General features: G+C 60.7%; 50 protein-coding genes and 1 rRNA gene (1 of these 51 cut by a window edge). 21 read left to right on the top strand and 30 right to left on the bottom strand.

The genetic code is table 11. The features are described 5' to 3' along the window. Positions 1-113 (top strand): 5S ribosomal RNA (gene rrf / locus ACJ8IN_RS15135); the annotation flags it as partial. A gap of 258 nt (positions 114-371) precedes the next feature. Beyond that, positions 372-1682, top strand: coding sequence for an MFS family transporter (locus tag ACJ8IN_RS15130; RefSeq protein WP_033654343.1), 1311 nt, complete (start codon positions 372-374; stop codon positions 1680-1682). A gap of 36 nt (positions 1683-1718) precedes the next feature. Here ACJ8IN_RS15130 and pssA read toward each other — a convergent pair whose 3' ends face one another. The 4 genes from pssA to trxC all read right to left on the bottom strand — a co-directional run bounded on the left by pssA (position 1719) and on the right by trxC (position 7147). Beyond that, positions 1719-3074, bottom strand: a complete 1356-nt coding sequence (pssA, locus tag ACJ8IN_RS15125) for a CDP-diacylglycerol--serine O-phosphatidyltransferase (RefSeq protein WP_033649759.1) — start codon at positions 3072-3074, stop codon at positions 1719-1721. Positions 3075-3226: 152 nt separating this feature from the next. Continuing rightward, positions 3227-5875: a bifunctional acetate--CoA ligase family protein/GNAT family N-acetyltransferase gene (locus ACJ8IN_RS15120; RefSeq protein ID WP_033654341.1), complete on the bottom strand. Its 2649-nt coding sequence runs from the start codon at positions 5873-5875 to the stop codon at positions 3227-3229. A 48-nt stretch (positions 5876-5923) separates the two neighbouring features. Next, positions 5924-6613 carry a tRNA-uridine aminocarboxypropyltransferase gene (locus ACJ8IN_RS15115; RefSeq protein ID WP_033635710.1) on the bottom strand — a complete coding sequence of 230 codons (690 nt, stop codon included), beginning with the start codon at positions 6611-6613 and terminating at the stop codon, positions 5924-5926. Between the two features lie 114 nt (positions 6614-6727). After that, the gene (gene trxC / locus ACJ8IN_RS15110; protein ID WP_004928868.1) at positions 6728-7147 is read right to left on the bottom strand and encodes a thioredoxin TrxC; all 420 of its coding nucleotides are present in this window, start codon (positions 7145-7147) and stop codon (positions 6728-6730) included. Between the two features lie 207 nt (positions 7148-7354). Between trxC and ACJ8IN_RS15105 the strand changes: the two genes are divergently transcribed. Continuing rightward, on the top strand, positions 7355-8443 hold the full coding sequence (locus tag ACJ8IN_RS15105; protein ID WP_004928870.1) for a tRNA/rRNA methyltransferase: 1089 nt from the start codon (positions 7355-7357) through the stop codon (positions 8441-8443). Between the two features lie 58 nt (positions 8444-8501). On the opposite strand, the gene emrB is transcribed toward ACJ8IN_RS15105, so the two are convergent. From emrB to ACJ8IN_RS15070, 7 genes are all read right to left on the bottom strand, one after another. Beyond that, positions 8502-10040: a multidrug efflux MFS transporter permease subunit EmrB gene (gene emrB / locus ACJ8IN_RS15100; RefSeq protein WP_033635708.1), complete on the bottom strand. Its 1539-nt coding sequence runs from the start codon at positions 10038-10040 to the stop codon at positions 8502-8504. 17 nt (positions 10041-10057) lie between these two features. Beyond that, a complete protein-coding gene (gene emrA, locus ACJ8IN_RS15095) occupies positions 10058-11230 on the bottom strand; it encodes a multidrug efflux MFS transporter periplasmic adaptor subunit EmrA (RefSeq protein WP_033649764.1) in 1173 nt (390 codons plus the stop codon). A gap of 23 nt (positions 11231-11253) precedes the next feature. Next, positions 11254-12705, bottom strand: coding sequence for an efflux transporter outer membrane subunit (locus tag ACJ8IN_RS15090; RefSeq protein WP_033635706.1), 1452 nt, complete (start codon positions 12703-12705; stop codon positions 11254-11256). A gap of 27 nt (positions 12706-12732) precedes the next feature. Then, complete coding sequence (gene mprA, locus ACJ8IN_RS15085) at positions 12733-13251, bottom strand: transcriptional repressor MprA (RefSeq protein ID WP_004928879.1); 519 nt, start codon at positions 13249-13251, stop codon at positions 12733-12735. A 161-nt stretch (positions 13252-13412) separates the two neighbouring features. Next, on the bottom strand, positions 13413-13760 hold the full coding sequence (ygaH, locus tag ACJ8IN_RS15080) for an L-valine transporter subunit YgaH (protein ID WP_033649768.1): 348 nt from the start codon (positions 13758-13760) through the stop codon (positions 13413-13415). Next, on the bottom strand, positions 13750-14496 hold the full coding sequence (locus tag ACJ8IN_RS15075) for an AzlC family ABC transporter permease (RefSeq protein WP_043147848.1): 747 nt from the start codon (positions 14494-14496) through the stop codon (positions 13750-13752). Before ACJ8IN_RS15075 ends, ygaH begins: the two co-directional genes overlap by 11 nt. A gap of 121 nt (positions 14497-14617) precedes the next feature. Further along, the gene (locus tag ACJ8IN_RS15070; protein WP_060428522.1) at positions 14618-15817 is read right to left on the bottom strand and encodes an MFS transporter; all 1200 of its coding nucleotides are present in this window, start codon (positions 15815-15817) and stop codon (positions 14618-14620) included. A 105-nt stretch (positions 15818-15922) separates the two neighbouring features. On the opposite strand from ACJ8IN_RS15070, the gene ACJ8IN_RS15065 reads away from it, so the two are divergent. Continuing rightward, positions 15923-16801, top strand: coding sequence for a LysR family transcriptional regulator (locus ACJ8IN_RS15065; RefSeq protein WP_033649770.1), 879 nt, complete (start codon positions 15923-15925; stop codon positions 16799-16801). 29 nt (positions 16802-16830) lie between these two features. Here ACJ8IN_RS15065 and proX read toward each other — a convergent pair whose 3' ends face one another. The 3 genes from proX to proV all read right to left on the bottom strand — a co-directional run bounded on the left by proX (position 16831) and on the right by proV (position 20204). Continuing rightward, the gene (proX, locus tag ACJ8IN_RS15060) at positions 16831-17832 is read right to left on the bottom strand and encodes a glycine betaine/L-proline ABC transporter substrate-binding protein ProX (RefSeq protein WP_033635697.1); all 1002 of its coding nucleotides are present in this window, start codon (positions 17830-17832) and stop codon (positions 16831-16833) included. Positions 17833-17902: 70 nt separating this feature from the next. Continuing rightward, positions 17903-19009 carry a glycine betaine/L-proline ABC transporter permease ProW gene (gene proW, locus ACJ8IN_RS15055; protein ID WP_033649771.1) on the bottom strand — a complete coding sequence of 369 codons (1107 nt, stop codon included), beginning with the start codon at positions 19007-19009 and terminating at the stop codon, positions 17903-17905. Then, positions 19002-20204 (bottom strand): glycine betaine/L-proline ABC transporter ATP-binding protein ProV, encoded by a 1203-nt coding sequence (gene proV, locus ACJ8IN_RS15050; protein ID WP_442519504.1) that lies wholly within the window; start codon positions 20202-20204, stop codon positions 19002-19004. Before proV ends, proW begins: the two co-directional genes overlap by 8 nt. A gap of 232 nt (positions 20205-20436) precedes the next feature. On the opposite strand from proV, the gene ACJ8IN_RS15045 reads away from it, so the two are divergent. Then, on the top strand, positions 20437-20595 hold the full coding sequence (locus ACJ8IN_RS15045; protein WP_154610457.1) for a hypothetical protein: 159 nt from the start codon (positions 20437-20439) through the stop codon (positions 20593-20595). Positions 20596-20611: 16 nt separating this feature from the next. Here ACJ8IN_RS15045 and ACJ8IN_RS15040 read toward each other — a convergent pair whose 3' ends face one another. Next, positions 20612-21298, bottom strand: coding sequence for a response regulator (locus ACJ8IN_RS15040; RefSeq protein WP_033635694.1), 687 nt, complete (start codon positions 21296-21298; stop codon positions 20612-20614). Positions 21299-21330: 32 nt separating this feature from the next. Next, a complete protein-coding gene (locus ACJ8IN_RS15035) occupies positions 21331-22923 on the bottom strand; it encodes a sensor histidine kinase (RefSeq protein WP_308325989.1) in 1593 nt (530 codons plus the stop codon). 326 nt (positions 22924-23249) lie between these two features. On the opposite strand from ACJ8IN_RS15035, the gene ACJ8IN_RS15030 reads away from it, so the two are divergent. After that, positions 23250-24605: a 2-hydroxycarboxylate transporter family protein gene (locus ACJ8IN_RS15030; protein ID WP_033635692.1), complete on the top strand. Its 1356-nt coding sequence runs from the start codon at positions 23250-23252 to the stop codon at positions 24603-24605. Positions 24606-24702: 97 nt separating this feature from the next. On the opposite strand, the gene ACJ8IN_RS15025 is transcribed toward ACJ8IN_RS15030, so the two are convergent. Continuing rightward, complete coding sequence (locus ACJ8IN_RS15025) at positions 24703-25674, bottom strand: patatin-like phospholipase family protein (protein ID WP_033649775.1); 972 nt, start codon at positions 25672-25674, stop codon at positions 24703-24705. A gap of 206 nt (positions 25675-25880) precedes the next feature. On the opposite strand from ACJ8IN_RS15025, the gene ACJ8IN_RS15020 reads away from it, so the two are divergent. The 5 genes from ACJ8IN_RS15020 (at position 25881) to ACJ8IN_RS15000 (ending at position 28628) form a co-directional block, all read left to right on the top strand. Beyond that, positions 25881-26825, top strand: coding sequence for an MBL fold metallo-hydrolase (locus ACJ8IN_RS15020; protein WP_308325988.1), 945 nt, complete (start codon positions 25881-25883; stop codon positions 26823-26825). Positions 26826-26976: 151 nt separating this feature from the next. Continuing rightward, on the top strand, positions 26977-27717 hold the full coding sequence (locus ACJ8IN_RS15015) for an SDR family oxidoreductase (RefSeq protein WP_308325987.1): 741 nt from the start codon (positions 26977-26979) through the stop codon (positions 27715-27717). A 64-nt stretch (positions 27718-27781) separates the two neighbouring features. Then, entirely contained in the window at positions 27782-27976 is a 195-nt protein-coding gene (locus tag ACJ8IN_RS15010; RefSeq protein ID WP_308325986.1) for a DUF1289 domain-containing protein, read from the top strand. A gap of 77 nt (positions 27977-28053) precedes the next feature. After that, the gene (locus ACJ8IN_RS15005) at positions 28054-28341 is read left to right on the top strand and encodes a ribbon-helix-helix protein, CopG family (RefSeq protein ID WP_033635685.1); all 288 of its coding nucleotides are present in this window, start codon (positions 28054-28056) and stop codon (positions 28339-28341) included. Further along, on the top strand, positions 28341-28628 hold the full coding sequence (locus tag ACJ8IN_RS15000) for a type II toxin-antitoxin system RelE/ParE family toxin (RefSeq protein WP_033635684.1): 288 nt from the start codon (positions 28341-28343) through the stop codon (positions 28626-28628). Before ACJ8IN_RS15005 ends, ACJ8IN_RS15000 begins: the two co-directional genes overlap by 1 nt. Positions 28629-28671: 43 nt before the next feature. On the opposite strand, the gene nrdF is transcribed toward ACJ8IN_RS15000, so the two are convergent. The 5 genes from nrdF to ACJ8IN_RS14975 all read right to left on the bottom strand — a co-directional run bounded on the left by nrdF (position 28672) and on the right by ACJ8IN_RS14975 (position 33127). Beyond that, positions 28672-29643 (bottom strand): class 1b ribonucleoside-diphosphate reductase subunit beta, encoded by a 972-nt coding sequence (nrdF, locus tag ACJ8IN_RS14995; protein WP_033635683.1) that lies wholly within the window; start codon positions 29641-29643, stop codon positions 28672-28674. Positions 29644-29651: 8 nt separating this feature from the next. Continuing rightward, positions 29652-31796, bottom strand: a complete 2145-nt coding sequence (gene nrdE / locus ACJ8IN_RS14990; RefSeq protein ID WP_308325985.1) for a class 1b ribonucleoside-diphosphate reductase subunit alpha — start codon at positions 31794-31796, stop codon at positions 29652-29654. Further along, positions 31778-32182, bottom strand: a complete 405-nt coding sequence (gene nrdI, locus ACJ8IN_RS14985) for a class Ib ribonucleoside-diphosphate reductase assembly flavoprotein NrdI (RefSeq protein ID WP_033649781.1) — start codon at positions 32180-32182, stop codon at positions 31778-31780. The genes nrdE and nrdI overlap by 19 nt, the downstream gene beginning before the upstream one ends. A 9-nt stretch (positions 32183-32191) precedes the next feature. After that, positions 32192-32422, bottom strand: a complete 231-nt coding sequence (gene nrdH / locus ACJ8IN_RS14980) for a glutaredoxin-like protein NrdH (protein WP_033635681.1) — start codon at positions 32420-32422, stop codon at positions 32192-32194. Positions 32423-32695: 273 nt separating this feature from the next. After that, positions 32696-33127: a carboxymuconolactone decarboxylase family protein gene (locus ACJ8IN_RS14975; RefSeq protein WP_060423811.1), complete on the bottom strand. Its 432-nt coding sequence runs from the start codon at positions 33125-33127 to the stop codon at positions 32696-32698. 95 nt (positions 33128-33222) lie between these two features. Between ACJ8IN_RS14975 and pdxR the strand changes: the two genes are divergently transcribed. Further along, positions 33223-34656, top strand: a complete 1434-nt coding sequence (gene pdxR / locus ACJ8IN_RS14970; RefSeq protein WP_308326156.1) for a MocR-like pyridoxine biosynthesis transcription factor PdxR — start codon at positions 33223-33225, stop codon at positions 34654-34656. Between the two features lie 61 nt (positions 34657-34717). Here pdxR and ACJ8IN_RS14965 read toward each other — a convergent pair whose 3' ends face one another. Then, on the bottom strand, positions 34718-35026 hold the full coding sequence (locus ACJ8IN_RS14965) for a DUF883 family protein (protein ID WP_004928950.1): 309 nt from the start codon (positions 35024-35026) through the stop codon (positions 34718-34720). Positions 35027-35256: 230 nt separating this feature from the next. Between ACJ8IN_RS14965 and asr the strand changes: the two genes are divergently transcribed. Then, the gene (gene asr / locus ACJ8IN_RS14960) at positions 35257-35610 is read left to right on the top strand and encodes an acid resistance repetitive basic protein Asr (protein WP_308325984.1); all 354 of its coding nucleotides are present in this window, start codon (positions 35257-35259) and stop codon (positions 35608-35610) included. A 191-nt stretch (positions 35611-35801) separates the two neighbouring features. Here asr and ACJ8IN_RS14955 read toward each other — a convergent pair whose 3' ends face one another. Together ACJ8IN_RS14955 and ACJ8IN_RS14950 are read right to left on the bottom strand one after the other, a co-directional pair. Next, the gene (locus ACJ8IN_RS14955) at positions 35802-36182 is read right to left on the bottom strand and encodes a DUF4440 domain-containing protein (RefSeq protein WP_039568646.1); all 381 of its coding nucleotides are present in this window, start codon (positions 36180-36182) and stop codon (positions 35802-35804) included. After that, a complete protein-coding gene (locus ACJ8IN_RS14950) occupies positions 36179-37561 on the bottom strand; it encodes an MFS transporter (protein ID WP_308325983.1) in 1383 nt (460 codons plus the stop codon). The genes ACJ8IN_RS14955 and ACJ8IN_RS14950 overlap by 4 nt, the downstream gene beginning before the upstream one ends. Before the next feature lie 105 nt (positions 37562-37666). Here ACJ8IN_RS14950 and ACJ8IN_RS14945 point away from each other — a divergent pair, with 105 nt between their 5' ends. The 3 genes from ACJ8IN_RS14945 to ACJ8IN_RS14935 all read left to right on the top strand — a co-directional run bounded on the left by ACJ8IN_RS14945 (position 37667) and on the right by ACJ8IN_RS14935 (position 40273). Further along, complete coding sequence (locus ACJ8IN_RS14945; protein WP_308325982.1) at positions 37667-38563, top strand: LysR family transcriptional regulator; 897 nt, start codon at positions 37667-37669, stop codon at positions 38561-38563. A gap of 98 nt (positions 38564-38661) precedes the next feature. Continuing rightward, a complete protein-coding gene (locus ACJ8IN_RS14940) occupies positions 38662-39843 on the top strand; it encodes an MFS transporter (RefSeq protein ID WP_308325981.1) in 1182 nt (393 codons plus the stop codon). A 91-nt stretch (positions 39844-39934) separates the two neighbouring features. After that, positions 39935-40273 carry a DUF2002 family protein gene (locus ACJ8IN_RS14935; RefSeq protein ID WP_016929830.1) on the top strand — a complete coding sequence of 113 codons (339 nt, stop codon included), beginning with the start codon at positions 39935-39937 and terminating at the stop codon, positions 40271-40273. 25 nt (positions 40274-40298) lie between these two features. Here the strand turns inward: ACJ8IN_RS14935 and ACJ8IN_RS14930 are convergent, their stop codons facing one another. Beyond that, on the bottom strand, positions 40299-40745 hold the full coding sequence (locus tag ACJ8IN_RS14930) for a DUF1198 family protein (protein WP_025303978.1): 447 nt from the start codon (positions 40743-40745) through the stop codon (positions 40299-40301). Positions 40746-40812: 67 nt separating this feature from the next. Continuing rightward, positions 40813-41148 (bottom strand): MbeD/MobD family mobilization/exclusion protein, encoded by a 336-nt coding sequence (locus ACJ8IN_RS14925; RefSeq protein ID WP_033635672.1) that lies wholly within the window; start codon positions 41146-41148, stop codon positions 40813-40815. Positions 41149-41332: 184 nt separating this feature from the next. Here ACJ8IN_RS14925 and smrA point away from each other — a divergent pair, with 184 nt between their 5' ends. Continuing rightward, a complete protein-coding gene (smrA, locus tag ACJ8IN_RS14920; protein WP_308325980.1) occupies positions 41333-41905 on the top strand; it encodes a DNA endonuclease SmrA in 573 nt (190 codons plus the stop codon). A 50-nt stretch (positions 41906-41955) separates the two neighbouring features. Here the strand turns inward: smrA and ACJ8IN_RS14915 are convergent, their stop codons facing one another. Further along, positions 41956-42369 carry a DoxX family protein gene (locus ACJ8IN_RS14915; protein WP_033635670.1) on the bottom strand — a complete coding sequence of 138 codons (414 nt, stop codon included), beginning with the start codon at positions 42367-42369 and terminating at the stop codon, positions 41956-41958. A gap of 192 nt (positions 42370-42561) precedes the next feature. On the opposite strand from ACJ8IN_RS14915, the gene ACJ8IN_RS14910 reads away from it, so the two are divergent. Together ACJ8IN_RS14910 and ACJ8IN_RS14905 are read left to right on the top strand one after the other, a co-directional pair. Further along, a complete protein-coding gene (locus ACJ8IN_RS14910; RefSeq protein ID WP_060428538.1) occupies positions 42562-42792 on the top strand; it encodes a (4Fe-4S)-binding protein in 231 nt (76 codons plus the stop codon). Between the two features lies 1 nt (position 42793). Beyond that, positions 42794-43072, top strand: a complete 279-nt coding sequence (locus ACJ8IN_RS14905; RefSeq protein WP_025303974.1) for a GNAT family N-acetyltransferase — start codon at positions 42794-42796, stop codon at positions 43070-43072. A gap of 32 nt (positions 43073-43104) precedes the next feature. Here ACJ8IN_RS14905 and ACJ8IN_RS14900 read toward each other — a convergent pair whose 3' ends face one another. Then, positions 43105-43287, bottom strand: coding sequence for a YodC family protein (locus ACJ8IN_RS14900; RefSeq protein WP_047570793.1), 183 nt, complete (start codon positions 43285-43287; stop codon positions 43105-43107). Positions 43288-43407: 120 nt separating this feature from the next. On the opposite strand from ACJ8IN_RS14900, the gene ACJ8IN_RS14895 reads away from it, so the two are divergent. Beyond that, on the top strand, positions 43408-43923 hold the full coding sequence (locus ACJ8IN_RS14895; protein ID WP_047570795.1) for a DUF1543 domain-containing protein: 516 nt from the start codon (positions 43408-43410) through the stop codon (positions 43921-43923). On the opposite strand, the gene ACJ8IN_RS14890 is transcribed toward ACJ8IN_RS14895, so the two are convergent. Next, positions 43918-44844 carry a LysR substrate-binding domain-containing protein gene (locus ACJ8IN_RS14890; RefSeq protein ID WP_047570798.1) on the bottom strand — a complete coding sequence of 309 codons (927 nt, stop codon included), beginning with the start codon at positions 44842-44844 and terminating at the stop codon, positions 43918-43920. The genes ACJ8IN_RS14895 and ACJ8IN_RS14890 overlap by 6 nt on opposite strands. 85 nt (positions 44845-44929) lie before the next feature. On the opposite strand from ACJ8IN_RS14890, the gene ACJ8IN_RS14885 reads away from it, so the two are divergent. Next, positions 44930-45092: the beginning of a GNAT family N-acetyltransferase gene (locus ACJ8IN_RS14885; RefSeq protein ID WP_060428540.1), read on the top strand. Its footprint extends 335 nt past the window's final position; 163 of the gene's 498 nt are visible here — the first part of the coding sequence; the start codon lies at positions 44930-44932; its stop codon lies beyond the right edge, outside the window.

Below are 45092 nucleotides of genomic sequence, written 5' to 3'. Positions count from 1 at the left end.
GGCGGCAATAGCGCGGTGGTCCCACCTGACCCCATGCCGAACTCAGAAGTGAAACGCCGTAGCGCCGATGGTAGTGTGGGGTCTCCCCATGCGAGAGTAGGACACTGCCAGGCATCAAACCAAGCCGAAAGCCCTGAACTGACGTTCAGGGCTTTTTGCTATGCGTAAAACGGAAAATCCCCGTTGCAATCCGCTTCAGCTTTCAGCGTGCGGTTTAATATTCATCACAAATTCCGCGCATTGTCCCTCCAAACGCCAGATATTCTTCGTCCGCTATTAAGTTTGTTTGTTAACTTATAAATAACAATAAAGTAACAACCAGAGCGGCAGGACGCCGAATTTCATCATTGCTATGGCTCGGAGAAAATACCATGACAGAAACAACCTCGGTTCTTGAGGATGAACGCGGCGTCGAACAGGGGGCGCTGGATAACAAAAAACGCATTTTTGCCATCGTCGGGGCTTCATCAGGCAATCTGGTGGAGTGGTTTGATTTTTATGTTTACTCCTTCTGCTCAATCTACTTTGCCGCCTCATTTTTTCCGGCGGGCAACAGCACGACACAACTGCTGCAAACTGCCGGTGTGTTCGCCGCCGGCTTCTTTATGCGGCCGATCGGCGGCTGGCTGTTCGGCTACATTGCCGATAAACACGGCCGAAAAAACTCAATGTTGCTTTCGGTCTGCATGATGTGCGCCGGATCGCTGGTGATCGCCTGTCTGCCGACGTATGAGTCGATCGGCAGCTGGGCGCCGGCGCTGCTGCTGATCGCGCGATTGTTCCAGGGGCTGTCTGTGGGCGGCGAGTACGGCACCAGCGCCACCTACATGAGCGAGGTGGCAATCAAGGGGCGGCGCGGCTTCTACGCATCGTTCCAGTATGTCACGCTGATCGGCGGGCAACTGCTGGCGCTGCTGGTATTGGTGATCCTGCAGCAGATATTGTCCGGCGAAGAGCTGAAAGCCTGGGGATGGCGCATTCCGTTTGCCTTGGGGGCGGTGTTGGCGGTGGTGGCGCTGTACCTGCGCCGTTCGCTGAATGAAACCTCCGATGCGAAAACACGTAACCACCAAGATGCCGGTTCGCTGACGGGGCTATGGAAAAACCGCAAGGCGTTTGTGATGGTGTTGGGCTTTACCGCCGCCGGTTCGCTGACCTTTTACACTTTTACCACCTATATGCAGAAATATCTGGTGAACACCGCCGGTATGGACGCCAAGCTGGCCAGCGCCATCATGACCGCCGCGCTGTTCGTCTTCATGCTGTTGCAGCCGGCGGCAGGCGCGTTCTCGGACAAAATCGGCCGTCGCAGCTCGATGCTGATCTTCTCGGCATTGGCCACCCTGTTGACGGTGCCGATCCTGTTCGCCCTGAAAGGGGTGAGCAACCCCTTTATGGCGTTCGGCCTGATCGTACTGGCGCTGTTCGTTGTCAGCTTTTACACCTCGATCAGCGGGCTGCTTAAAGCCGAGATGTTCCCGCCGGAGGTGCGTGCGTTAGGGGTAGGCTTGTCTTATGCGGTAGCGAATGCCCTGTTCGGCGGTTCGGCGGAATATGTCGCGCTGTCGCTTAAATCGTTCGGCGTGGAAAATGCCTTCTTCTGGTATGTTTCCGGCATGTGCCTGCTGGCGTTGCTGGTCTCGCTCCGGCTGCATCGCAAAGGCAAGGAAATACAGCTGTAATAAAAACCCCGGCCTTGGCCGGGGTCAGAGTAGATCTTACAGGATACGGCTAATCAACCGATCGATGCGGATACGCCGTAGACGGCGAATCAGCTTGCGCACCTTGATCGGGTACTGCTGAATGCTTTGCAGCTCCTGATAATGGCCGACCACGGTGGTGTGAGTGCGGATGCACTCCAGTTCTGTTTGCCGTTGCTCGCGCATTTCCTGCTTGGGATCGTGGATCAGAATGGCGTTTTCCAGATCCAACCGCCAGGCGCGCGGGTTGAGGTTATTGCCGGTAATCAGCTGCCACTCTTCGTCAACCCACATGCCTTTCAGATGATAGCTGTTATCGCCATCCTTCCACAGACGCACGATCAGCTGCCCGGTGTCGATATAGCGCTGCAAGCGGCTCAGAAAACGGCGCAGGTTGATCTCGTACAGGTAGGGCAGCGCGCCGATGATTTTGAACGGCTGGTCTTCCGGAATATAGAAGTCGTTGGCGGTCTTGTCGCCGACGATGATCTCCACCTGTTTGCCCTGGCGCAGCAGATAAATGATATTGCGCACCAGCAGCGCCGGCAGGTTGAAATAAGGGGTGCACAGCGTCAGTTTCTGGTCGGCGCACGACATCAGGTGATGAATGGTTTTATTCAGCACGCTTTGCTTGCCAAGCCCAACCAGCGGCGTCACCGCCAACTCATCGTTGCCGGCCTTACCGCGGAAGTGATAGCCGGCACGGCGCAGGGCGAAACGGAACAGGCGGGTCTCGTTTTTGATCTCCGGGCTTTTCGGCCGATCGCTGCGATCGAGGCGCTGTACGGCGCCGGCGGTGAGCAGATGCTGCTTGATGTAATCGATCAGGGTATCGGCCAACACCTCGTTGGTGATCAGCTGGTAGCGATCGTAACGGTATTTCTCATGCTGATGCAGATAAACGTCGTTGATGCTGGCGCCGCTGTAGATCACGGTATCGTCGACCACAAAGCCCTTCAGGTGCAGTACGCCCAACGCTTCGCGGGTATTGACCGGCACGCCGTAGATAGGCACCGACTGCTCGGGATGTTGGCCGGCCATGGCGCAGTACCAGTCGGCGTTGGTATTGGCGGCGGCGGCACCGATGCGGCCGCGCTGTGCGCGGTGCCAGTCGACCAGCACGCAGATTTCCAGCTCGGGCCGCCGCTGCTTGGCTTGATACAGCGCGTTGAGGATCTCGCGCCCGGCGTCGTCATGCTCCAGATACAGGGCCACCAGATAGATGCGTTGGGTAGCGTTGGCGATGGCGTCCAGCAGCGTGGTGCGAAAATCGGACGGCGCGTACAACGTACGAACATCAGCAACCGTCTGGGGGAGTTTGGGCAGTTGTGCAAGGTGTTGTTGATGTTTGCTACGTTTAAATTTTGACAACATCACAGTGCGTTTCTTCTCTCATGATTGATGGCCGGAACGCCACAGGCATAAAAACATTAAACCGAATAATCGGGCGATAATACCATTAGTTGCCTCGATTGTGCGTATGTTTTGGCGTTAAGTGGTGGATTCGTAGCGCATTGCGACGCAGGTCACTGCGCGTCGGCGGCCTGCAGCGGCAGCGTCAGATTGACGATGCCGTCCTCAAGCTGCACCTCGATGCCAAAGCCCAGCCGCTGCGCCAACGCGATCATGCCGCGGTTATTCGGCATGGTGATGCCGCTCAGACGGGTCAGGCCATGGGCGCGCGCATAGGCGATCATTTTCTCCAGCAGCTGGCGGCCCAGGCCCAGGCCTTTCAGGTCTGAACGCACCAGCACGGCGAATTCGGCGTCGGTGTTGTCCGGATCGGACAGCGCGCGGGTCACGCCGATGATCTCGTCTGCGCGCACCGCCACAAAGGCCATTTCTCGATCGTAGTCGATCTGCGTCATGTTGGCCAAATCGTCATGGGTAAACTCGTTGATCTCGCTGAAGTAGCGATAATAGAGGTCTTCCTTGGTCACCCGATCGATAAAATGCTTCAGCGCCGGCTCGTCTTCCGGCAGGATCGGGCGGAACAGGCATTGGCTGCCGTCTTTCAACGCGATGGTTTCTTCCAGCTCATGCGGATAAGGGCGAATCGCCAGCCGCGCCTGCGGATCGCCGCTGAACGGCGCGAGCTGCATCGAAACGTCCAGCAGGGTGAATTCGCTGCCGGAGGCCAGCACCGGGTGAATATCCAGCCGGGCGATCTCCGGGCAGTCGAGGATCAGGTTGGAGACCTGCACCAGCAGGCGGCTCAGCCCGGGGATATCCAAAGGCCGCAGCGCGCTGCGGCCGCGGATCTTGCCGCCTTTCACCGCCTGCAGCACCAGATAACGCGCCAGCGCCATGTTCAGCGGCGGCAGCGCGACCGCCACCTGATTTTCCTGGCGCCACTCCACGCCGCCTTCGCCCAGCATGATCAGCGGGCCGAAAATCGCATCCTGCTCCACCGCGATGCGCAGCTCTTGGGCGCCGGCACGGTTGGCCATGCTCTGCACCAGCAGGCCGTGAATGCGTGCCTGGGGGTAGGTGCGCTTCACGCGGTCGAGGATCGCCTCCGCCGCGCGCTGCACTTCGGTCGCGGTGCGCAGGTAGAGCATGACGCCCTGAACTTCCGATTTGTGCGGGATATCCGGCGAACGCAGCTTCAGCGCCACCGGGTAGCCGATCTGTTCGGCGATGTGTACCGCTTCGGCGCTGTCTTCGGCGATCCAGGTCGGCAGGGTGCTCAGGTCATAGGCCTGCAGAATGGATTGCACCTCGTGGGTATCCAGCTGGGTGGCGCCTTCGGCCAGCGCCTGATGGATCAACCGGTGGGCGTCGGCGGTGTTGGCGGTCAGGCCGATCGGCAGCGCCGGCGTCTCTTTCAGCTGCTTCTGATTGCGGCGGTATTCCACCATATGCATAAAGGCGGTCACCGCGCCTTCCGGGGTGCGGTAGGTGGGAATGGCGGCCTCGGTAAACAGCCGGCGCGCCTCTTGCGAAGAGTATTCGCCGCACCAGTTGGTCAGCAACGTGATGCGCTTGCCGCGCGCATGGCGATGCAGCGCGTCGATCAGCCGTTCCGCCGTGGCGGTGCCCGGCGCCGCCGCGCTCGGCGCGTGGATCAACAGCAGCGCGTCATAGTCGTGGCTGTCGAGCAGCGCTTCGATTGCCGCCAGGAAGCGCTGCGGCGTGGCGTCATCGCGCAGGTCGAGCGGATTGCCGGCGCGGATGAAATCCGGCAGCGCGTCGCTCAATTTTGCCAGGCTCTCATCGCTCAGCGTGGCCAGTTTGCCGTTGCGTCCGAGCAGTTCGTCCAGCGCCATCGCCGCCGGCGCCGCCCCGTTGCTGACGATCATCAGCCGCTCGCCGCGCAGCGGATGCATATGGCTGAGGGTTTCCACCGCCGAGAACAGCTCGTGGGTATCCTGCACGCGCAGCAGGCCGGCGCGCTGGATGGCGGCATCATAGGCGGCGTCAAGCCCCAGCTGGCTGTTGAGCAGCAGCTGCGCCTGTTGGCTGCGGCCGCTTTTGATCACCAGAATGGGCTTGTTGCGTGAGGCGCTGCGCGAGGCGGAGAGAAAGCGCCGCGCGTCGCTGATGTTTTCCAGATACAGCAGGATGGCGCTGGTCTTGCTGTCGCGCGCCAAAAAGTCGAGCAGGTCGTCGACGTCGATGTCCAGGCTGTCGCCCAGCGCGATGAAGTAGGAGAAACCGACTTCGCGCTGCTGCGCCCAGTCGAGAATGGTGTTGGCCACGGCGGCGGACTGCGAGATAAACGCCAGTTTGCCCTTTTGGATCGGCACCGGCGAGAAGCTGGCGTTGATGCCCTGCCACGGCGCCAGCAGCCCCAGGCTGTTGGGCCCTAACAGCCGCATGGCGTAGCGCTGTGCGCAGGCCTTCAGCTCGGCGAACTGTTCCGGCGGCGAAGAGAGCACGATGGCGGTTTTGCAGCCGCGTTGGCCCAGCGCTTCAATCAGCGCCAGATTGCGTTTGGCGTGGGTGCAGATGATCGCCAGATCTGGCGTCAGCGGCAGGCTGGCGACGTCGGGGTAGGCCATCACGCCGCATACCGCCTTGTAGCGCGGCGTGACCGGCAAGATGGGCCCGCCGAAACCGCCGGCCAGCAGGTTGCTCATCATCAGGTTGCCGGCGCGGCCGGGCTGCTGCGACGCGCCCAGCACGGCGATCGATTTGGGACGTAGTAGCGCTTCTAACCCTCGCTGGCTCATGCACGGCTCCTTTTGGCAACGTTACGCCTGATTTTAGGCGCTTTCTGGCTACATTGCTGTGACCGGTGCCTCCGGCCGGGTCGGTTTACCCGCCAGATACTGTTGACGGAAATAGCGGAAATGCTGATTCAATCCGTCGGCGGCCGGCAGATCGCCCGCCTGTTGCAGCAGGGCGGCGGCCACTTCCGCCGTGCAGTGTTGCTCGGCGCGGCTGGCTTCGCGCAGCTGATAGTCCGATGCCGCGTCGACGTTGAGGGAAAACACCGGGAATTGATTGAGGTACGGGCTTTTACGGAACATTTTGCGCGCTTCCGCCCAGGTGCCGTCCAGCATGATGAACAGCGGCGGTTTGCCGCCGGCGGGCAGCTCGCTGAACACCGGCCGTTCGGCGTCGGCGTAGGAAGCGGGGAACACCACATAAGGCTGCCGCGCCGGATCGTTGATGGCCGCCAGCAGGGCCGGATCGATCTCGGTGCGTGACCAGAGAAACGCCTGGGTGTCCGGCAGGATATCGGCGATCAGGCGGCCGGTGTTGCTGGGCTTGAGCGGCTCGGCGCCGAACATGATCAGGCAGAAACGGCTGCCGGCCTGCTGCGGGCGAATGGTGTCGCACAGGCAGTTTTTATGCGGTAGCAGGCAACCCTGACAACGCGCCACCCGGCAACCGCGCGCCAGAAAAGGGCGGGTGGCGCGGTCTAAACGGAATTGGCGCAGGCGAAGTACGGCGTTGTCGGTCATAACGATCCTGGGGAAAAACCGCCATTGTAACGCAGAAAAAAGCCCGCCGGGAGGGGCGGGCTCGATCGCGGCACGTTCGCGCGCGATGGCGGGATACGGCCTATACTTGCCGAATCACACCAACTCGTTGAGCCAGTTGTCAAACGGCGCTTTCGGCATCGCGCCGTTGAGCATATCGACCATTTTGCCCTGACGGAACACCATGATGGTCGGGATGCTGCGGATGCGGAAACGGGCGCTCAGCTCCGGCTCGGCTTCGGTGTTCACTTTCACGAAGCGCACTTTGCCGGCGCGCTCTTCGGCCACGTCTTCAAAGATCGGCGCAAAGCTGCGGCACGGGCCGCACCACGGCGCCCAAAAATCGACCACGACCGGCAGATCGTCCTGCAGCAACTGGTCCAGCGTGGCGGCGGTGGCGTTGATCACTTCACCGTCGAAGAGCTCATGGCCGCAGCGGCCGCATTTCGCGTTGTCCGCCAGACGTTCTTCCGGCACGCGGTTGGTGGCATTGCAAGCTGCACAAACTGTATTCATGTTGACCTCGGGTACAGAGAAAGCATGGTCCCCGCAACGCGGTTGCGGAGATGTTTCTTTAATGCTGACAATTATCGGCAAAACCCGGCGCATGAACAATGAGGTTTGTTCAATGGATGTGATAGTTGGGAGCTTTTAGCGCAAGTTGGTGGCTTCGTGCACCAACATCAGGTAATCTTCGCGCCCTGCGCGTTGGTGGAGAAGACAATGAACGATTCATTTAGTGGCAAGAACGGTAAAGTCAAAGTGATGTACGTCCGCAGTGACGACGACAACGGCGACGACCGCAACAAGAATAAACGTCCGGCCGGCAAAGGCCGTCCGGCTGACGGTGCGCGCTCAGGCCGCACCGGTCAAGACAAGGCGCGTGGCGGCAACGATCGCCGCGGCGCCGACTCCCGCCGCAGTGAAAGCGATCGTCCTCGCCGTCCGGCGCGCTCTGAAGATCGCGGCGGCAACGAGTCGCCGTGGAGAACCGTCTCGCGCGCGCCGAATGAAGAGCCGGCGTTCGATCACGGCGGCATCAGCGGCAAAAGCTTTATCGATCCTGAGCAACTGCGCCGCCAGCGCGCGGAAGAAACCCGCGTTTACGGTGAAAACGCCTGTCAGGCGCTGTTCGCCAGCCGCCCGGAAGCGATCGTGCGCGCCTGGTTCGTGCAGTCGGTCACCCCGCGCTTCCGCGAAGCGCTGCGCTGGATGGCGGCCAACCGCAAGGCTTACCACGTGGTGGATGAGGAAGAGCTGGCCAAGGCTTCCGGCACCGAGCACCACGGCGGCGTGTGCTTCCTGATCAAAAAACGTCAGGGTCTGGACGCGCAGACCTACCTGAAAACCGCCCCGGCGACCGACTGCGTGCTGGCGCTGGAAGAAGTGGGCAACCCGCATAACCTGGGCGCCATCGTCCGTTCGTGCGCCCACTTCGGCGTCAACGGCGTGCTGCTGCAGGATCCGGCGCTGCTGGAGTCCGGCGCGGCGGTGCGTACCGCAGAAGGCGGCGCTGAGCACATCAAGGCGATCAACGCCGACGATTTCCTGTCGGTGCTGGATACCTTCCGCAAGGCGGGTTACACCATCGTTACCACCTCCAGCCATAAAGGCACCGCGCTGGCGCAGGCCAAGCTGCCGGCCAAGATGGTGCTGGTGCTGGGCCAGGAACGCGACGGTCTGAGCGACAGCGCCTGGCAGCAGGGCGACATGAACGTCTCGATCGGCGGCACCGGCAAGGTGGAAAGCCTGAACGTTTCCGTGGCGACCGGCATTCTGCTGGCGGACTGGTGGCGTCAGAATCAGGCGTAATCTGTTCTACGTCGGATAAAAAACGGGCGCCCCAGGGCGCCCGTTTCGTTATTGAAGCTTAGTGAGCGCCGCCGCCCCCACCGCCGCCGGAGCTGAACGGCGGTTTCGCCACCCACACCAGCGCCAGCAGCACCAGGAATACCCCGGCCGACAGCCAGAAGATCTCGTTGGCGGAGATGATCAGGCCCTGCGCGGTGATCTCGTTGGCGATGTAGGCCGACGCCTGCTGCTTGCTCATGCCGAGCTGCTCCAGCTGCCGGTACATCTCCTGCGACTGCGGGTTGTACGGGTTGACGAACTCCGTCAGCTGCGAATGGTGCTGCGATTCGCGCTGCGTCCACAGGGTGGTGGTGATCGAGGTGCCGATCGAACCCGCCAGCGTCCGCGTGAAATTCGACAGGCTCGACGCCGCCGCCATGCGTTCCGGCGGCAGGCCGGACAGCGTGATGGTGGTCAACGGCATGAAGAAGCAGGCGATGGCGAAGCCCTGAACAAACTGCGGCCAGGCGGACGCGCCGAAGTCCATGCCCGGTTCAAACGTATAGGCGCGCCAGTAGAAGCACACGGCATACATGATGAAGCTGAAGGTGACCAGCCGGCGCATATCGAGCCGGTTGCCGAACTTGCCGATGATCGGCGACAGCAGCACCGGGATCAGCCCGACCGGCGCCGACGCCAGCCCGGCCCAAGTGGCGGTATAGCCGTACACCTCTTGCAGCAGCTGCGGCAACAGCACGATGGCGCCGAAGTACAGCATGTAGGCCAGGCTGATGCACAGGCAGCCGATGGTGAAGTTGCGCGACTTGAACAGCGACAGATCCACCACCGGATGGTCATCCGTCAGCTCCCACACCACCAGGAACAGCAGCGCCACCACCGCTACGACGGTGAGGGTGATGATCTCGGTCGAGTTGAACCAGTCCAGCTCCTTGCCCTGATCGAGCATCACCTGCAGCGAACCGATGCCGACGATCAGCAGCACCAGGCCGACGGTGTCGATCGGTTTGATCTCGGTTTTGGTTTCTCGCCCCTTCAGCGTCGCCATCGCCGCCACGATCACGAAGGCGCCGATCGGGATGTTGATGAAGAAGATCCAGCCCCAATGGTAGTTGTCGCTGATGTAACCGCCGAGGATCGGCCCGAAGATCGGCGCGACGATAACGGTCATCGACCAAAGCGCCAGGGCCATCGCCCGCTTGGCGGGCGGGTAGTTGTTCAGCAACAGGCTCTGCGACAGCGGGATCAGCGGCCCGGCCACCACGCCCTGGATCACGCGGAAGAAGATCAGCATGCCGAGGCTGTTGGAGATGCCGCACAGCCAGGAGGCGAGGACGAACAGCGCGGTGGACCAGAGGAACAGCCGCACTTCGCCGATGCGCTTCGCCAGCCAGCCGGTGATCGGGATCGAGATGGCGTTCGCCACGCCGAACGAGGTGATCACCCAGGTGCCCTGCGAGTTGGAAGACCCGAGGTTACCGGCAATGGTGGGGATCGCCACGTTGGCGATGGTGGAGTCCAGCACCTGCATGAAGGTCGCCATGGCGAGCGCGACCGTCATCCAGGCGAGCTGGGCGCCTTCAAGCGGTTTCTGTGGCAAGATGGCCTCCCGCGCGCTTAGCCGGCGTTCGCATGGATCACGTCGGCGATCAGCTGATTAACCGGCGCCAGGTTCAAGGCCAGCGCGTCGCTCTGGTACAGCGGTTTGTCGCGCACCACGTCGGCCAGCACGCGGCCGTCCAGGTTGGCGGTGTCGACGGTCACCAGCGTAGAAAGACCGATGCGCAGCGGATGGTCGGCCACCTGCTTGGCGTCGAGCTCAATACGCACCGGCAGACGTTGCACCACTTTGATCCAGTTGCCGGTCGCGTTCTGGGCCGGCAGCAGCGAGAAGGCGCTGCCGGTGCCCATGTCGATACCGGCCACTTTGCCCTGATACACCACGTCGTCGCCGTAGACGTCGCTGACCACCGTCGCCGGCTGGCCGATGCGCATGTTGGCGATCTGGGTTTCCTTGAAGTTGGCGTCAACCCAAATGTGATCGGCCGGCACCACCGCCATCAGCGGCGAACCGGCGGCGATTTGCGCGCCGACCTGCACGCTGCGGCGCGAGACATAGCCGGTAATGGGGCTGATCACTTTGGTACGCTGCAGCGCCAGCCAGGCGTCGCGCATTTGCGCGGCGGCCTGTTGGATCGCTGGCTGCTGTTCCAGCGGGGTATTCAGCACCATCGCCTGGTTGGCGTTGTATTGCTGCACCGCCACTTCCAGCGCGGCCTTGGCGCTGTCGACCGCATCGCGAGCGTGTTGCAGCTCTTCGCGGCCGATGGCGTCAACGCTGCCCAGTACCACGCGGCGCTTCAGATCGTTCTCGGCCTTGCTCAGATCGGTCTTGCGCAGGGCGATGTTGGCCTGATATTGCTTGCTGTTGATGATCAGCTGGTGGGTCTGACGCACGCTGTTGGCCAGGCCAGTCTTGGCGCGTTCAAACGCCTGCTCGGCATCGGTCGGATCGAGCGTCAGCAGCACGTCGCCCTGCTTGACGTAGTCGGTGTTGTCGAAATTGACGCTGTTCACGCTGCCGGACACCTGGGCCATGATCTGCACCTGGTTGCCGGAGACGTAGGCGTCGTCGGTTTCCTGGTGATGACGCAGCACCAGGAACCAATACACTAAGTAAGCCACCCCTATAACAATGAAAATAACCGTCAGCAACAGCAGCCAAAATTTACGCTGCTTCTTTTTGCCGCTCGGCTGCTGCGGGTTTTGGATTTCCGCGCTTGCGCTCATGGTGTTCTCCAAGCCTTATATTATTATGCTTTCGAATCCGCTGCGGCCGGGGCCTGATAGCCACCGCCCAGCGCACGGATCAGTCCTATCTTCGCCTGCAGTAAGTTGCTGCTGGCATTCAACTCCGCCTGTTGCTGCTGCAATAGCTGCGTCTGGCTGGTCAACAGATCGTCGCGCCCGATAATCCCTGCCTGGTAACGGGCGTTGGCGACCTGATACACCTGTTGCATCGACTGGGCCGCGGACGCCGCCTGCAGCTGCTGTTGCGCGGAACTCTGCTGGATGGTGATGGCGTCGGCGGTTTCCTGTACCGCATTCAGGATGGTTTGGTTGTAGGATTCCACCGCTTCGTCATACAGCGCGGATTCCTCGCCCAGCTTGCTGCGCAGCGCCCCGGCGTGGAAGATCGGCAGTGAAATCGCCGGCATCACGTTCCAGGCCTGGCTGGCCGCTTCAAACAGATTCGGGCTGGTGCCACTGGTATTGGTGGTCATCAGGCCGGCGAAGGCTGAAATGGTCAGGCTGGGGTAAAACTCTTTACGCGCGGCGCTGACGCGCTGGCTGTAAGACTCCACCAGCTGGCGTTGCGCGGCGATGTCCGGGCGTTTGCCCAGCAGATCCGCCGTCAGCTCGCCCTGCGGCGCCATCAGGTTGTCTGCAGGCAACGGCACCTGACGCAGGTGCTGCATGGCGTTCGGCCCCTGGCCCGCCAGCGCGGCGAGCTGGTGCCGGAGCTGCTCGATCTGCGACTGCAACTGCAGGATCTGCTGCTTGGCGACGTCGGACTGCGCCTGGGTTTGTTGCGGCACGTCGACGCCGGTCAGGCCGGCCTGATAGCGCTGTTGGCGCAGCGCGGTCAGGCGCTCATTGTTGTTCACTTCCTGCTGCAGCAGCTTCTCGAGCGCCAGATTGCTCTGCAGCTGATAGTAGGCGGACGCCACCGAGCTGGTCAGCGTCAGCGCCGCCTGTTCCTGCTCGGCACGCGCGGCGTTGACCTGCGCTTTGGCGGCGTTCACCTGGTTGCGGTATTTGCCCCACCAGTCGAACTCGTACGCCAGGTTCAACCCCAGCGAGTTGGAGCTTGAATAGATCGGCTTATGCGGATACCCCAACCCCATATTGACGTTTTGCGGCACGCGCTGGCGCTGGGTGCTGGCGTTCAGATCCAGGTTCGGCCCGTTGGCGGCGCTGGCTTCGCCCACCACGCTCTGCGCTTCGCGCACGCGGGCGGCGGCCTGCCGCAGGGTCGGCGAGCTTTGCAGCGTTTGCGTCATCAGGGTATCCAACTGCGGATCCTTGAGGGCGCGCCACCACTGCGGGCTGACGGCCAGCGAACTGACTTTCGGCTGAGCCAACTGCAGGCTCTGCGGATCCATCAGCGTGGATTGCGGGGCAATATTATCGGTCGAAGCACACCCGGCCAGCAGCAACACGGCGAACAGCGGGGTGAATCTCCAGTTAAATGGGGATCGCATAATAGGTACCTGAACAGAAATTGTGAATTAGGGTAACTGTTCTGTGATTTCCATTTGATCCAGACGTGCCAGCAATTTGCGCGTCAGCTGTTCCAGCTGTTTTTGCTCATCGTCGGTCAACGTGGACCACAGGAAATGCAGACATTGGTGCTGCGGCGGCAGCAGTTGACTGAGAAACTCTTCCCCCTGCGGTGTCAGATGCAGATGCAGGCAGCGGCGATCGTTGTCGCTTTCCCGGCGCTCGATCCAGCCGCGTTTCTCCAGCTCATCGGCGATGCGGGTCGCATTGGTGCGCGAGGAGCCCAAGGCAGAGCTTAGCTCAGAAGGTTGGATGCTGTGGCTCTCCTGCGCATCCAGGGTAATCAGCGCCATAAACAGTGTTTCGTTAATCCCCTGCGCCTTGAGCATCTTATTGCGGTTTTCCAGCAGCTTGCCTTGCATGTGCATGCACAGGCGGGTCAGCAGGATTTCCTGATAAGGGAAATCTTTCTGCCGCGTGGCGCGGAAATTCAGCATTTGTTCTATGGGGGCAAACGAGCTTTCCATAATTTAGGGCCTCATTAATTTCGTTCGAGATAGTAACGACGGTGACTAATAATGTAAATGTTCAGCCGTGCGGATAATTTAGCAATTCGTGTCATTTGTCAGTGTTTGTAAAGATGTGGCGCCTGAAAACGCCAAAGTGAAGCCAAACGATCGGAGCGGCGTCAGCCCGGACCGAAAAGCATTAACAGCTTTAATGTGACGCCAAAGGCCGTCGCGCCGAGCAGCGTCGACAGAATGATGCTTTTGCTGCGGTAGAAGCACAGCGCCAGCGCGGCGAACCCCACCAACGTCGGCAGCAGCTTGTCCGGTTCGCGCATCACCACCGGCGTGCTGGAGACCACCAGCAGGGCGCAGATCGAGGCGATGCCGATGCTGTCGAGCAGCAGGGCGGCTTTACCGCGTTTGAGGCCGGGCTGGGCGCGCGCCGGCGCCAGCCGCAGCGGCAGATAACGGAACAGGTAATTGGCGCAGCCCACCACCAGACCGATCGCCAGCACATCAGTGTTCATGGGGGGCCTCCGCAGGGGCTGGCTGGAACAGGGCGGCGATGCAGCCGGCGCCGATGCCGGCCAAAATGGCAACCGGAATGGAGAACAGCACTACGCCGAGCAGCGCGCCGGCCAGCGCGGCGGCGATAGTCAGGCTCTGCGGGCGGCGGAAGGCGGCCAGCAGGAAGCTGAGAAACAGCGCCGGCAGCATGAAGGCCAGCGAGGCTTCGATCACCGGGAACTGCTCCAGCGGGCCGTTGCCGAACAGCGCGCCGAGCGCGGTGCCGGCGACCCAGGAGAGCCAGGAACAGAGCGCGATGCCCAGCATCCAGTTTTCGCTCCAGCTGCGGTTATTGCGCATCAGCCTGGCGGTCGCGGCGGCGAAAACTTCATCGGTCAGGCCAAAGGCCCACATCGCCGTTTTGCCGGGCGACATGCGCGAGACGATGCGGTGACGCAGCGCCGGGCCGTACAGCAGGTGGCGCACGTCCATCGCCATCACCGTCAACGCGGAGACCCACAGCGACATTCCGGCGCTCAGCAGGGCGGTGATCACGAACTGGCTGGCGCCGGCGTAGATGATGCAGGAGAAGAAAATGCTTTCCAGCGGGGAAAAGCCCAGTTTGACGGCGCTGAGGCCGAAGGCGAACGCCACCGGGACATACCCGATGACGATCGGCAAACTGTCGACGACGCCGTTGGCGAAGGTGGCGCTGACGGCGGGCGGATTGAGGCTGTCTGCAGCTTGGCTTTGCATGGTTGTGGGTCGCAGGGTAGATAGGACTTCAATAGTTTATGGCCAGAACATTACCAGAGAGTAAGTAATGTTTATACCCTGCACCGCTAATAAATTTCTCAAGTTACTATTTGCACGATAATCAGATTGCCGCCGGCCCCTGCGGATCGTGGTGCTTGCCGAGCCACCAGGTCAGCAGGTTGAGCAGGCATAACACCCCGCCGGCGGCGGCCACGCCGTACCAGCCGGCATGCTGATACGCCGAGGCGGAGAGCAGTGAACCGAGGGCGCCGCCGATAAAGTAGCTGGTCATGTAGCCGGCGGTCAGGCGGTTGCGCGCGTCCGGCATGATGCGGTACATCACGCTCTGGTTGGTGACATGTACTGCCTGCACCGCCAGATCGAGGATCAGGATGCCGGCGATCAGCGCCCACAGCGATTGTTTAGCCAACGCAATGGGTATCCAGGACAGCAGCAACAACACCAGGCCGACGGTGGTGGTCAGCCCGGCCTTGCCCTTGTCCGCCAGATGCCCGGCGCGCGAAGCGGCCAGCGCCCCGGCGGCGCCCACCAGGCCGAACAGCCCGATTACCCCCTCGGAGTAGTTGAACGGCGGCGCGGCGAGCAGAAAGGCCATGGAGGTCCAGAGCACGCTGAAGTTGGCGAACGACAGGGCCCCGAGGATGGCGCGGGTGCGCAGCAGCGGCGTGCGGCAGAACAGGCTGAAGATCGAGGCCAGCAGCTGCGGGTAGTTCAGCCCGGAGTGCTGCTTATAGCGCGGCAGCGCGCGCCACAGGATCAGCGCCATCAGGATCATCAGCACGCTGGCGACCCAGTAGATGGTGCGCCAGCCGCCGAACGACGCCAGTGCGCCCGCAACGGTGCGCGCCAACAGGATGCCGAGCAGCAGGCCGCTCATGATGATGCCGACGGTCTTGCCGCGCTTTTCCGGGTGAGCCAGCGTGGCGGCCAGCGGCACCAGGATCTGCGCCACCACAGAGAACAGCCCGGTGAGCGCGGTGCCGAGGATCATCATCGGCAGCGTGGCGGAGGTGGCGGTGATCAGCATACCCCCGGCGGCCAGCAGCGTCATGAAAACGATCAGCCCGCGGCGCTCGAACATATCGCCGAGCGGCACCAGCAGCAGCAGGCCGGTGGCGTAACCGAGCTGCGCGGCTGTGACGATAAAGCCGGCCTGGTTGACCGACAGATTGAAGCTGGTGGCGATGGTTTCCAGCAGCGGCTGCGCGTAATAGTTGCTGGCGACCGCCAGGCCGGTAGCGATGGCGATCAGCACGGTCAGCGCCGGGCTGAGGCCCGGGTGGACGTTTTGTTGGTTCATGATTTTTTCATCACGGGAAGAAGATAGCGCGCAGTATCCGGCAATGCGTCTGCGGAAACCAATGTATAATTTTCATTTGATTTATCTCATTTCAAGATAGATGCCATGAACCTGAAACAGATCCGCTATGCGCTGGCGGTGGCGGAGGAACAGAGCTTCACCCGGGCGGCGCAGCGCTGCCATACGGTGCAGTCGGCGCTCAGCCACCAGATCGCTAAACTGGAAGAAGAACTGGGCTGTACGCTGTTTGAGCGCACCTCGCGTCGGGTGCGATTGACCCCCGCCGGCCAGGCTTTCATTCCCTCGGCGCAGCGGCTGCTGGCGGCACAGCAGGCGCTGGTGGAAGAGGTGACCGCCGCCGGGGATGCGGTGTCCGGCACCTTGACCATCGGCACCATTTCAACCATAAACGCGATTGATCTGACCGAAAAGCTCGACAAGTTTCATCGCCACTATCCGGCGGTGAACATCCGCCTGTACGTCGGCATGAGCGAAGCCCTGCTGGAGGACGTGCGTCAGCAGAAGTGCGATATGGCGTTCGTCGGCATCTGGCCCGGCGATGTCGATTTGCTGCCGATGTCGCACCGGCAGTTGACCGATGAGCCGCTGGTGGCGTTGGTGGCGCCGCAGCATCCGCTGGCCAACCGCGAGCGGGTGAATCTGCAGGCGCTGGCGGAAGTGCCGCTGGTGGATTTCTACAGCGGCACCGGCGCGCGGCGCCAAACCGATCGCGCCTTCCAGGCGGCGGGCATCCGCCGGCACGTCAGTTTTGAAATCGATCATATCGAATGGTTGGAGAATCTGGTGCGGCGCGGATTGGCGGCGGGCATCGTACCGATCTCGACCGCGCAACGCCTAAGCACGCTGGTGTCGATTCCGATTGAAGACGGGCCGCGACGCCAGGTGTATTGCATCTGGCCGCAGCCCTTGTCAAACGCCGCCGCACGTTTTTTACAGTTCAGCGGCATTGATATGGCGGGGTAGGGGACGGCGGATGCGGCGCCCCCGATCGGTTACGGCTTCGCCGCCTCGGCGGCGGTTTTCACCCAGCCGTCGAAGGTCGCCTGGTGCGCCTTGATCCAGCCGTTGACGTGGTTCTGGATGTCGGCTTCCGAAGCCTGGCCTTCATGCATACGCAGGTTTTGCGCGTTGATGTCGGCGATCGGCAGCTTCATGATGGCGAACAGCTTGGCGGCCGCCGGATTGGCTTCGGCCCACTGCTTGTTGGCGGCGATGCGCATGGTGTTGACCGGGAAGCCGTAGTTGGCGCCGTTAGGCAGCTTGGTGTCGACGTTCTTCTGCTCGCCCGGCAGGGAGGAGAACGGCACCTGCAGCCAGACCACGTCGCGGCCCGGCACCATCACATCGCTGACCCAGTACGGCGTCCAGGTGTAATACAGCACCGGTTTGCCCTCTTTGTAGCGGGTGATGGTATCGGCGATCATCGCCGCGTAGTTGCCCTGGTTGTGCTCGACGGTGTTGCTCAGGCCGTAGGCCTTGATGTGGTGGTTGATCACCGCTTCGCAGCCCCAGCCCGGGGTGCAGCCGGTCAGATCGGCCTTGCCGTCGCCGTTGGTGTCGAACAGCTTGGCGATCTTGGGATCCTTGAGCTGCTCGACGTTGGTGATGTGATATTGCTCGGCGGTCTTCTTGTCGATCAGGTAGCCCTGCGCGGCGCCGTTGACGTAGACGCCTTCGCGGTAGAACTTGGCGTCGCCGCCGGCGGCCTTGTACTGATCGGCGTGCAGCGGATCCCAGTTGACCGCGATAAAGGTCGCGTCGCCGGAGGCGATCGAGGTGTAGGCGACGTTGTAATCCACTTCACGCGGTTCTTTCACGTCGTAACCCAGTTTTTCCAGCGCCTTGCTGACCAGCAGCGTCTGGAAGGTCTCTTCGGAAATGGTGCTTTGCACCGGCTGTACCGCGATCCCCTTGCCGGGTAAATCTGCCGCGCTCACGCTCTGTGAGCCAATCAGCGTCGTCAGGGCGAGAGCCCAGATGCCCGTAGTGCGCATAGTGTTTCCCCTTTTTTCGATGTGGTGGTGTCATAGCCCGCCGGGGCCGCAGCCGCCGGCGGGAAAAGCGTCAGGCTTGTTTGATGAACGGGCGAGTCAGCAGCCCGATGGGGCCGCGGCGGTACCAGCGGCCGATGCCTTTGCTGCGGCGATCGCGCCCCAGCGATTGGGTGAGGCGATCGAGAATGATCGCCAGGATCACGATGCCGACCCCGCCGACGGCGGCCAGGCCCATGTCCAGCCGGCCGATGCCGCGCAGCACCATCTGGCCCAGCCCGCCGACGGCGATCATCGAGGCAATGACCACCATCGACAGCGCCAACATCAGCGTCTGGTTCACGCCGGCCATGATGGTCGGCATTGCCAGCGGCAGCTGCACCTTGAACAGCAGCTGGCGCGGGCTGGCGCCGAAGGACTCGGCGGCCTCGATCAGATCTTCCGGCACCTGCTTGATGCCGAGAATGGTCAGGCGCACGATCGGCGGCAGCGCGAAGATAATGGTCACTACCACGCCCGGCACGTTGCCGATGCCGAACAGCATGACGATCGGCACCAGATAGACGAAGGCCGGGGTGGTCTGCATCGCGTCGAGCAGCGGTCTAATCACCTTGGCGGCGTGCTTGCTGCGCGCCAGCCAGATGCCGAGCGGCAGGCCGATAAGGATGCAGAAGAACAGTGCGGTCAGCACCAGCGCCAGCGTGACCATCGCCTGCGACCAGGCGCCGATGGCGCCGATGGCGACCAGGGAGAGCAGCGTCGCGGCGCCCATGCCGAGGCCCGAGACCTGCCAGGCGAGCAGCGAGAACACCAGAATGGCGATCGGCGCCGGCATGCCCAGCAGCAGTTGCTGGAAGCCGCTCAGGATCATGTCGACCGGCACGCGGATGCCCTGGAACAGCGGGCGGAAGTGCAGCACCAGCCAGTCGATGCCCTGCGTGACCCAGGTATCGAACGGCACCCAGGCCTTGTGGAACGGATCGAGCAGGCTGAAGTGTTCCGGCTGCGCCGGGGCGCTGCTGAGCCAATCGGCACCTGACGCGGCGGCGTCATGGGTGGCCGGCGGCGGCGCGCTGGACCAGGCGTCGCCGGCGTTGGCGGCGGCATCGTTTGCGGGTGCGGCGCCGGTATCGGCCGGTGCGGTAGCCCAGGGATCTTGGGTTTGCGTAGTATCACTCATTGGCGGAGCCCTCCTTGTCCAACGCCTGCAGCAGCATGGCCTTGGAGATGATGCCGAGATAGTTATGTTCTTCGCACACTACCGGCACCGCGCACGGCGCCTGGGCGACCAGGGAAATCAGATCGCTGAGCGGCGTGTCGGCCGGCACGGCGGCAGGGGCCTCGAGCAGGGCATCGTCCAGCGTTTGATTGGCGGACAGCGCCTTTTTCAGCGACTCTATCGACACCACGCCGATAAATTTCTTTCCACGTTCAACAACATAACCATAATCACGGTCCTCATCGCGCAGCAGCTGCAGCGCCGATCGGGGGCCAAAGCCGGGGGTTTTGCGGATCAGCGTCACCGGGCGCCGTTGGGCGATATCCTTGGCGCTGAATACATGACTGATGTCCACGCCGCGGAAGAAGGTGCGCACATAGTCGTTGGCCGGGTTGTTCAGGATCTCGTCCGGCGTGCCGACCTGGATCACCTCACCGCCCTGCATGATGGCGATGCGATCGCCGATGCGCATCGCTTCGTCCAGATCGTGGGAAATAAACACGATGGTGCGCTGATGCTGGGCCTGTAATTTCACCAGCTCATCCTGCATTTCGGTACGAATTAACGGATCGAGCGCCGAGAAGGCTTCGTCCATCAATAATATATCCGGGTTATTGGCCAGGGCGCGGGCTAATCCCACGCGCTGGCGCATGCCGCCGGATAATTCATCTGGATAAGACAGCGCATAATTCTCCAGCCCGACCTGGCGCAGGGCATCCAGCGCTTTTTCTTGGCGTTCCTGCAGCGGTATGCCGGCTAATTCCATACCGAATGCGGTATTATTCAGGACGTTCATGTGCGGCATCAGCGCGAATGACTGAAATACCATGCTGATCTTATTTCGCCGCACGGTGCGCAGCGCGGCGTCGGATATTTTGGCGATGTCCTCACCGTCGATCAGCACCTGGCCGCGGGTGGGTTCTATCAGACGATTGAGAAGGCGTACCAGGGTGGACTTGCCGGAACCGGAGAGCCCCATGATGACAAATATCTCGCCTTCTTCAATGGCCAGAGTGGCGTCTTTTACGCCGAGCGATAAGCCGGTTTTTTCAAACAGCCGATCTTTTGTCAGACCTTTATCCAGCAGTTTGAATGCGCGTTCCGGGTGTTCGCCAAATATCTTATACAGGCTCTTTACTTCGAGTTTAATTGCCATGCAATTTGCTGTTTCCTCTGGTTTAATTAACGCGTTATGGGCTGTCCTTAGCAAAATAAAAGAGCTTTTTACCCTAACACAGTGAATATCTGAGACAACCCTCAATGTCATTTAAATGGGATATTGGTGGTTTACATCAAGGTTTTAATTAGTTATGGTAATTTTGCCCATGCCTCGAAATTGACGGCCGCTATTCGCCATAATGGTTTGGTTTTTAGGGAAATAACGCGGCGTGAAGCAATGGGATATTTCGCTTCTGCGCCTGCCGTTTCGGATAATAAAAAACCCGACCAGAGGCCGGGTAAAAGTCATCAGTATTTCATCAGTTTTAACGACAGGTGCCGATATCGAGGGGGATATCGTCGGACGCTATGTTATCGCCGTAATATGACAGCCAGATGGCAGCCTCAGGCCTTGCGATACAGCCGCCGCGGGTGGCCGATATTGCCGTACAGCATCTCCACCCGCACGAACTGGGTGGCGACGCAATATTCCAGATAACGGCGGGCGGTGGTCTTGCTGATGCCGACCTGCTCCACCACGTCCTCCACCGCATGCGCCACCGCCGGCTGGGCGATAAACAGTGCCTGCACCAGCTCGAGGGTATTGGTTTCGATGCCTTTGGCGCTTGGCTCGCTGGAGAACTGCTTCGACTGCAGGTTGTACAGCGCATCGACGTTGTCCTGATCGATGATCTTGAAGGTGCGCTGGGTTTGCACGAACTGCATGAAGCGTTCGAGCGAATTGCGCAGCCGCTTGTAGGATACCGGCTTGATGATGTAGTCGAAGGCGCCGTTGCGGATCGCCTGGCTGCAGGTGTGCATGTCGCTGGCGGCGGTGATGAAGATCACCGAACAGGCGGGGTTCTTCACCGCCGGCTCTTCCATCAGCTCGATGCCCTGGCCGTCCGGCAGAAAGTTATCCAGCAGGATAAGCCGCGGCTGATGCGCGTTGGCTTTGGCCCGCGCTTCGGCCAGCGTGGCGGCGTAAGCCACCACCCGCAGGTTGAAATTTTTCTCGATGAACTCCGCGTGCAGCGTCGCCAGTTGCGGCTCGTCTTCCACGATCAGAACGTCCAGTGCTTGGTGTGACATAATCGGGTGCTCAAAAAATCGGGTTATGGGTTTTATTTAGGGATAAATATAGAGAATATCGCGCCGTGCGGCTCGTTGTCCGACACTTCTATGCTGCCGTGCGCCTGCGCCACGTGGCTGGCGACCAGATGCAGGCCGATGCCGTGGTCGCTTTTATCCGCTTTGGTGGTGACGCCCTGTTCAAACAGCGTATCACGAATCTCCTCGGCGATGCCGGTGCCGCGATCCGCCACCTCGATCACCAGCTCGTCGCTGCCGTCGCTGATATAAAGCTCGATCGCGTCGTGCGGGGCCGGGCAGTGCAGCGTCGCCTCCACCGCATTATCCAGCAGGTTGCCGACGATCGACATCAGTTCGGTCTCATTCAGCGCCGCCGGGATCTGTCGCAGCTGGCAGGCCGGATCGAAGCGCAGCTCGATGCCTTTTTCTCTGGCGCTGGAATATTTGCCCAGCAGCAGGCCGCACAGCGCCGCCGAACTGAAGCGCTGCGAGATGAAATCGAGGATCTCCTGCGCGCCCTCCGACTGGGCCTCCACGTAACGGATGGCCTCGTCGTAGCGCTGCATATGCAGCAGCCCGGCCAGCGTGGCGGTCCAGTTCAGCTGTTCGTGGCGCATGATGCGCAGGTTGTCGGCATAGCGTTTCACCTGGCTAAGCTGGCTGCTCAGGGTATTGATGTCGTTCTTGTCGCGGAAGCTGATCACCCAGCCTTGCAGTTCCTGCTCCTGCATGATGCGCACCCGGCTGGCGATCACCCGCACATGGTTGAAGCGGCACACCTCGTCGTGCGTATCCTGGCCCAGCTGCGCGGCGGCGAAGAAGTTCGGCTGCGCCTGAATGACGTCGCCGATCGGCCGGCCCAGCAAGCCGGCGGCGGGCTGGTGCAGATCCAATAGCTCGCGCGCCGCATGGTTGATGGTGATGATCCGCAGCTCTGGATCGATGGCGATCACCCCTTCATAGATGGCTTCCAGCAGCGCTTTTTGCTGGCGCACCAGCAGCGCGATCTCTTTCGGCTCCAGCCAGAACATCTGGCGCTTGAGGTTTTTCGACAGCAGCCAGGAAAAGACGAACAGGGCGATCAGCAGCAGGACGATGGAGCCGATAATTTGCGTCAGCGTCCTGGCATTTAAATTATCGATGTGCGATTTCAAATAGCCGACGGAAACGATGCCGATCACGTGATTATTTTCATCCAGGATCGGCGCCTTGCTGCGCAATGAAACGCCGATGCCGCCCTTGCGAATGGAAATAATGCTTTTCCCTTCCAGCACCTCTTTATTATCGCCGCCGATCATCGGCGTGCCCAGGCGGCCTTCATATTCGGAATGATAAAGATGGCGGGCGTGATTATCGCCGATGACAATATAACTGGCGTCGCTGCTGGCGCGGATTTTTCTCATCAGCGCAGTGATTCGGGCGGCGTCGTTGTTTTCCACCGCGTCGACCAGCGAAGGAATGAGGGCGATTTCCCGCGCCTGCACCTGCGCGCGGGCGCCGAGATCGCGGTGCAGCTGCGCATCCAGCTGGTAATAGGTGTAGGCGCCGATGCAGGTCAACAGCAGGCAGGAGAAGGCCACCAGGCACAGAAACAGCTTGATTTGAAATGAGAGTTTGAGCCGCATGGCGGAGCTTCACCGTAAAGAGATCCTGAAGCCTTACCCTATCACGAGAAGCGGGGTCTGTAATATTGCGCCCGATCAACTTGTGATCCCTCACACGGGATTAGAGTGAACCGGACGAGAATTGTTCGTCTGCGATAAAGTTGATAAGCTTTAAAATAAAAACGGCATTAACACCATTAAAACCACGCCGGTTTTTACATAATCTTAATTAACCCCATAGAAACCATAACCACCATTAAAAACCCTTTTTAACTTTGAACATAATCACAGCAGATAATCCGTGCGCTTCTCTATGATGGCTGAACAAACTAATAAGAGGCCAGATTATGAGCACAACAGATGATTCTTACCTCGTAGCCAAAGACAAGGCCGCCGATATTCCTCTGCGCGAGAAATGGTGGCGGATACTGGATAATTATAAAGTAGGGATTATTCCGTTACCGTTCTTTATTCTGGCCGGCGTATTGATTCTGCTCGACTGCCTGGAAGGCAAGCTGCCGAGCGATATCGTGGTGATGGTGGCCACCCTGGCGTTCTTCGGCTTCGCCTGCGGCGAATTCGGCAAGCGCCTGCCGCTGATCGGCAAAATGGGTGCGGCGGCGATCTGCGCCACCTTCATTCCTTCCGCACTGGTGCACTACGGCCTGCTGCCGGACGTGGTGGTGGAGTCGACCACCAAGTTCTACAAATCGACCAACATTCTTTATCTCTACATCTGTTGCATCATCGTCGGCAGCATCATGAGCATGAACCGCCAGGTGCTGATCCAGGGCTTCCTGCGCATCTTCATTCCGATGTTGTGCGGCGAGATCGTCGGCATGCTGGTGGGGATGGGCGTCGGCATGGCGCTGGGCCTGGAGCCGTTCCAGATCTTCTTCTTCCTGATCCTGCCGATCATGGCCGGCGGCGTGGGTGAAGGGGCGATCCCGCTGTCGATGGGCTACGCGGCGATCCTGCACATGGAGCAGGGCGTGGCGTTGGGGCGCATTCTGCCGATCGTGATGCTCGGCAGCCTGACCGCCATCGTCATCGCCGGCCTGCTCAACCAGTTGGGCAAGCGTTATCCGCACCTGACCGGCGAAGGCAGCCTGATGCCGAGCAAGCAGGGCGACAGCGACATGAACGCGGTGGAAAAAATCAGCGGCAAGGTGGACGTCAGCACCATCGCCTGCGGCGCGCTGCTGGCCATCCTGCTGTATATGGTGGGCATGTTGCTGCACCGCCTGATCGGCCTGCCGGCGCCGGTGGGCATGCTGTTCGCCGCCGTGGCGGTGAAGCTGGCGCACGGGGTGTCGCCGCGCATTCAGGAAGGCTCGCAGGTGGTGTACAAATTCTTCCGCACCGCCGTGACCTATCCGATCCTGTTTGCGGTCGGGGTGGCCATCACGCCGTGGCAGGAGCTGGTGGACGCGTTCACCGTACAGAATCTAATCGTGATCGTCACGACCGTCAGCGCGCTGGTGGCGACCGGTTTCTTCGTCGGCAAGAAAATCGGCATGCATCCTATCGATGTGGCGATTGTCTCCTGCTGCCAGAGCGGGCAGGGCGGCACCGGCGACGTCGCGATCCTCACCGCCGGCAACCGCATGTCGCTGATGCCGTTCGCGCAGATCGCCACCCGGATTGGGGGCGCGATCAACGTCTCGCTGTCGCTGCTGGTGTTGGCCAAATTCTTCGTATAACTCCTAGAAATCCTTAGCGTTACTTTGCCTTTCCCCGCCCCCGCGGGGATTTTTTTGCCCGCGCGCCGGCCGTACGCGCGGGCGGGGTGGATGGGGGTTATGCCGCCTGTTTCATGGCGGCGTCGTACCAGGCGAAGTAGCGCTCTACGCCGCGGCGGCCGGATTCGATCAGCGCGCGTTTCTTCTCCTCGCTGATGCCGAACTCCAGCGTGCCGACGTCAAGCGTGTCGACATACACGGTGCGTTTCCAGTCGTCGCTGTCCAGGTGCACCTTGGTTTGGATGTCCAGCATCACGTTGGCCACCGCCAGGGTGAAATCAAATAGGTTGTTGACCTGCGTGCGCGGACCTGCCTGCCCGGCTGCCTGGGCGATTTCGCCGGCGGAGTCCAGGCGAAGGCCCAGCGTGCGGGTGTTGATGCGCTGGCTTGAAGCGTCGATGTAAGGCGGCGTGGCGGAGAAGTCATAGTCGAACAGCCGCACCGGGTAGTTGTCGATCATGCCGCCGTCGATGCACAGGTCGCCCAGGGTGTTGTTCTTCGCCACGAAGGCGAACGGGAATGACATCGAAATGCGCAGGCCGTCCGCCACTTTCATGCGCGGCGTAGTGCGATGCGAATAGACCTCGCGCTGGCCGCTGTTGAGGTTGGCGCCGATAAAGTAAATCGATTTGAACCCTTTCGCCGCTTTCATCGCTTCGAACTGCTCGAAGGTAATATCCGGCTTGCCGGTGTATTGCTTGATAATATCGCGCGACCATTGATAGAAATAATCGCCGGGCGCGATGCCGTATTGATTGAACAGGCGATAGGCATCGTGGAGCGTACCGAAAAAGCCGCCGTTATAATCGAGGAATTTTTTAAAATCCATCGCCGACAGAATTTTGGTGACGTCCGCCGAGCTGCAGCCCAAGCCGACCAGCAGCGCGGCGATAGCGCCCGCCGAGGCGCCGGAGGTTTGCTTGATCTGTGGCATGATGCCTTTAGCTTCCAGCAATTCCAGCGCACCGCCATAGGCGATGCCTTTTACGCCGCCGCCTTCAAAGACCAGATTTTCGAATTGATAGTTCATGATATTTCCTCACTCTTGGTTTAGGGAGTAAGAAAAATAACCAAGTGGCGAGCGAGAAAATATTGATTGGGGTTGTGTGAGTCGGCAAACAAAACTATTCATAATAAATATATTATTTATATATTTATTAAAGGAATTTATTAAACAGGCGCATCGGGATTTTTGCGTCAATACTTAGCGCTGTTCAATTCTCGCAAGGAGTCATCATGTTCTGGAAACGTTGTCTGCTGGGCGCGGCGCTGGCCGTTATGTCATTACAGGCCGGCGCCGCCGCGCCGCAGGCCAAAACCCCGACGCCGGGAGTTTACCGCATCATGCTGGGCAGTTTTGAAGTGACCGCGTTGTCTGACGGTATCATTCGCCTGCCGGCGGACAAACTGCTGCTGAACACCACGCCGCAGCAGATCGCCGCCGGGTTGGCCGAGCGGCATCAAAGCCTGCCGGTGGTCACCTCGGTCAATGCCTATCTGATCAATACCGGCGACAAGCTGGTGATGATCGACAGCGGCGCCGGCCAGCTGCTGGGCGACGGCCTGGGCAAGCTGGTGGATAATCTGCGCGCGGCGGGCTATCAGCCTGAGCAGGTGGATGAGATCTACCTGACTCATATGCACCCGGATCACCTCGGCGGCCTGACGCACGACGGCAAGGCGGTATTCCCCAATGCGGTGGTGCGCGCCGCCAGCCAGGACGCGGACTTCTGGCTGAGCGCCGAGCGGTTGAAACAGGCCAAGGCGCAGAACAAAGGCAATTTCGAAAAGGCCATGGCGGCGATCAAGCCTTACCAGGCGGCGGGGCACTTTAAGCCGTTCAACGGCGACGGCGAGCTTTCGCCGGGCATCGCCGCCTTTGCCGCTCACGGCCATACGCCAGGCCACAGTGTCTATCAGGTCACCAGCCAGGGCAAAAAGCTGCTGTTGCTGGGGGATCTGATCCACGTGGCGGCGGTGCAGATGCCGCATCCGAAGGTGGCTATCAGCTTTGACAGCGACGCCAAGGCGGCGGTCGCTCAACGGCTGCGGGTGTTTGGCGACAGCGCGCGGCAGAACGAGCTGGTGGGCGGCGCACACCTGTCGTTCCCGGGATTGGGCTACCTGAACCGCCAGGGAGAAGGGTACAGCTGGGTGCCGCTGAATTACGGCGCGTTGTAACGGGGATGGCCGTCCGTTGGGCGGCCATCGAACGAGTCCAGACGCATTGTTCGATAATTTGGGATGATGATGCCAGACAATCGGGGCTTATTCGCCGCGATAAAGAGTGCATGATTAACGTTACCCTCGTCGTTTTCTTTAAGGATCTCCGATGAACCAGAAAACTCCCCCCGTCGCTATCGTCACCGGCGCATCGCGCGGCATCGGCGCCGCCATCGCCGAGCGTCTGGCCGCCGACGGCTTTACCGTCATCATTAACTATTCAGGCAACCCGGCGCCGGCCGATGAGCTGGTGCGCAAGATAGAACAGCGCGGCGGCCGCGCCTTGAGCGTCAAAGCCGACGTCAGCGATGCATCTGCGGTCGCCCGGCTGTTCGACAGCGCCGAACAGGCGTTTGGCGGCATCGACGTGCTGGTCAATAACGCGGGGGTAATTGCGTTGGCGCCGGTGGCGGACATGCGCGATGAAGACGCGGATCGCCTGATCGACATCAACCTGAAAGGCAGCTTCAACACGATGCGTGAAGCGGCGAAGCGCCTGCGTGACAACGGCCGTATCATCAACTTCTCCTCCAGCGTGGTGGGGCTGCTGCAGCCGGGTTACGGCATGTATGCCGCCAGCAAGGCGGCGATCGAGGCGTTGACCAGCGTGCTGGCGAAAGAGCTGCGCGGCCGCAATATCACGGTAAACGCCGTCGCGCCGGGGCCGACCGCCACCGGCTTGTTCCTCGACGGCAAAACGCCGGAGCTTATCGATCGGCTGGCGAAGATGGCGCCGCTGGAGCGCCTGGGCACGCCGGAAGATATCGCTGCGGCGGTGGCCTTCCTCGCCGGGGCCGACGGCGGCTGGATCAACGGCCAAACCCTGCGCGCCAACGGCGGCATTATCTGATTGACGACGCGCCGCCGCCGGATCGGGTATCCTGTGGCGGTACACATCACATCAAGGGCGGTTTATGGCGGGCGACAATCAGCAATTCCAGCACGGCGTGAGATCGCCCTGCGTCAGCCTGTGCCGCATCGACGACGAAACCCAGCAGTGCCGGGGATGCCGGCGCACGCGGGCGGAGATCGCCGCCTGGCCGACCGCCGGCGACGCGGAGAAACGCGCCATCTGGCGGCGGCTTGAGCTGCGTCAATCGGTGAAATAATCCCCAGCATCATTGCGCTGCCAGATTTCATGTAGCACAATTGAGCTACATGTGATTGACCGACGTTGGGAGCGATTATGTCGACGACGACCATCCGTATTCCAGATGAGCTTAAAGCCCGCGTCACCGCCGTCGCCGAGCAGGCTGGCGTGACGACTCACAGCTTTATTTTGCAGGCCATAGCGGAGAAAACGCAGCAAGAAGAGTTGCGCCGCGACTTTGAGAATGAAGCGGAAAAACGCTATGCCAAGATAATTGCGACGGGAGAGACTGTCTCTTGGAAAGAGATGCGCGGTTATTTGGAAAATTACGCAGCGGGTAACACTGACGCTGTTAAACCTCCGGTTAAAAAATTGGGGCGCTGATGGCAAATGTCGAGTTGGCGCCAGAGGTCAGGGATGATATCGAACGTATTCTCGCTCATTTGGCTCAGTATGGCGCTGCGGATTCAGGGCGGCGCATTCAGGAAATCATCCAGGCGATTGCGGTATTGGAACATAATCCATTGATCGGACGAGCCCTTGGCGCAGGGCTGCGTGAATTGATTATTGGGCAGCAAGCTCGCGGTTATTTGGCGCTCTACAAATATATCCCTGATATCGATACGGCGTTTGTTCTGGCGATCCGTAGTCAGAAAGAACAAGGGTATTGAATGCACGATACCGGCCTGAAAGACCGGTATCGTTGTCATGTCCTCAGAAATCCCAGTCCTCATCCTCGGTGTTGACCGCCTTGCCGATGACGTAAGACGAACCGGAACCAGAGAAGAAGTCGTGGTTTTCATCGGCGTTTGGCGACAATGCCGACAGGATAGCCGGGTTGACCTCCGCCATCGCCGGCGGGAATAGCGCCTCATACCCGAGGTTCATCAACGCCTTGTTGGCGTTGTAGTGCAGGAAGGTTTTCACGTCTTCCGTCCAGCCGACGCCGTCGTACAGCTCCTCGGTGTAACGCACCTCGTTGTCGTACAGATCCTGCAGCAGATCGAAGGCAAAGTTTTTCACCTGCCGGCGCCGTGCGGCGTCCACTTTCTCCAGCCCTTTCTGGAATTTATAGCCGATATAGTAGCCATGCACCGCCTCGTCGCGAATGATCAGGCGGATCAGATCGGCGGTGTTGGTCAGCTTGGCGCGGCTTGACCAGTACATCGGCAGGTAAAAGCCCGAATAGAACAGGAACGACTCGAGGAACACGCTGGCAACCTTCTTCAACAGCGGATCGTCGCTGCGATAGTGCGCCAGAATGATGCCGGCCTTCTTCTGCAGCGCGCGGTTTTCCTCGCTCCAGCGGTAGGCGTCGTCCACGTCCGGCGTTTGGCACAGGGTGGAGAAGATTGAGCTGTACGAGCGGGCGTGCACCGCCTCCATAAAGCTGATGTTGGAGTACACCGCCTCTTCGTGCGGCGTCAGCGCATCGGCGATCAGGGCCGGCGCGCCGACGGTGTTCTGGATGGTGTCCAGCAGCGTCAGCCCGGTGAACACCCGAATGGTCAGCTGCTGCTCCTTCGGCGTCAGCGTGGCCCAGGAGGGGATATCGTTGGACAGCGGCACCTTCTCCGGCAGCCAGAAGTTGGAGGTCAGGCGGTTCCACACCTCCAGATCCTTGTCGTCTTCGATGATGTTCCAGTTGATGGCGCGCACCAGCGGCGCCGATGTTACGGTCGTCATAAGTTGCCTCACAGCGCGCAGGACACGCAGCCCTGCACCTCGGTGCCTTCCAGCGCCATTTGGCGCAGGCGGATGTAGTAAATGGTCTTGATGCCTTTGCGCCAGGCGTAGATCTGCGCGCGGTTGATATCGCGGGTGGTGGCGGTATCGCGGAAGAACAGCGTCAGCGACAGCCCCTGATCGACGTGTTGCGTGGCAGCGGCGTAGGTATCGATGATCTTTTCCGGGCCAATCTCATAGGCATCCTGGTAATACGCCAGGTTGTCGTTGGTCATGTAGGGCGCCGGGTAGTAAACGCGGCCGATCTTGCCTTCCTTGCGGATCTCGATGCGCGAAACGATCGGGTGGATGCTGGAGGTGGCGTTATTGATGTACGAGATGGAACCGGTCGGCGGCACCGCCTGCAGGTTCTGGTTGTACAGCCCGTGCAGTATCACCGACTGGCGCAGCGCGCGCCAGTCGTCGCGGTTCGGAATGGCGATGCCGGCGGCGGCGAACAGCTCGCGCACCCGCTCGGTCTGCGGCAGCCAGTCGCGCTCGGTGTACTTATCGAAGTACTCGCCGCTGGCATAGCGGGAATGCTCAAAGCCGTCGAAGGCGCCGCCGCGCTCGATCGCCAGCCGGTTAGAGGCGCGGATGGCGTGATAGGCCACGGTATAGAAATAGAGGTTGGTGAAGTCGATGCCTTCTTCCGAGCCGTAGAAGATGCGCTCGCGCGCCAGGTAACCGTGCAGGTTCATCTGGCCCAGGCCGATGGCGCGGGCGCTGCGGTTGCCTTCGGCGATCGACGGCACCGAGCGGATGTCGCTCATGTCGGCCACCGCGGTCAGCGCGCGGATCGCGGTCTCGATCGCCTTGCCGAAGTCCGGCGCGTCCATGGTTTTGGCGATGTTCAGCGAGCCGAGGTTGCAGGAGATGTCCTTGCCGATGCGATCGTAGCTCAGATCCTCGTGATACGTGCTGGCGCGGTTGACCTGCAGGATCTCCGAACACAGGTTGCTCATGTTGATCCGCCCGGCGATCGGGTTCTCCCGGTTAACCGTGTCCTCGAACATCACATAGGGGTAGCCGGATTCGAACTGGATCTCCGCCAGCACCTGGAAGAACTCGCGCGCGTTGATGCGCGACTTGCGGATGCGCTTGTCGTCCACCATCTCGCGATATTTCTCGCTGACGGCAATCTCCGAAAACGGCACGCCATACACCCGTTCGACGTCGTAGGGCGAAAACAGGTACATCTCTTCGTTGTTCTTCGCCAGCTCGAAGGTGATATCCGGGATCACCACCCCCAGCGACAGCGTTTTGATGCGGATCTTCTCGTCGGCGTTTTCGCGCTTGGTGTCGAGGAAACGCAGAATGTCCGGGTGGTGGGCATTGAGATACACCGCGCCGGCCCCCTGGCGCGCGCCGAGCTGGTTAGCGTAGGAGAAGGCGTCTTCGAGCATTTTCATGATCGGAATGACGCCGGAGGACTGGTTCTCGATGCGCTTGATTGGCGCGCCCACCTCGCGAATATTACTCAGCAGGAAGGCCACGCCGCCGCCGCGCTTCGACAGCTGCAGCGCGGAGTTCACCGCCCGCCCGATCGATTCCATATTGTCTTCGATACGCAGCAGGAAGCAGGAGACCAGCTCGCCGCGCTGGCGTTTGCCGCAGTTGAGGAAGGTCGGGGTGGCCGGCTGGAAGCGGCCGGAAATCATCTCCTCCACCAAATCCTGCGCCAGTCCGGTGTCGCCCGCCGCCAGCGTCAACGCCACCATGCACACCCGATCTTCGTAGCGCTCCAGATAGCGTTTGCCGTCGAAGGTTTTCAGCGTATAGCTGGTGTAGTACTTGAAGGCGCCGAGGAAGGTCTCGAAGCGGAATTTTTTGGCGTAGGCCTGCTGAAACAGCTGCTTGATAAACGGGAATTCGTACTGCGCCAGCACCTGCGGCTCGTAGTAGCCTTCCTCCACCAGATAGCGCAGCTTTTCCTCCAGGTTGTGGAAAAACACGGTGTTTTGGTTGACGTGCTGCAGGAAGTAGTGCCGCGCCGCCAGCCGATCTTTATCGAACTGGATCCGGCCTTCCGCATCGTAAAGATTGAGCATCGCGTTGAGCGAATGGTAATCCAGCGCGCCCGTCTCGGGCCTGGTCAGTTCTGTCGTTGCCAAAATGCGGTTACTCCCTGTCTAACGTTTTCAACGTCTTGCGTAGTGCCGAGCAGCTCAAAGCGGTATAAAAAAGGCACCTGGCATTTTTTGGCGATGATGTCGCCGGCGATGCCGTACGCCGCGCCGAAGTTGGTGTTCCCGGCGGCGATGACGCCGCGCAGGTATGAACGGTTTTGCGGAACGTTGAGAAAGCGGATCACCTGGATCGGCACCGCGCCGACGGCGCTGCCGCCGCCATAGCTGGGTACGATCAAGATAAAGGGGTGTTCCATCAGCAGCTTGCTGCGGGCGCCGGCGATCGGAATGCGGATCGCCGGCAGGCCCAGTTTCTCAACGAACCTATGGGTGTTCTCCGAGCTGCTGGAGAAATAAACCAGCGGATTCATCGGCGGGCCTCAGCAGGTGAGCGCCAGCGCGCCGATCTTGTCCGGCCGGAATCCAGACCAGTGATCGTCTCCGGCGATAATCACCGGAACTTGCTGATAACCTAAGGATTTAACGTGGTTCAGCGCCTGCTGATCCTGGGTGAGATCGACCACCTGATAATCAATCCCCTGTTTATCAAATGCGCGATAGGTGGCGTTGCACTGGACACAGTCCGGCTTACTGTAAATAATAATGCTCATGATTCGCATTTACCTTTAGACTGAAGGAAAGGCGGACAAGTCAGATAACGGAGCATTGTTCCTGGCGTTTCTGACGGCGTTATCAACCGAACGACATTCCCTGCGGCTGACCTATAAAATACTATATGTTGATATTTATTTTATCAACCACGCCATATATGGTGTTTTGTAAGGGTGAAGGCGCAAGCCGCGCCGGGGCTGGAAAAGGCGAGGGAAAAAATTTTTGCGGGTGAGAAATTCCCCCTCTCAGTGCGGAGGGGGGAAGAGAACGCATTACTGGCGCATGCTGACGGCCAGCCGGTTGAAGGCGTTCATGATGCTGATGGCGAAGGTCAGATCGGCGATCTCGGCATCGCTGAAGTGCGCCTTCAGCGCCTCGAAAGCGCTGTCCGGCGCGCCGGTGGCGGCGATCAGCGTCACCGACTCGGCCCATTCCAGCGCGGCGCGCTCGCGCTCGTTGAACTCATGGCTGACGCGCCAGCCTGCCAGCGTATCCAGCTTGGCATGGCTGAAGCCGCTTTCGCGCAGCGCTTTGCCGTGCATATCCAGGCAGTAGGCGCAGCCGTTGATCTGCGAAACGCGCATAAACATCAACTCGATGGTCGCCTTGTCCAGGGCGCCTTTCTCCAGCGCCATCAGCGCGCTCAGCATATTTTTGTACGGGGCGGGCGCCAATTCGGCATAGTTCAAACGTTGCTTAATCATGGTCAACCTCAATCGGTAGTAACGAAATCATGGCGCTACTTTAGCGGCCTTATGGTCTATGCTATAGGGCCATAAAATGATTATTTAACCGGGCCATAATGCCATCTTTCCTGACTTCGCTGCGGCTGGACAGTCGGCTCGCCGAACCGCTGTACCGGCAGATTTACCTGCGGATTAAAGACGCCATCGCCCAGGGCAGCCTGGCGGCGGGCAGCCGGTTGCCCTCGGTGCGCGGGTTGGCGAGCGATCTGGGCGTGGCGCGCGCCACGGTGGAAAGCGCCTACGCGCAACTTATTGCTGAAGGTTTCTTGCAGAGCCGCGGGCAGGCGGGCACCTATGTTTCACCGCAGCTGCCGCACGTGCCGCCGGGCGCGGTATCCGCCGCGCCGTCGCTGGCGACGATAGCGCCGGATCCGCTGCAGCCGCAGGGCATGCTGCAGCCTTTCCAGCTGGGCGTGCCGGCGCTGGATGCGTTTCCGCGGGCGCTGTGGCAGCGCATTGTCGCCCGCCGGCTGCGTGCTTCCACGGTGGCTTCCCTGGCGCTGCCGCCGGCCGGCGGCCTGCCTGAACTGCGTGAGGCGATCGCCCATTATCTGCATTTGTCGCGCGGCATCAGCTGTCGGCCGGAGCAAATTTTCCTCTGCGCCGGTTATCCGGCGCTGTTGGACTGGGTGGTGGAGACGCTGTTGCACGCCGGCGACGCGGTATGGATAGAAGATCCCGGCTATCCGGTCACGCGCCCGCTGCTGCGGGCCGCCAGCGTCAGGCCGCTCGCCGTGCCGGTGGATGAACAAGGCATGGACGTGGCCGCCGGTATGCTGACGGAGCCTGAGGCGCGGCTGGCGGTGGTGACGCCGACCCATCAAAGCCCGCTCGGCGTCTCGCTCAGCCTGGCGCGGCGCATGGCGCTGCTCGACTGGGCGCAGCAGCGCGGGGCCTGGATCCTGGAAGATGACTACGACAGCGAGTTTCGCTATCACGGGCGGCCACTGCCGCCGCTGAAAAGCCTCGATGTTCAGGGGCGGGTGCTGTACGCCGGCACCTTCAGCAAAACGCTGTTCCCGGCGCTGCGCATGGCTTATCTGGTGGTGCCCGTCGGTCTGACGGAGACATTCGCGCGCAGCAGTCGGCTGCGTGGCTGCGGTTGCCCGCCGCTGCTGCAGGCCGGCGTGGCGGATTTTATCCGGCAAGGGCATTTCTACCGCCACCTGAAACGCATGCGGCCGCTGTACCGCCAGCGGCGCGAGTGGCTGACGCAGGCGTTGGAGCGGCAGCTGGGGGCGTGGCTGAGGGTGGTGCCGCAGCAGGGCGGCATTCAGCTGTTGGCCCGGCTACGTGACGGGGTGGCGGATACGCCGTTGGCGGCGCAAGCCTGGCAACTGGGGTTGGCGGCGCAGGCGTTGTCGGACTGGCGAATCGATCATCCGGCGGGGCAGGGGTTACTGCTGGGGTTTGCCAATTTCACTCGGCAAGAGGAGACGGAACGGGCGGTGCAGGGGCTGGCGCAGCTGTTCAAACGCCTAAATTAAACGGCCCGCGATTTCCGCGGGCCAGACGCACATCTGTTTTATCTTTATGACTGCAGGGGTGTTAACGCCGGGCCAGCAGCACGCCGAGCACGATGCCGACGGCGGCACCGATCCCTACGCCCTGCCAAGGTTTGTCACGCACATAGCTATCGGCTTGATCAACCGCATCGCGCGCATGCTGTGTCAGACTGGTGGAGCCATTGAACCGCGCTCGCGCGTCGCGCAGCACGCCTTTCGCCTTGCTGTGCAGCTCTTTCAGTTCCTCTTTGGTCTTGTCACCGGACTCGCGCAACACTTCATCCAGCGTATCGGCCAACAGAGTGACGTCCTGATCGATATCGCGTTCTGTTCTTTCCGCTTTCTTAAACATTCAGCTCTCCATTTCGACACATGTCTCTTAAGTGTAGACCATGGCGCGATTTGCGTGGCCGATCACGGAAAAAAAACCGCCTTCACGCAGGTGTTTACCGGCGCCTGGGCTTTGTACATTTGGTTACTCGGCGAAACCAATCACTCACGGAAGCGGCAGTTTGATTCCACTAGTATCTGTTTCAACGGCTCCACCGGAGCTTACCGAAACAACACTCTGAGGATGTAAAGATGAAAAAAGTATTAGCGCTGATCGTTGCTGCCACTATGGGTCTGTCTTCTGTTGCTTTCGCTGCTGATACCGCAGCTTCTGCTCCGGCTACCACCACCGCGCCAGCTGCGACCACCACTACCGCTGCGCCAGCGGCTGCTGCTGAAAAAGCGCCAGCTAAAGCAACGCACCACAAGAAAGCCAAGCATCACAAAAAAGCGCCAGCCCAGAAAGCGCAGGCCGCTAAAAAGCACCACAAAAAAGCGCCGGCTCAGAAAGCCCAGGCAGCTAAAAAACACCACAAAAAAGCGCCAGTGCAGAAAGCTCAGGCCGCTAAAAAACACCACAAAAAAGCCGGTAAAAAGCTTAATTAAGTGATGTTTGCGGAACCGAAAGGTTCCGCACTCTCCAGCCCGTACTCCAGACACCCGGTTATCCCGGGTGTCTTCTTTTGAGGCGACGAACGATGATCAATCGCTATCTGTTTGAAGTCATTTTCAGCGCGGTAACCCTGTGCGGAGCGATCGTCGGTTGGGAACTGTTTTTGGCCGGCAGCTTTCTGTAATTATTGCGCCGCGGCGGTTTCGTGCAAATGCCGCCAGCCGAGCGCGTTGGGCTGACGTTCAAAGACCACCGTGGAATAGCGCAGCGTGGCGCTTTGCCCCGGCAGGCTCTGTTTTTCCCGGTAGCTGACTACCGCGCCCGTCGGCCATTCGGCCACCAGCTTCATCTCTTCTATCTCGATTTCCAATCCCGGTTTGGCGGCGCGATGCGCGCGGAAAAAGGCGCACAGCGCGGCAAAATCCAGCGGAGCGCCGCTCAGCGCGATCATGCTGAAATCCGGCGTAAAGCGCGCCAGCAGCGCCTGCTCTTCTCCAGCCCCTTTGCCCAGCCAGCGTTCAATGGCGATGTGGGCGTCGATCACTTCGGTAAAATACGGGTTCATAAAGCATCCTGTTGAGCGTTGAGTTGGCGCACGATGGCGCGGTTGGCGAGGCGCAGGCACAGCAGCAGCGGGATAAATACGCTGGCGCCCGCCAGAATGAAGCAGGTTCGGTAGGCCGCTGCGGGCGGCAACACGGTCAGCAGCAGATTCAGCAGCAGGCTGAGCAGCGCCACGCCGAGGCAAAAACTGAGCTGGCGATTGATGTTCCACAGCGCGCTGGCGTCCGCCAGCTGAGCGTCGGGGATCTGCAGGAACGCGCTGCTCTGCGCGGTGCTGCTGCACAGGCTGCCGCCAAATCCCATCAGGGCGAAGGCGGCGATCTGCAACGCGTGTTGCCCGGCCTGGTCGATCTGCGCCAGCGTCAGCATGCCGGCGCCTTGCAACAGGCAGCCGGCGATCAGCAGCGGCCGCGGGCCGAGGCGGTTAAAGGTTTTGCCGGTCAGCGTGATGGCCAGGAACGACGCCAGCGCCCAGGGCAGCATCAGGCCGCCGACCTGTGCGGCGGGCATCCCCAGCTGGTTTTGCAGATACAGCATCGCCACCAGGCTGACGCCGATGAACAGGCCGGGAATGCACAAATAAACCGCCATGGCGTTGCGCAGCAGCGGATCGCCGACCAGCCGCAGGTTCAGCAACGGTTGCGGGGTGCGCAGGCTATGGCGCAGATAGTACGCCAGCACTAGCAGGCCAGCGGCCAACAGCGCCGCACCGGAAACCTGATGGCCGGCCTCGCTCAGCCGGGTCAGGCCGAGCAGCAGCAGCGTCAGCGCCGCGCAGGCGCTCAGCAATCCTTTGCCGTCGAGCGGTTTGCGCGCCGTCGCCGACGTTTCCGCGCGCAGCCACAGCACCGCCAGCGCCAGGGCCAGGGCCGCCAGCGGCAGGTTGGCGAAAAACACCCAGCGCCAGTCCAGCCGATCGACGAGCCAGCCGCCCAGCGCCGGTGACAGCGCCGGCGCCAGCAGCCCCACCAACATAATGGCCGCCGACAGCCCGGCGCGTTCATGGCTGCGGTACAGCTGATAGGTCAGCGTTTGGCCGATGGGGATCAGCAAGCCGCCGCCCATGCCCTGCAGGGTGCGCCAGCCGATCAGCGCGCCGATGCTGTCGGCGTTGCCGGCGCCGAAGGTGGCCAGCATGAACAGCGCCAGCGACAGCAGGAACACCCGCCGCCCGCCGATGCGCTGCGCCAGCCAGGCGCTGAGCGGGATCACCAGCGTCAGGCCGAGAATATAGCCGTTGCTGACCCACGCCAGTTGGCTGACCGATGCCCGCATCGCCTGGCCGATGGCGGGGTAGGCGACGTTGGCGATAAACATATTGATCAGATCGACGAAAAAGCCGAGCAGATAGACGATTGCCACTTTGCTGCGATAAGACATGGTGCCTCCGGTTGAAGGCGAGCAGTGTATCGGGGGGAAAAGTGCGGATAAATCGGCGGCGGGCGATTACACTGTCAAAATGATTTTGACAATAAGGGCGGCGAAATGCTGAATTTGCAGCGCCTGGCGATCTTTGCGGCGGTAGTGGAAGCGGGCAGCTTTACCGCGGCGGCGGCGGCGCTGGGGCAAACCAAGGCGGTGGTGAGCTTTAACGTCAAGCAGTTGGAGAACGAGCTGGGGGTGTCACTGCTGGCGCGCAGCACCCGGCGGCTGTCGCTGACCGACGCCGGCGAACGCTTTTACCAGCGCAGCCTGCAGCTGCTGCAGGAGGCGGAAAACGTGCTGGACGACGTGCGCCGCGATCACCACGGGCTGAGCGGCGTGCTGCGCATCACCAGCACGCCGGAGTACGGCGCGCAGGTGGTGGTGCCGGCGCTGGCGGCGTTTTCGCGGCAGCATCCGCGGCTGCGCATCCAGCATGTGTCTTCTTCTTATCATGCCGATCTGATCTCGGAGCGCTTTGACGTGGCGATCCGCCTGGGCCAGCTGGCGGATTCCAGCCACCGCGCGGCGCTGATCGACAGTTTCGCCATTTTTCCGGTGGCGTCGCCGGGTTACCTGGCCGAGCGGCCGATTCATTCGCTGACCGAGCTGGCGCAGGCGCAGTGGATCGCCCACAGCCGGCTCAGTTCGCCGCTCAGCTGGCAGGTGGTCACGCCGCAGCGCGAAGCGGTGCTGTTCAAGGTGGTAGACGCCGCGACGCTCACCGGCGACAGCGCCGCGGCATTGCTGGCATTCGCCCTGCATGGCGCCGGGGTGGCGCTGCTGCCGGCGTGGCTGGCGCAGCCCGAAATCGACGCCGGCCGGCTGCAGCGGTTGCTGCCGGATCACCGTTTCCCCGAGCAGAGCATCTACGCGCTCTACCCGAATACCCGCCACGTGCCGGAAAAGGTGCGGGCGTTTATCGATTTTCTGCGCGCGCGGGTGGCGGCCAACCGTTAGCGAAATAATAATTCGTTATAACTCTCTCATTTATCATCAGATCCCATCGGGGTATGCTGGCAATCTCTGTCTATCCCGTCCGATGCGAGCCACCTTCGATGACCGCAGAAAATAACCTCCAACTGAACCGACGCATTCTGTCCGTGGTGATGTTCACCTTCGTCTGCTACCTGACCATCGGCCTGCCGCTGGCGGTGCTGCCGGGATTTGTGCATGACCACCTGGGTTACAATTCGGTGCTTGCGGGCCTTATCATCAGCGCGCAGTACTTCGCCACGCTGTTCAGCCGCCCGCACGCCGGGCGCTATGCCGATCAGCTGGGGCCGAAAAAGGTGGTGCTGTTCGGCCTGGCGTGCTGCGGCGCCAGCGGCCTGTTTTATGCGCTGGCGTTCGGCGTTGACGGTTACCCGTGGCTCAGCCTGTTGTTGCTGTGCGTGGGGCGGGTGTTTCTCGGCGTCGGCGAAAGCTTCGCCAGCACCGGTTCCACGCTGTGGGGCATCGGCCGGGTCGGAGCGATGCACACCGCGCGGGTGATTTCCTGGAACGGCGTCGCCACCTACGGGGCGATGGCGGCCGGGGCGCCGCTCGGCGTGTACCTGAATCAGCAGTGGGGATTGGCCGGGGTGGCGGCGCTGATCGTGCTGGCGGTCGCGGTGGCGCTGCTGTTGGCGAGCGGCAAGCCGGACGTTTCGATCACCGCCGGGCAGCGCATCGCTTTCCGCGCGGTGTTCGGCCGCATCTGGGCCTATGGCCTCGGGCTGGCGATGGGCACCGTCGGCTTTGGCGTGATCGCCACGTTCATCACCCTTTACTACGCCGACAAAGGTTGGAGCGGCGCGGCGTTTTCGCTGACGCTGTTCAGCTGCGCCTTCGTCGGCATCCGTCTGATCTTCAGCAACGTCATCAACCGCCACGGCGGTCTGAAGGTGACGCTGGCGTCGTTTCTGGTCGAGATCGTCGGGTTGCTGTTGATCTGGCAGGCCGGCGAACCCTGGATGGTGCAAACCGGCGCGTTGCTGGCCGGCGCCGGTTTCTCGCTGGTGTTCCCGGCGCTGGGCGTCGAGGCGGTGAAACAGGTGCCGCCGCAGAACCAGGGCACGGCGCTCGGCACCTATTCAGCATTCCTCGACCTGGCGCTGGGCATCACCGGGCCGTTGGCCGGGCTGCTGATTGGGCAAGCGGGCGTGCCGTCGATCTATCTGGCGGCGGCGCTGCTGGTGGCGCTCGGGGTGCTGCTCACCCTGCGTCTGCTGCAGCGCAGCCGAGCCATTCAGGAATAGTCTGAAACCCGGATTCCTCCCCAGAAAATCATTGTTTCGGTGAATGATTACGGTAAGGTCGCTCAGCGGTCCAGAATGAGAGGAGGAATCGATGTATTTACGGCCGGATGAAGTGGCTAAAGTGTTGGAGAATACCGGCTTTGAGCGTGATTATGTCACCGACCAGGCCTATGGCTACCGCAAGGGTACACACTACGTGTATGTGAATCGCGAAGCGCGGATGGGCAGAACCGCATTGGTGATCCACCCGGCGCTGAAAGAGAGAAGCGTGCATTTCGCCACGCCGACCTCTCCGGTGCGCACCAGCGAGCAGTATCTGGAGTTTCCCCTGGATTTAAGCAGCGACGCCCCGAACCAGCGTTACGGCATCGCACACGGCTTCAGCTCACGCGAAGCGCTGTCGCGCTACCTCTACAGCATGTTCCTGTAATCGGTCCCCCGCCCGGGGGACGCGATCAGCCGTGGGCCAACGCTTCGCGGTTGAAACGCTCATTGTAGGCTCGGCGGAACTGCGCCAGTTCAAACGCATCGATATCCAGCTCGGCGAAGTAAAACAGCGCCGCTTCGGTGTGCTCGGCGTGCAGCTCCGGCGACAGCCCGGCGCGCAGCAGCACGTCGCGCCATAGGGCAATCTGCTCGTCGTCCGCCTGTTTGATGAACGTCAGGTAGATGAACAGCAGGTAAGCCGCCTGGTGCATCTCTTCGGTGTAGCCGTTGTTCAGCATGCGGATAAAGGTCTGGCTTTGGCGGCCGCCCATCTCCTGGATCATCGATTCGATCAGCATCGGCTTGACCCTCAGCAGATGGGCCAGCGAATCGATGGCTTTGCGGGTGTCGGACGTCAGGATGCGGTAACCGATGATAAATACGACGATCAGGGCGGCGAGGATGATCCAGGTCATTTAGGCTTTATTACACTCTCAATACGCCAGAAGAGGGGCGGGAGGCGCTGTGCGACAGCGCCCGCTATCAATGCTGTTCGCCGCTGAAATTACCGACCGCGCCCTGTTGACGCAGGTGGTGATTGAAGGTGGCCGCGTCTTTGGCCAGCGCGTCCAGATGGGCGCCGAGCATTTTGATCTGCTTCACCAGCGCATGCTGCTCCGGCACCGAACTGGCGGTGCTCAGTTTGCGCGCCAGTTGTTCATTCTGCGCCCGCAGCGCGGCTTCGCGCTGTTTGGCTTCTTCCAGCAGTTGCTGCAGCGCCTGGTAGCTCTGCTGCCATTCGCGGTGTTGCCGTTCGAAGCTGCTCTGCAACTCATTCATCGCATTTTGAAACTGGATTTCCAGCTCGCGCATTGTCATGGGCTCGATCCTTTGCGGCACTCAATGATGGCTTAGCAGTATAGCGAAAACTGTTCGCAAGCTCACCCGTTGACGACAAATGAGACAAATGCCGCTGACAATTCCCGGCTTGCAACCGTGGCAAGGCGTCTTACAATCGACCCCATTCCCGGCCGTAAAGGCTGCCGTTCAAGAGAGGTGGAAGATGAGCGAGCAGGAAAAAGACTTTTTTGAACAGGCGATGGCGGACGTGGTGCCGCTGGCGAGCGGGCGGCAGACGCTGTACCTCAAGCCGCAGGAGACGCTGGACAAAAGCGCGCGGCGCGAAGCGCAGCGGCTGCGGCAGGAAAACTTCCTCAGCACCGATTTCCTCGAGGTGGTCCCCTGTGAACAGCCGCTGGAATTCAAAGGGGAAGGCATTCAGCAGGGCGTGCTGGACAAGCTGCGCAACGGGCGTTACCCGCCGCAGGCGTCGCTGAACCTGTTGCGCCAGCCGGTCGAAGCCAGCCGGCAGGCGCTGTTTCGCTTCATTATGCAGGCGGAGGCACAAAACCTGCGTTCGCTGCTGATCGTGCACGGCCGCGGGCGGCAGAACGAAAGCCATCCGAATATCGTGCGCAGTTACGTCGCCAAATGGCTGGCGCAGTTTGAACAGGTGCAGGCGTTTTGCCGCGCCTTACCGCGCGACGGCGGCGAGGGCGCCTGCTACGTCACGCTGCGAAAATCGGCGCAGGCCAGGGCGGAAAACTTTGAGCGCCACGCCAAGCGCAGCCGTTGAAAGGATAGCGGAAATAAAATGGCCGGCGAGAGTCGCCGGCCATCGATGAATTATTTATTAAATATTTTATAGTCCAGCGAATAACGGCCGGCGCCGGTCACTGCCAGCAACAGCAAGCCGCCAATGATGCTGATGTTTTTAAAGAAGTTGATTTCGTTGCCCATCATTTCCATGCCGGTCATTTTCCAGAACGGATGGCCGATAAACGCGGTGCCCAAAACATACAGGGCGAAAATGACCGCGATAGGGCGAGTAAACAGACCGAGAATAAGCGCGATGCCGAAAATAAACTCCACCAGCACGGCAACGATCGCCGCCAAATAAGGCATCGGTGTGCCATAGCCTTCCATCGCCGTGACGGTCGCACCGAAGTTGACCAATTTCATCCAGCCGAAAATGATAAACAGAATCATCAGTAATATGCGGGACAGCAGAATGACGCCGTCTTTTGAGCTATCACCCATTTCGAACTCCTTAGCCACTGTCGGAATTATGTTGTCTTACTGAATAAAGATTAGAACAATTTACGTTTTTTTCTAGCGGCGACGGGCGGTTGCGCCACTTTTTTCGGTGTGCGAGACGCGTGGTGAAGCCGGCGGCATTGCCTATACTTGAACCCGGAGCAAAAACAATAAAACAGGCAATGTGAGGCCAAGATGGACGAGGAATTGACCGCCGCCGGTTACCGCCGTTATTCCGGTGATAAGATTGACGTTTATTTTAACCGTGCAGTTTGCCGCCATTCCGCCAACTGCGTGCGTGGCAACGCGGCTATTTTTAACCTGAACCGCCGCCCGTGGATTATGCCGGACCATGCCGAGCCGGCCGAAGTGAAACGCGTCATCGACACCTGCCCCAGCGGCGCACTGAAATATAGGGAGAAATAATATGGATCATAAAATACTGGCAGACGAGAAGCGTTTTTATATCAATGACGAACAAGGCAAGCTGATCGCCGAGATCTCTTTCGTGCCGAGCGGCGACAAGCTGACCATTATTGATCACACTTGGGTGGATGAGTCATTGAAGGGGCAGGGCGTCGGTAAAAAGCTGGTGGCGCTGGTGGTGGAGAAAATGCGCGCGGAGCAGCGTAAAATCATTCCGCTATGCCCGTTCGCCAAGCATGAGTTTGATACCACGCCGGCCTATCAGGACATTCGCGCCTGAAGCGATAACGGGGCGCGGCGCGCCCCGGTTATTCAGCAGACGCCGAAATCGCCGTCTTCGTGGTACAGCGCCACGTCGCTGGCCTGCACCTCCGTGCGCTGCTCTTTGCCCAGCTCATTCCAGCTGCAAATCAGGGTTTCGCCGTCGATCGCCACCACGGTCATCTTTGGGCCGCCGGTGGTGCGTTGAACAAAATCACCGATATTGAATGCCATGCGTTCCTCCACAACAGATTAAACCTCACCTATTGATAACACAGAATGGCGCCGCTGTTGGCACGAGTTTCGCTATGTATTATTTTATATAGCGATTATCACCAAGGAGAGCAGACTAACATGCCGGGATTATTGATGTTTTATGTGGGCGGTACGGCGCCGGGCGCCAATATTGAGTTGCACGACGTGCAGTTTGCGGCGGCGGATCGGCCGGAAGAGGCGTATCCGCTGCTGCGTGAAAAGTGGTTCGGCGATAAGCGCAAAGTGCATGTCGACGGCTATGCGCGCATCGACTGGGCGGACGGTTACGACGTGAGCCTGGAGCCTGCGCCGTTCGCCGGTGAAGAGAAGCTGTTTTTCGTCAACGTAGGCGGCTACCGCAGCGATGAGCTGGCGGAATTGCACCAGTTCGGCCTGTTTGTGGCGCGCTCTGCCGACGAGGCGAAGGACAAAGCCAAACGGATGCTGCTGACGGACAGTGCGCAGCAGCACAAGGATGACCTGGCCGAGGTGGACGACTGCCTGCTGCTGCAGGCGCTGCAGGGCTACCACGTGCATCTGCGGGCTAACCCGCACGGCAAACCGGCCCGGCCGCTGTGGCAGGGGTATCTGCCGATCGGCGAACCCGCTTTATAACGCCGCCAGCGCTTGCAGCTGTTGCCGCAACCAGCGGCAGGCCTCCGGCCGGCCGTTCTTGCGGTGTAGGTAGATTTTGATCTGATACGGCGGCACCGGAAACGGCAGGGGATGGATAGTCAGCGCCGCCGCCTGCCGCAATTTTTGCGCGGCGTAGCGCGGCATGCTCATCACCAGTTCGCTGTCGGCGACGATGAACGGCGCTCCCAGCAGCGAAGGCGTGCGGATGGCGATATCGCGCTGCAGCCCCAGCTTATCGAGCTGGTAGTCAATGACGCCGCGCTGTTCGTTCCATGGCGTCACCACCAGATGGCGCGCCCGCAGGTAGTTTTCCAGCGTCAGTTCGCCGTATTTGACGCTGAATGCGGGCGAACAAATCGCCACATACTCATCCTCCAGCCAGCTCACCTCGTCGATCTCCGGGTAACTTTCGCCGTCGGTTTCGGTAAAGCCCAGCGCGAAGTCGATGCGCCCCGCCAGCAGATCGTTCAGCGCCACCTTGCGCTCAGAATAGCGCAGCTGGAACGATAGCCCCGGCGCCAGGCGCTGCATCTGCGCCATCAGCGCGGGAAATACCGCGAAGGCGGTGTAATCGGTAATGGCGAAGGTGAAGCTCTCCCGGCTTTCGGCGGGAACGAAGCGCGGGCGCGGATGCAGCCCTTTGGCCAGCAGCGCCAGACTTTCGCTGACGGTCGGGGCCAGGCTGTCGGCATACACGGTCGGGTGCATGTCGTTGCCGACCCGGTAAAACAGCTCGTCCGCCAGCGCCTTGCGCAGCCGGATCAACGCGTGGCTCAGCGCCGACGCGCTGAGAGCCAGCTCCGCCGCGGCGCGCGTTACAGACCGCAGCCGATACACTGCTTCGAACACCAGCAGCAGATTGAGATCGAGGCGTTTCAAATCCAGATGCATAATATTCATTACCTGTTGATGAAAATGCAGTTCATACAGTATTTGAGGCGCGATATGCTGGCAAGCACAGCCATCAACACACTCAGGATTTGCCATGACCATTGAGATTTACCCGGCGCAAAAAAGCGACGCCAAACTGATTCTGGATATGATTATCGAGCTGGCGGTGTACGAAAAGGCGCGCGAGCAGGTGCTGGCCAGCGTGGAAGATATCGAACGCAGCCTGTTTGGGCCGGGCGCCTGTTCCGAAGCGCTGG

This window comes from Serratia sp. CY31944 (genome assembly GCF_052169175.1).
Lineage (GTDB): Bacteria > Pseudomonadota > Gammaproteobacteria > Enterobacterales > Enterobacteriaceae > Serratia > Serratia sarumanii.
The sequence above is the reverse complement of the archived record's forward strand: the minus strand, read 5'-3'. Positions and strand labels throughout refer to the sequence as shown.

Excerpts from the sequence above, each read along its gene's own strand:
- nrdH (WP_033635681.1), bottom strand. The coding sequence starts at position 32,422 with ATGAGCATTATTATTTACAGTAAGCCGGACTGTGTCCAGTGCAACGCC.
- nrdI (WP_033649781.1), bottom strand. The coding sequence starts at position 32,182 with ATGAATCCGCTGGTTTATTTCTCCAGCAGCTCGGAGAACACCCATAGG.
- ACJ8IN_RS14950 (WP_308325983.1), bottom strand. The coding sequence starts at position 37,561 with ATGTCTTATCGCAGCAAAGTGGCAATCGTCTATCTGCTCGGCTTTTTC.
- ygaH (WP_033649768.1), bottom strand. The coding sequence starts at position 13,760 with ATGAACACTGATGTGCTGGCGATCGGTCTGGTGGTGGGCTGCGCCAAT.
- ACJ8IN_RS14945 (WP_308325982.1), top strand. The coding sequence starts at position 37,667 with ATGCTGAATTTGCAGCGCCTGGCGATCTTTGCGGCGGTAGTGGAAGCG.
- ACJ8IN_RS14910 (WP_060428538.1), top strand. The coding sequence starts at position 42,562 with ATGGACGAGGAATTGACCGCCGCCGGTTACCGCCGTTATTCCGGTGAT.
- emrA (WP_033649764.1), bottom strand. The coding sequence starts at position 11,230 with ATGAGCGCAAGCGCGGAAATCCAAAACCCGCAGCAGCCGAGCGGCAAA.
- ACJ8IN_RS15090 (WP_033635706.1), bottom strand. The coding sequence starts at position 12,705 with ATGCGATCCCCATTTAACTGGAGATTCACCCCGCTGTTCGCCGTGTTG.
- ACJ8IN_RS15070 (WP_060428522.1), bottom strand. The coding sequence starts at position 15,817 with ATGAACCAACAAAACGTCCACCCGGGCCTCAGCCCGGCGCTGACCGTG.
- pssA (WP_033649759.1), bottom strand. The coding sequence starts at position 3,074 with ATGTTGTCAAAATTTAAACGTAGCAAACATCAACAACACCTTGCACAA.
- proW (WP_033649771.1), bottom strand. The coding sequence starts at position 19,009 with ATGAGTGATACTACGCAAACCCAAGATCCCTGGGCTACCGCACCGGCC.
- ACJ8IN_RS14905 (WP_025303974.1), top strand. The coding sequence starts at position 42,794 with ATGGATCATAAAATACTGGCAGACGAGAAGCGTTTTTATATCAATGAC.
- ACJ8IN_RS14925 (WP_033635672.1), bottom strand. The coding sequence starts at position 41,148 with ATGACAATGCGCGAGCTGGAAATCCAGTTTCAAAATGCGATGAATGAG.
- mprA (WP_004928879.1), bottom strand. The coding sequence starts at position 13,251 with ATGGAAAGCTCGTTTGCCCCCATAGAACAAATGCTGAATTTCCGCGCC.
- ACJ8IN_RS15015 (WP_308325987.1), top strand. The coding sequence starts at position 26,977 with ATGAACCAGAAAACTCCCCCCGTCGCTATCGTCACCGGCGCATCGCGC.
- nrdF (WP_033635683.1), bottom strand. The coding sequence starts at position 29,643 with ATGACGACCGTAACATCGGCGCCGCTGGTGCGCGCCATCAACTGGAAC.
- ACJ8IN_RS14965 (WP_004928950.1), bottom strand. The coding sequence starts at position 35,026 with ATGTTTAAGAAAGCGGAAAGAACAGAACGCGATATCGATCAGGACGTC.
- ACJ8IN_RS14890 (WP_047570798.1), bottom strand. The coding sequence starts at position 44,844 with ATGAATATTATGCATCTGGATTTGAAACGCCTCGATCTCAATCTGCTG.
- ACJ8IN_RS15020 (WP_308325988.1), top strand. The coding sequence starts at position 25,881 with ATGTTCTGGAAACGTTGTCTGCTGGGCGCGGCGCTGGCCGTTATGTCA.
- ACJ8IN_RS15000 (WP_033635684.1), top strand. The coding sequence starts at position 28,341 with ATGGCAAATGTCGAGTTGGCGCCAGAGGTCAGGGATGATATCGAACGT.
- ACJ8IN_RS15030 (WP_033635692.1), top strand. The coding sequence starts at position 23,250 with ATGAGCACAACAGATGATTCTTACCTCGTAGCCAAAGACAAGGCCGCC.
- proX (WP_033635697.1), bottom strand. The coding sequence starts at position 17,832 with ATGCGCACTACGGGCATCTGGGCTCTCGCCCTGACGACGCTGATTGGC.
- ACJ8IN_RS14955 (WP_039568646.1), bottom strand. The coding sequence starts at position 36,182 with ATGAACCCGTATTTTACCGAAGTGATCGACGCCCACATCGCCATTGAA.
- ACJ8IN_RS15130 (WP_033654343.1), top strand. The coding sequence starts at position 372 with ATGACAGAAACAACCTCGGTTCTTGAGGATGAACGCGGCGTCGAACAG.
- ACJ8IN_RS14975 (WP_060423811.1), bottom strand. The coding sequence starts at position 33,127 with ATGATTAAGCAACGTTTGAACTATGCCGAATTGGCGCCCGCCCCGTAC.
- ACJ8IN_RS15115 (WP_033635710.1), bottom strand. The coding sequence starts at position 6,613 with ATGACCGACAACGCCGTACTTCGCCTGCGCCAATTCCGTTTAGACCGC.
- ACJ8IN_RS14930 (WP_025303978.1), bottom strand. The coding sequence starts at position 40,745 with ATGACCTGGATCATCCTCGCCGCCCTGATCGTCGTATTTATCATCGGT.
- ACJ8IN_RS14900 (WP_047570793.1), bottom strand. The coding sequence starts at position 43,287 with ATGGCATTCAATATCGGTGATTTTGTTCAACGCACCACCGGCGGCCCA.
- ACJ8IN_RS14940 (WP_308325981.1), top strand. The coding sequence starts at position 38,662 with ATGACCGCAGAAAATAACCTCCAACTGAACCGACGCATTCTGTCCGTG.
- ACJ8IN_RS15010 (WP_308325986.1), top strand. The coding sequence starts at position 27,782 with ATGGCGGGCGACAATCAGCAATTCCAGCACGGCGTGAGATCGCCCTGC.
- ACJ8IN_RS15075 (WP_043147848.1), bottom strand. The coding sequence starts at position 14,496 with ATGCAAAGCCAAGCTGCAGACAGCCTCAATCCGCCCGCCGTCAGCGCC.
- ACJ8IN_RS15040 (WP_033635694.1), bottom strand. The coding sequence starts at position 21,298 with ATGTCACACCAAGCACTGGACGTTCTGATCGTGGAAGACGAGCCGCAA.
- smrA (WP_308325980.1), top strand. The coding sequence starts at position 41,333 with ATGAGCGAGCAGGAAAAAGACTTTTTTGAACAGGCGATGGCGGACGTG.
- asr (WP_308325984.1), top strand. The coding sequence starts at position 35,257 with ATGAAAAAAGTATTAGCGCTGATCGTTGCTGCCACTATGGGTCTGTCT.
- ACJ8IN_RS15105 (WP_004928870.1), top strand. The coding sequence starts at position 7,355 with ATGAACGATTCATTTAGTGGCAAGAACGGTAAAGTCAAAGTGATGTAC.
- ACJ8IN_RS15065 (WP_033649770.1), top strand. The coding sequence starts at position 15,923 with ATGAACCTGAAACAGATCCGCTATGCGCTGGCGGTGGCGGAGGAACAG.
- ACJ8IN_RS15025 (WP_033649775.1), bottom strand. The coding sequence starts at position 25,674 with ATGAACTATCAATTCGAAAATCTGGTCTTTGAAGGCGGCGGCGTAAAA.
- ACJ8IN_RS14935 (WP_016929830.1), top strand. The coding sequence starts at position 39,935 with ATGTATTTACGGCCGGATGAAGTGGCTAAAGTGTTGGAGAATACCGGC.
- proV (WP_442519504.1), bottom strand. The coding sequence starts at position 20,204 with ATGGCAATTAAACTCGAAGTAAAGAGCCTGTATAAGATATTTGGCGAA.
- ACJ8IN_RS15035 (WP_308325989.1), bottom strand. The coding sequence starts at position 22,923 with ATGCGGCTCAAACTCTCATTTCAAATCAAGCTGTTTCTGTGCCTGGTG.
- trxC (WP_004928868.1), bottom strand. The coding sequence starts at position 7,147 with ATGAATACAGTTTGTGCAGCTTGCAATGCCACCAACCGCGTGCCGGAA.
- ACJ8IN_RS14895 (WP_047570795.1), top strand. The coding sequence starts at position 43,408 with ATGCCGGGATTATTGATGTTTTATGTGGGCGGTACGGCGCCGGGCGCC.
- ACJ8IN_RS14915 (WP_033635670.1), bottom strand. The coding sequence starts at position 42,369 with ATGGGTGATAGCTCAAAAGACGGCGTCATTCTGCTGTCCCGCATATTA.
- ACJ8IN_RS15005 (WP_033635685.1), top strand. The coding sequence starts at position 28,054 with ATGTCGACGACGACCATCCGTATTCCAGATGAGCTTAAAGCCCGCGTC.
- ACJ8IN_RS15120 (WP_033654341.1), bottom strand. The coding sequence starts at position 5,875 with ATGAGCCAGCGAGGGTTAGAAGCGCTACTACGTCCCAAATCGATCGCC.